Annotated in this window: 51 protein-coding genes and 1 tRNA gene; 38 read left to right on the top strand and 14 right to left on the bottom strand. The window is 45.7% G+C overall.

Going from position 1 to position 55520, the window contains the following annotated elements; genetic code table 11:
* Positions 1-255: 255 nt before the first annotated feature.
* Positions 256-987, bottom strand: coding sequence for a lysophospholipid acyltransferase family protein (locus tag D6855_RS15765; protein WP_120742838.1), 732 nt, complete (start codon positions 985-987; stop codon positions 256-258).
* 134 nt (positions 988-1121) lie between these two features.
* Between D6855_RS15765 and D6855_RS15760 the strand changes: the two genes are divergently transcribed.
* The 3 genes from D6855_RS15760 to D6855_RS15750 are packed head-to-tail and all read left to right on the top strand — an operon-like array spanning position 1122 to position 4166.
* Positions 1122-2405 (top strand): dihydroorotase, encoded by a 1284-nt coding sequence (locus D6855_RS15760; RefSeq protein ID WP_120742836.1) that lies wholly within the window; start codon positions 1122-1124, stop codon positions 2403-2405.
* A gap of 18 nt (positions 2406-2423) precedes the next feature.
* A complete protein-coding gene (locus D6855_RS15755; protein WP_120742834.1) occupies positions 2424-3224 on the top strand; it encodes a dihydroorotate dehydrogenase electron transfer subunit in 801 nt (266 codons plus the stop codon).
* Between the two features lie 39 nt (positions 3225-3263).
* The gene (locus D6855_RS15750; RefSeq protein WP_120742832.1) at positions 3264-4166 is read left to right on the top strand and encodes a dihydroorotate dehydrogenase; all 903 of its coding nucleotides are present in this window, start codon (positions 3264-3266) and stop codon (positions 4164-4166) included.
* A gap of 72 nt (positions 4167-4238) precedes the next feature.
* Here the strand turns inward: D6855_RS15750 and D6855_RS15745 are convergent, their stop codons facing one another.
* Positions 4239-4871, bottom strand: coding sequence for a hypothetical protein (locus D6855_RS15745; RefSeq protein ID WP_120742829.1), 633 nt, complete (start codon positions 4869-4871; stop codon positions 4239-4241).
* 234 nt (positions 4872-5105) lie between these two features.
* Here D6855_RS15745 and ispE point away from each other — a divergent pair, with 234 nt between their 5' ends.
* Both ispE and D6855_RS15735 read left to right on the top strand, forming a co-directional pair.
* Positions 5106-5978 carry a 4-(cytidine 5'-diphospho)-2-C-methyl-D-erythritol kinase gene (ispE, locus tag D6855_RS15740; protein ID WP_120742827.1) on the top strand — a complete coding sequence of 291 codons (873 nt, stop codon included), beginning with the start codon at positions 5106-5108 and terminating at the stop codon, positions 5976-5978.
* 11 nt (positions 5979-5989) lie between these two features.
* The gene (locus tag D6855_RS15735) at positions 5990-6436 is read left to right on the top strand and encodes a DUF1934 domain-containing protein (RefSeq protein ID WP_158589560.1); all 447 of its coding nucleotides are present in this window, start codon (positions 5990-5992) and stop codon (positions 6434-6436) included.
* 28 nt (positions 6437-6464) lie between these two features.
* On the opposite strand, the gene D6855_RS15730 is transcribed toward D6855_RS15735, so the two are convergent.
* Positions 6465-6938 (bottom strand): hypothetical protein, encoded by a 474-nt coding sequence (locus tag D6855_RS15730; RefSeq protein WP_120742823.1) that lies wholly within the window; start codon positions 6936-6938, stop codon positions 6465-6467.
* A 130-nt stretch (positions 6939-7068) separates the two neighbouring features.
* Here D6855_RS15730 and tig point away from each other — a divergent pair, with 130 nt between their 5' ends.
* The 6 genes from tig to D6855_RS15700 all read left to right on the top strand — a co-directional run bounded on the left by tig (position 7069) and on the right by D6855_RS15700 (position 16655).
* Positions 7069-8295: a trigger factor gene (tig, locus tag D6855_RS15725; protein WP_120742821.1), complete on the top strand. Its 1227-nt coding sequence runs from the start codon at positions 7069-7071 to the stop codon at positions 8293-8295.
* Positions 8296-8327: 32 nt separating this feature from the next.
* Complete coding sequence (gene asnS / locus D6855_RS15720) at positions 8328-9719, top strand: asparagine--tRNA ligase (RefSeq protein ID WP_120742819.1); 1392 nt, start codon at positions 8328-8330, stop codon at positions 9717-9719.
* Positions 9720-9799: 80 nt separating this feature from the next.
* Positions 9800-11098, top strand: a complete 1299-nt coding sequence (locus D6855_RS15715; RefSeq protein ID WP_120742817.1) for a C40 family peptidase — start codon at positions 9800-9802, stop codon at positions 11096-11098.
* A 12-nt stretch (positions 11099-11110) separates the two neighbouring features.
* Positions 11111-12661, top strand: coding sequence for a glutamine-hydrolyzing GMP synthase (guaA, locus tag D6855_RS15710; RefSeq protein WP_120742815.1), 1551 nt, complete (start codon positions 11111-11113; stop codon positions 12659-12661).
* Positions 12662-12671: 10 nt separating this feature from the next.
* Positions 12672-13811: a GGDEF domain-containing protein gene (locus tag D6855_RS15705; RefSeq protein WP_120742813.1), complete on the top strand. Its 1140-nt coding sequence runs from the start codon at positions 12672-12674 to the stop codon at positions 13809-13811.
* Positions 13812-13862: 51 nt separating this feature from the next.
* Positions 13863-16655 (top strand): glycoside hydrolase family 3 protein, encoded by a 2793-nt coding sequence (locus tag D6855_RS15700; RefSeq protein WP_120742811.1) that lies wholly within the window; start codon positions 13863-13865, stop codon positions 16653-16655.
* A 135-nt stretch (positions 16656-16790) separates the two neighbouring features.
* Here D6855_RS15700 and D6855_RS15695 read toward each other — a convergent pair whose 3' ends face one another.
* Positions 16791-18212: an amidophosphoribosyltransferase gene (locus tag D6855_RS15695; protein WP_120742809.1), complete on the bottom strand. Its 1422-nt coding sequence runs from the start codon at positions 18210-18212 to the stop codon at positions 16791-16793.
* A gap of 103 nt (positions 18213-18315) precedes the next feature.
* Here D6855_RS15695 and D6855_RS15690 point away from each other — a divergent pair, with 103 nt between their 5' ends.
* Positions 18316-19467: a lysophospholipid acyltransferase family protein gene (locus tag D6855_RS15690; protein ID WP_120742807.1), complete on the top strand. Its 1152-nt coding sequence runs from the start codon at positions 18316-18318 to the stop codon at positions 19465-19467.
* Here D6855_RS15690 and D6855_RS15685 read toward each other — a convergent pair.
* Entirely contained in the window at positions 19430-20815 is a 1386-nt protein-coding gene (locus D6855_RS15685; protein WP_120742806.1) for a hypothetical protein, read from the bottom strand. The genes D6855_RS15690 and D6855_RS15685 overlap by 38 nt on opposite strands.
* 74 nt (positions 20816-20889) lie before the next feature.
* Between D6855_RS15685 and D6855_RS15680 the strand changes: the two genes are divergently transcribed.
* From D6855_RS15680 to D6855_RS15660, 5 genes are read left to right on the top strand one after another with little or no spacing between them, the layout of a single operon-like run.
* On the top strand, positions 20890-21819 hold the full coding sequence (locus tag D6855_RS15680; protein WP_120742804.1) for a radical SAM protein: 930 nt from the start codon (positions 20890-20892) through the stop codon (positions 21817-21819).
* Positions 21806-22525: a DNA alkylation repair protein gene (locus D6855_RS15675; protein WP_120742802.1), complete on the top strand. Its 720-nt coding sequence runs from the start codon at positions 21806-21808 to the stop codon at positions 22523-22525. The genes D6855_RS15680 and D6855_RS15675 overlap by 14 nt, the downstream gene beginning before the upstream one ends.
* Entirely contained in the window at positions 22522-22833 is a 312-nt protein-coding gene (gene rhaM, locus D6855_RS15670; RefSeq protein WP_120742800.1) for an L-rhamnose mutarotase, read from the top strand. Before D6855_RS15675 ends, rhaM begins: the two co-directional genes overlap by 4 nt.
* 23 nt (positions 22834-22856) lie before the next feature.
* Positions 22857-24551, top strand: coding sequence for a phospho-sugar mutase (locus D6855_RS15665; RefSeq protein WP_120742798.1), 1695 nt, complete (start codon positions 22857-22859; stop codon positions 24549-24551).
* A 12-nt stretch (positions 24552-24563) separates the two neighbouring features.
* On the top strand, positions 24564-24746 hold the full coding sequence (locus D6855_RS15660) for a CooT family nickel-binding protein (protein WP_120742796.1): 183 nt from the start codon (positions 24564-24566) through the stop codon (positions 24744-24746).
* A gap of 53 nt (positions 24747-24799) precedes the next feature.
* Here D6855_RS15660 and D6855_RS15655 read toward each other — a convergent pair whose 3' ends face one another.
* From D6855_RS15655 to D6855_RS15645, 3 genes are read right to left on the bottom strand one after another with little or no spacing between them, the layout of a single operon-like run.
* On the bottom strand, positions 24800-25003 hold the full coding sequence (locus D6855_RS15655; RefSeq protein WP_120742794.1) for a hypothetical protein: 204 nt from the start codon (positions 25001-25003) through the stop codon (positions 24800-24802).
* Positions 25004-25018: 15 nt separating this feature from the next.
* Positions 25019-26710: a 2-hydroxyacyl-CoA dehydratase family protein gene (locus D6855_RS15650; protein WP_120742792.1), complete on the bottom strand. Its 1692-nt coding sequence runs from the start codon at positions 26708-26710 to the stop codon at positions 25019-25021.
* Between the two features lie 4 nt (positions 26711-26714).
* Positions 26715-27902: a 2-hydroxyacyl-CoA dehydratase family protein gene (locus D6855_RS15645; RefSeq protein WP_120742790.1), complete on the bottom strand. Its 1188-nt coding sequence runs from the start codon at positions 27900-27902 to the stop codon at positions 26715-26717.
* A 206-nt stretch (positions 27903-28108) separates the two neighbouring features.
* On the opposite strand from D6855_RS15645, the gene D6855_RS15640 reads away from it, so the two are divergent.
* From D6855_RS15640 to D6855_RS15615, 7 genes are read left to right on the top strand one after another with little or no spacing between them, the layout of a single operon-like run.
* Positions 28109-28870: an ATP-binding protein gene (locus tag D6855_RS15640; protein ID WP_120742788.1), complete on the top strand. Its 762-nt coding sequence runs from the start codon at positions 28109-28111 to the stop codon at positions 28868-28870.
* Between the two features lie 21 nt (positions 28871-28891).
* Entirely contained in the window at positions 28892-30103 is a 1212-nt protein-coding gene (locus D6855_RS15635) for a 2-hydroxyacyl-CoA dehydratase family protein (protein WP_120742786.1), read from the top strand.
* Entirely contained in the window at positions 30100-31875 is a 1776-nt protein-coding gene (locus tag D6855_RS15630) for a 2-hydroxyacyl-CoA dehydratase family protein (RefSeq protein WP_243111990.1), read from the top strand. Before D6855_RS15635 ends, D6855_RS15630 begins: the two co-directional genes overlap by 4 nt.
* Positions 31876-31913: 38 nt before the next feature.
* A complete protein-coding gene (locus tag D6855_RS15625) occupies positions 31914-32708 on the top strand; it encodes an acyl-CoA dehydratase activase (RefSeq protein WP_120742784.1) in 795 nt (264 codons plus the stop codon).
* 30 nt (positions 32709-32738) lie between these two features.
* Positions 32739-32906 carry a hypothetical protein gene (locus tag D6855_RS16740; protein WP_158589559.1) on the top strand — a complete coding sequence of 56 codons (168 nt, stop codon included), beginning with the start codon at positions 32739-32741 and terminating at the stop codon, positions 32904-32906.
* Positions 32907-32920: 14 nt separating this feature from the next.
* A complete protein-coding gene (locus D6855_RS15620) occupies positions 32921-33634 on the top strand; it encodes a hypothetical protein (RefSeq protein WP_120742782.1) in 714 nt (237 codons plus the stop codon).
* Positions 33635-33651: 17 nt separating this feature from the next.
* Positions 33652-35715 (top strand): oxidoreductase, encoded by a 2064-nt coding sequence (locus D6855_RS15615; RefSeq protein ID WP_120742780.1) that lies wholly within the window; start codon positions 33652-33654, stop codon positions 35713-35715.
* 1203 nt (positions 35716-36918) lie between these two features.
* Here D6855_RS15615 and D6855_RS15610 read toward each other — a convergent pair.
* Genes D6855_RS15610 through D6855_RS15590 form a run of 5 tightly spaced genes read right to left on the bottom strand, consistent with a single transcriptional unit; the run spans position 36919 to position 43560 of the window.
* On the bottom strand, positions 36919-38613 hold the full coding sequence (locus tag D6855_RS15610) for a GGDEF domain-containing protein (protein ID WP_120742778.1): 1695 nt from the start codon (positions 38611-38613) through the stop codon (positions 36919-36921).
* Complete coding sequence (locus D6855_RS15605) at positions 38603-40372, bottom strand: sensor domain-containing diguanylate cyclase (RefSeq protein WP_120742776.1); 1770 nt, start codon at positions 40370-40372, stop codon at positions 38603-38605. Before D6855_RS15605 ends, D6855_RS15610 begins: the two co-directional genes overlap by 11 nt.
* A 21-nt stretch (positions 40373-40393) precedes the next feature.
* Positions 40394-41278: a TPM domain-containing protein gene (locus tag D6855_RS15600; RefSeq protein ID WP_120742774.1), complete on the bottom strand. Its 885-nt coding sequence runs from the start codon at positions 41276-41278 to the stop codon at positions 40394-40396.
* A 31-nt stretch (positions 41279-41309) separates the two neighbouring features.
* The gene (locus D6855_RS15595; protein ID WP_120742772.1) at positions 41310-42329 is read right to left on the bottom strand and encodes a hypothetical protein; all 1020 of its coding nucleotides are present in this window, start codon (positions 42327-42329) and stop codon (positions 41310-41312) included.
* Between the two features lie 43 nt (positions 42330-42372).
* Complete coding sequence (locus tag D6855_RS15590; RefSeq protein ID WP_120742770.1) at positions 42373-43560, bottom strand: SPFH domain-containing protein; 1188 nt, start codon at positions 43558-43560, stop codon at positions 42373-42375.
* A gap of 108 nt (positions 43561-43668) precedes the next feature.
* On the opposite strand from D6855_RS15590, the gene D6855_RS15585 reads away from it, so the two are divergent.
* The 7 genes from D6855_RS15585 (at position 43669) to D6855_RS15560 (ending at position 48579) form a co-directional block, all read left to right on the top strand.
* The gene (locus tag D6855_RS15585; protein ID WP_120742768.1) at positions 43669-45270 is read left to right on the top strand and encodes an ASKHA domain-containing protein; all 1602 of its coding nucleotides are present in this window, start codon (positions 43669-43671) and stop codon (positions 45268-45270) included.
* A 19-nt stretch (positions 45271-45289) separates the two neighbouring features.
* Positions 45290-45622: a cupin domain-containing protein gene (locus tag D6855_RS15580; protein WP_120742766.1), complete on the top strand. Its 333-nt coding sequence runs from the start codon at positions 45290-45292 to the stop codon at positions 45620-45622.
* The gene (locus tag D6855_RS16845; RefSeq protein ID WP_199712467.1) at positions 45619-45789 is read left to right on the top strand and encodes a DUF6472 family protein; all 171 of its coding nucleotides are present in this window, start codon (positions 45619-45621) and stop codon (positions 45787-45789) included. The genes D6855_RS15580 and D6855_RS16845 overlap by 4 nt, the downstream gene beginning before the upstream one ends.
* A 48-nt stretch (positions 45790-45837) precedes the next feature.
* Positions 45838-46746 (top strand): hypothetical protein, encoded by a 909-nt coding sequence (locus tag D6855_RS16840; RefSeq protein WP_199712466.1) that lies wholly within the window; start codon positions 45838-45840, stop codon positions 46744-46746.
* Positions 46747-46804: 58 nt separating this feature from the next.
* Entirely contained in the window at positions 46805-47557 is a 753-nt protein-coding gene (locus D6855_RS15570; RefSeq protein ID WP_120742764.1) for a DUF6033 family protein, read from the top strand.
* Between the two features lie 18 nt (positions 47558-47575).
* On the top strand, positions 47576-48277 hold the full coding sequence (locus D6855_RS15565) for a LytR/AlgR family response regulator transcription factor (protein ID WP_120742762.1): 702 nt from the start codon (positions 47576-47578) through the stop codon (positions 48275-48277).
* A gap of 77 nt (positions 48278-48354) precedes the next feature.
* The gene (locus D6855_RS15560) at positions 48355-48579 is read left to right on the top strand and encodes a bacteriocin (protein WP_120742760.1); all 225 of its coding nucleotides are present in this window, start codon (positions 48355-48357) and stop codon (positions 48577-48579) included.
* Between the two features lie 48 nt (positions 48580-48627).
* Here D6855_RS15560 and D6855_RS15555 read toward each other — a convergent pair.
* Positions 48628-48713 (bottom strand) — tRNA-Ser (locus D6855_RS15555).
* 152 nt (positions 48714-48865) lie between these two features.
* On the opposite strand from D6855_RS15555, the gene D6855_RS15550 reads away from it, so the two are divergent.
* Genes D6855_RS15550 through D6855_RS15520 form a run of 7 tightly spaced genes read left to right on the top strand, consistent with a single transcriptional unit; the run spans position 48866 to position 55329 of the window.
* A complete protein-coding gene (locus D6855_RS15550; protein ID WP_120742758.1) occupies positions 48866-49939 on the top strand; it encodes a 6-phosphofructokinase in 1074 nt (357 codons plus the stop codon).
* 46 nt (positions 49940-49985) lie between these two features.
* Positions 49986-51602: a DNA polymerase III subunit gamma/tau gene (gene dnaX, locus D6855_RS15545; RefSeq protein WP_120742756.1), complete on the top strand. Its 1617-nt coding sequence runs from the start codon at positions 49986-49988 to the stop codon at positions 51600-51602.
* The gene (locus D6855_RS15540; protein ID WP_120742754.1) at positions 51602-51946 is read left to right on the top strand and encodes a YbaB/EbfC family nucleoid-associated protein; all 345 of its coding nucleotides are present in this window, start codon (positions 51602-51604) and stop codon (positions 51944-51946) included. The genes dnaX and D6855_RS15540 overlap by 1 nt, the downstream gene beginning before the upstream one ends.
* Positions 51946-52545 carry a recombination mediator RecR gene (gene recR, locus D6855_RS15535; protein ID WP_120742752.1) on the top strand — a complete coding sequence of 200 codons (600 nt, stop codon included), beginning with the start codon at positions 51946-51948 and terminating at the stop codon, positions 52543-52545. Before D6855_RS15540 ends, recR begins: the two co-directional genes overlap by 1 nt.
* Before the next feature lie 33 nt (positions 52546-52578).
* Entirely contained in the window at positions 52579-53628 is a 1050-nt protein-coding gene (locus D6855_RS15530; RefSeq protein WP_120742750.1) for an aldose epimerase family protein, read from the top strand.
* Between the two features lie 22 nt (positions 53629-53650).
* Positions 53651-54874, top strand: coding sequence for a DUF5711 family protein (locus tag D6855_RS15525; protein ID WP_120742748.1), 1224 nt, complete (start codon positions 53651-53653; stop codon positions 54872-54874).
* An 8-nt stretch (positions 54875-54882) separates the two neighbouring features.
* The gene (locus tag D6855_RS15520; protein ID WP_120742746.1) at positions 54883-55329 is read left to right on the top strand and encodes a CvpA family protein; all 447 of its coding nucleotides are present in this window, start codon (positions 54883-54885) and stop codon (positions 55327-55329) included.
* Positions 55330-55520 lie beyond the last annotated feature (191 nt).

The following is a 55520-nucleotide window of genomic DNA, read 5'->3' as shown; positions in this document are numbered from 1 at the left end:
CAGTACAGGGAGTACTATGCTTAAAAACAAGTGTGGAGTTTTTTTGAAACTGTGTCTACTTTTACTTGACTAGTGCATTCAGAGAGAGTTTTATGCGCTGAAGGTATATTCGCAGATAGTGTCCAATCAGAACAAGTAAAAAAATATACCTTCAGAACAGATTATTTCTTTCTGAAGGTATATTTTGTTCTAAATAGATCTTCCTGGTATGGAGCTTCCCACATTCTCACAAAGCAAGAAGCCTCCACTCCTACTTTACAGTTCCTGATTCTTCAGGTAGGTTTCTACAATTATGCTCTTTACGTATTGATCAATATTCTTCTGGTCTTCCTTAGAAAGCTCAGAGATGATAACTGGCTTGCAGTACTCGATCGTTACATTAGTACTCTTAATAAATGGCATGTGCTTTTCAAAGATTTCTTCCGTGTGGTTAACTACAACTGGAATAATTGGACATCCGGATTTTTGAGCAATTTTAAAGCTTCCTTTATGGAATTCTCCGATAGGTTCGTCTGTTTTGATTCTTGTTCCTTCAGGATAGATGAAAATAGAAATACCGTTCTTAACTTTGTCAATAGCTGAGAGTACCATCTCAAGGCCCTTTCGGATATCCTTGCGGTCAAGGAACAGGCAGTCCATAAAGATCATCCAGATGTTGAGAAGAGGAATCTTTAGCACCTCTTTCTTGGAGATGAAGCCTGTTGGATTAGGAACTCTTGGGTAACAAAGCACGATATCGAAGATGCTTCGGTGGTTACCAACGTAGAGAACAGCTGTGTCCTTGGGAACATTTTCCTCTCCGATGACAGTTCTTTTAACGCCGCAGATAAAGATAACAACGTTGAAAGCCCAGCTGACGATAGCAAGGGATGCGCGCTTTTTGGCGTTCTCATTAAACTTACTTATGATCCAGAGAACAAGCTGGATCGGAAGGGATATTATAAGAAAGATAGCGACAAATAATACCGCAAGTATCAGACGTATCATGTATTAAGCCTCTTTTCGTAGTTGATAAAAATTCCTTGTTTATTTTCTCATGGTTGGCAAAAAAATGAAAGAGGTAATAGCACAGGGGCCAAAAGACTGTTACAATGAGATACGGTAGGGACAAGGAGAAAACTATGGTTCTTATAAAAGGTGGTTACCTGATGGACCCCGCATCAGAAACTGAGGGCATCAGGGACATAGTAATAGACGGCGATAAAATAGCCGGGATATATGAAGAAGGAAGCAGTAAGGTATCTGAGCTCATTTCGAAAGGAGCCCAGGTCATTGATGCGACTGGCAAAACGGTTGCTCCAGGCCTTGTGGATCCACACGTGCACTTCAGAGATCCTGGTTTTACCTACAAGGAAGATATAGAGACTGGCGCAAGGGCGGCAGCAAGAGGCGGCTTTACCAGCGTTATCATGATGGGAAACACTGATCCCCACATGGATAACGTCGCTACTATTAAAGACGTCCTTAAGCGCGGCGCAGCAACTGGCATAAAGGTCTACACCTGTGCCAACGTCACCATGGATATGGCAGGAAAAGAGCTAACGCCTATGGAAGAGCTTATAGAGGCGGGAGCAGTTCTTTTTACTGATGATGGTAAGCCCATTACAGATGAGGGACTTATGGAGGAGGCATGCAAAAGAGCTGCGGCCCTTGGCAAGGTCATAAGCCTCCACGAAGAAGATCCGAACTTCATAACAGATAACGGAATAAATCAGGGAGAGGTTGCAGATAAGCTTGGGATCGTTGGATCTCCAAGGGAAGCAGAGATCTCCATGGTCAAAAGAGATATCGAGCTGGCAAAGAAAACCGGCGCAAGGCTCACTGTGCAGCACATTAGTACAGCGGAAGCTGTGGACATGATAAGACAGGCCAGGAAGGATGGGCTTAAGATCTACGCGGAAGCTACGCCCCATCACTTCACCCTTACACAGGATGCGGTTCTTGAGCACGGGACACTGGCCAAGATGAATCCGCCGCTTCGCCTTGAGAGCGACCGAAGGGCCATAATCGAAGGCCTTAAGGATGGCACCATAGAGGCCATCGCCACAGATCACGCTCCTCATTCCAAAGAGGAAAAGGACAAACCTCTTAGAGAGGCTCCAAGCGGAATCACAGGGCTTGAAACAGCTCTTTCCCTAGGAATAAGGGAACTGGTTCAGCCAGGATTCATGACAATGATGCAGCTCATTGAGCGTTTCACTGTTGGCGCAGCCAGGATCTATGAGCTTGATGCAGGCAGGATCTACGAAGGCGGGCCTGCGGACCTTGTGATATTTGGTCAGAGAGACACTTGGGAGTTTGACAGCTCTTTTTCCAAGGCATCAAACACACCATTTCTTGGAGAGAAGCTTCCAGGCAAGGTATATGAGACTATCTGCAAAGGCAGGATAGTTTATCAGGGATAAATGTAGGAGATAATGTGTATGTCTAAGAAAATGAAATGCGAGGCAAAAGTACAAAGCCAGGAGCTTTTGGCAGATGGAATCTATGACCTTCGTCTTCAGGTTCCTTTTGCGGGGGACGTGGTTCCAGGACAGTTTGTGGGGGTATTTCCACTCAATAAGGCTACGCTTCTTCCAAGACCCATCAGTATCTGCGAAGTGGACAGGGAGAATAGCGTAATAAGGCTGGTATACAGAGTTGTGGGTTCTGGAACAGCAGAGTTTGCCCTCTATCAGCCTGGGGATTACATGCTTGTCCTTGGACCTTTGGGAAATGGATTCCCACTTGAGGCGGCAGCTGGGAAAAGAGCTGTTGTCATCGGCGGAGGAATCGGTGTTCCGCCGCTTCTTGAGACAGCAAAGCGCCTGTCAGCCATGAAGGGAAGTAAGGCTCCAGAAAAGGTCAGCGCTGTTATGGGTTATAGAAACAGCGACACATTCCTTGATGATGAGTTTGCTAATTTCTCAGAGCTCTATGTGGCAACTGAGGACGGAAGCCTTGGAACGAAGGGAAATGTCATCGATGCCATGAAGGAACAGAATGTTCCCTGCGATGTGATCTTTGCCTGCGGACCAATGCCAATGCTTAAGGGTATCAAGGCATACGCAGCTGAAAATGGCATCAAGGCTTATCTGTCACTGGAGGAGAGAATGGCCTGCGGTGTTGGAGCATGTCTTGGATGTATCTGTAAGACCAAAAACGTGGATGAGCATTCCCATGTTAAGAACGCCAGGATCTGTACTGACGGTCCTGTGTTTGATGCAGATGATCTTGATATGTAACCCTAAGCGCAGCATGAATATAGAAGGTGGAGTTTGTATATGAATACATCAGTTGAAATAGCAGGCGTAAAATTTAAAAACCCGGTGATGACAGCTTCCGGAACCTTTGGATCCGGAATGGAATACTCAGATTTTGTGGATCTTAACAGACTTGGTGCTGTTGTGACCAAGGGGGTTGCCAATATCCCATGGGAGGGGAACCCTGTTCCAAGAGTAGCAGAAGTTTACGGCGGAATGCTTAATGCCATTGGCCTTCAGAACCCCGGAGTTGAGGTGTTTGCCGAAAGAGACCTTAAGTTCCTTGAAGGATATGATACAAAGGTAATCGTAAATGTATGTGGCAAGACTGTTGAAGATTACCTTGAAGTTGTGGAGCGCCTCGGGGATGAGAAGAGAGTTGATATGCTTGAGATCAATGTCTCCTGCCCAAACGTCAAGGAAGGAGCGATTGCTTTTGGACAAAAGGCAGACGCACTTTTTGACATCACAGAGAAAATCAAGAAGGTTGCCAGGCAGCCAGTTATCATGAAGCTCAGCCCCAATGTAACAAGCATTGCGGAGATGGCAAAGGCTGCAGAGGCAGCAGGAGCAGATGCCATTTCCCTTATCAATACCATCACAGGTATGAAGATAGACATCTATAAAAAGAAATTCGTCCTTGCCAACAAAACCGGCGGAATGTCAGGCCCGGCAATTAAGCCTGTGGCAGTCCGTATGGTCTACGAGGCTTCTCACGCTGTAAACATCCCAGTAATAGGAATGGGCGGAATCGCAACAGCAGAGGATGCCATTGAGTTCATCATGGCAGGAGCAACAGCTGTTGCAGTTGGAGCCATGAACTTCCATAACCCTTATGCGACAATAGAGGTTGTAGAGGGTATTGAGAAGTACATGCAGGAGCAGGGCGTAGAAGATATCAACCAGCTTCGCAAGATTCTTTAATTGACAATCATATGTAAATAAAAAAAGAGGAAGAGCTTTTGGCGGCCCTTCCTCTTTTGTTGCTAACAACAGTTATTCAGTTTGAGTCTTTCCTGTCAGCTCATCAAATCCCTTCATAACAGCATCAAATGTGTTCTTGGAGATTTCTGGAAGTTCGCCACCCCAGGTCTTTTCAGCCTGTTTGTAGCCCTTCTCAAATGCAGCTCTCATCTGCTCGAGCTTATCAGGATCGTCTCCTGCAAGCGCCTTGGCAAAATCAAGGATACGCTCTGAGGTCTGTTTAACACCCCAATAGCCGTCCTCGGAAATGTCCTCCTGCGCCTGTGCCTTGGTTGCAGCATCTACTGTGAAATCACCCTTTGCAAGGAATCTCCAGATAGACTCGTCATCGCTGTCTGAATTGGCGATGCCATAGGTCTTGGCCTGCTTGCCCATCATCTTGTGGACGATGTCCAAAAGCTGTTGCTGGCGAAGCGCATCATCCGCCTTAAGCTGCTGGATGATCTTGGTCCTGTCTGCTTCCTTGTTTGAGACTTTTGGCTTGTCAGCCTCCTTCTCATCGGATTTTTCGTAGACTGCTGCCGCTTCTGCTTTGACCTTTACTTCTTCTTCATCCTTCTTTTTGCTCTCCGCGGGAGCATTAAGACTGGAAGCATAGGCCGTCGCGATGTTGTTAGTAACCTCGGTAACTCCGTTTACGCCCATATTGAACTCCTTTTCCGCGACAGGTTATCTAAGTACCGCGCTGAAACGAAACTATAGTTTACCTAATCTTCCTATCGGCAAATTTTTACAAAACTTTAGAGCTAAAACAAAAATTTTTTAATTTTTTTGGATTTTTTTTCTTGTATTGAAATTGCCGAGGTGAGAAGATGAGATATAGCAGGAACTAAGCGTATTATGAGGTTTCTGATTACGGATACCAAGCGGAGTTTTGACATGGAGATAACTAAAAAGGCTTACGCCAAGATAAATTTAGGACTTGATGTCCTTGGAAAGCGTGATGATGGCTACCATCTGGTAAAGATGATCATGCAGAACGTAGATATATTCGATACTTTGACCTTCAGGGATACAGAGGATGGAAGCATAACTCTTTCGGCCAACGACGAAAATATCCCTGTGGATGACAGCAATCTTATCTGCAAGGTAGCAAGACAGCTTAAGGAAGCCTACGGCGTAACCAAGGGCGCCCAGATTGAGCTTGTAAAAAGAATTCCTGTGGCAGCAGGCATGGCTGGCGGAAGCACAGACGGGGCAGCAGCTTACAAGGCACTTAATGAGCTTTGGAATCTTGGGCTTTCAGATGAGGAGCTCTGCAAGCTGGCGGTTAAGCTTGGAGCAGACATTCCATACTGTATCGTAGGAGGAACAGCTCTTTCCGAAGGTATTGGCGAAGTCTTAACCCCAATCGATTCCAGGGCGGATTATCATCTGGTGGTGGCAAAACCTGACATCATGGTATCCACAGGCTGGGTATATACCGAGCTTGACAGTACAGAGATATCAAGACATCCTGACATAGACGCTGTTAAAAGAGCTCTCGAAGAGGGAGATGTACAGGGAATGTGTGACAACATCCACAATGTCCTTGAGCCAGTGACCACAGCAAAGTACGACGTAATAAAGGATATAGAAAAGATCCTTGAAGAAAACGGCGCTGTTAAGGCGTTCATGACAGGAAGCGGACCCACAGTATTTGCAGTTTTTGACGATGAGAAAAAGGCAGGAGTAGGATTTGATGCAGTTAAAAAAAGTGGCCTTGCGTGGCAGCTCTTTTTAACAAAACCAATTGATCCAGGACGCGTATGAAGGTGAAGAACATGAACAAAGAAGTAGAAGTTTTTGTCACAGGCATACATGTAAGAGAAGGTGAACCTACTGAGAAGGTGGAGACAAATGCCACCGGAACCTTTGAGATCTTAGAGGATGGCAGCAGAGTTGTTGAATATGATGAACATCAGGACGAAGAGGGTTCCATGAAGGTTCACAACAGGGTAAGTATAGAGCCTGATGGTCATAAAATGGCCATTGTAAGGGATGGGGCCACAAGTTCAAAGCTCTTCTTTGGGCAGGAGCTTGAGTACGACACTGAGTACTTAACTCCTTACGGCGCTATGCAGATGAAGGTCAGGACCACTGACTTTGATTACAGCAACCGAAACGACGAAGAAATCAAGGTGGTTGCGGAGTATGATCTGGAGATCGGAGGAGAAGTGGTCTCAAGGTCAATGATAGTTATAGACATAAAAAATGCGGTGGCACAATAAATGCCACCGCTTTACTTTTGGTATTAAATTACTTAACCATCTTAGCTCCAGCTTTTTCCTGGGCCTTAGCAACAAGGTTCTTGAAAAAGCTCTTTTTCTGTTCTGGAGCCTGGGCCTTACCGTGAAGACCCTTAACTTCTGTTACATAAATTCCACTAACTGAAGCCTTAACTTCCTTCTTGGTTGGAACTGAATCAAAGATCTTCTCATCACAGATAAGGCTCATAACTCTGTTTCCAACTCTTACCTTAAGGATAGGGAGCTTACTGCCTCTAAGAAGCTTGGGGGTCTGATCCATAACTGCCTGGGGAAGACCTGCGTCCTTGAGCTTCATTCTCTTTTTGTCAATGATGAGCATGGTAACTGTCTGCTTCATGGCATCCAGCTGAACCTGCTGCTCTGCCTGTTTTTTCTGCGCTCTCTTGCCAAGAATTATCAGTGCAACAATGGCTGCTACCAAAACGACAGCCAATACGATAAGTACGATCAATCCGGTGTTCAAAATACTATCCTCCAATACTTGAAATGCATTTCATATTCTACCATTCTTTGGGAAGTTAGGCAATAAAAATACTTTAATAAGAAGGAAGAGTGTGGTAGTATAAAAAATATTGTTCAAAGGAGTAATAATTATGAAAAAGAATTACTTGTTTTACGGGGTGTTAGCAGCAACTGTTACTTTCGTGACAGCCTGCGGTTCTAATGCAAACACAGAGCCAGAAACAAATACTCAGACAGTGGCTTCAACAGAAGATTCTGCAGATAATACAACAGAAAATACCGAGGATGCTGAGAATACAGAGCTTCCCAAGATCAATATTGAGGGGTTAAAGACAACAAACCTTCTTGATGTTGACGTGGACAGCCTTGTTAAGCTTGGTGAATACAAGGGAATCTCAGTAGATACTGTAAAGAAAGAGGTCACAGATCAGGATGTTGAGGATGCTTTAAATGACACATACTCAGCCAATCCAGAGATGCTCGAAGTTACAGACAGAGCTGTCGAAAAAGGTGATACAGCCAATATCGATTACGAGGGCAAGTATGCTGATACCAAGGAGGCTTTCCAGGGTGGAACAGCGAAAGGATTTGATCTTGTAATCGGTTCTGGTCAGTTCATAGATGGATTTGAGGATGGACTTGTTGGAGTTAAGGCGGGCGAGACAGTAGATCTTAATCTCAAGTTCCCAGATAACTATGGCAGCGCAGATCTTGCTGGTAAAGACGTTATCTTCACTGTAAAGGTTAACTCAATCAAGACTCCAGCCAAGGAGCCTTCTGATGATTGGGCTAAGAGCCTTGGAGCTGAAGGTGTTACTAACCTTAAGGAACTCAAGGACTACATGAGAAAAGACCTTGAGGCAGAGGCACAGGCGTCCTTTGATGAGGAAGTTAAAAATGCTGCAGTGGAAATCGTAGTTGACAATGCTACAGCAGATGAGATCCCAGAAGAGCTCTACAACAGATATTTTGTAATGATCTACAAATCAGTAGAGAGCTATATTCAGCAGCTTCAGGCAGCATATGGAGTAGAGGTTTCTGTTGAAGAGTATATCCAGAACATTATGCAGAGCAACGGTGTTACTGGAGGACCAGAGGATTATCTTAGTGATATCGCCAATCAGCAGGCTAAGAGATGCCTTGTGCTTCAGGCCATTGCCAACAAGGAGAATATTGAGATTACTGAAGATGTAGTTAATGAGTACATTCAGCAGGATTTCGATACATATTTCTATCAGGGCTATGAGACAGTTGATGCTTACAAGGAGACAATTGACTCAGAGGATTACAGAGAACAGATCATGGCAGAAAAGGTAGCAGACTTTATTGTAGAGAACGCTGTTCTCGCTACTCCATGATCATAAGATAATAGTCAGAAGGGGAGAATATTATGGACTTAATAGATATCAGAGACCTGTTTGAAAAACAGGAAGACTATGTTGGGAAGAAGGTCACAGTAGGTGGCTGGATCAGAAATTCCCGTGATTCAAAGGTTGTTGGATTTATCGTATTAAATGACGGAACATATTTTAAGCCACTTCAGGTGGTATATACAGATGCACTTGCAAACTTTGCTGATATTACTAAGCTCAATGTTGGTGCAGCCATAATCGCCACAGGTACAATCGTAGCAACACCTGAGGCTAAACAGCCCTTCGAGATGCAGGCAGACACAATTGAGATTGAGGGACCTTCAACACCTGATTTCCCTCTTCAGCCAAAGAGACACAGCCTTGAGTTCCTTAGAACAATCCCACACTTAAGAGCAAGGACAAACACATTTGAGGCAGTATTCAGAGTTCGCAGCGTAGCAGCATTTGCTATTCACTCTTTCTTCCAGGAGAGAGGATTTGTATATGTTCACACACCACTAATCACAGGAAGTGACTGTGAGGGTGCCGGTGAGATGTTCCAGGTTACAACAATGGATCTTAACAATGTTCCTAAGACTGAGGAAGGTGCTGTTGATTACTCCAAGGACTTCTTTGGTAAGCCAGTTAACCTGACAGTTAGTGGACAGCTCAACGTTGAGACATATGCATTTGCATTCAAGAACGTTTACACATTTGGACCTACATTCAGAGCAGAGAACTCAAACACAACAAGACATGCAGCTGAGTTCTGGATGATCGAGCCTGAGATGTGCTTTGCAGATCTTAAGGACGACTGCGATACAGCAGAGGCTATGCTCAAGTATGTTATCAACTACGTATTAGAGCACTGCCCAGAGGAGATGGCATTCTTTAACGAGTTCATCGACAAGGGACTTATCGACAGACTTAAGAACGTCGTAGAGAACGACTTTGGCAGGATCACATACACAGAGGCTGTTGAGCTTTTAGAGAAGCATAACGACAAGTTCGATTACAAGGTAAGCTGGGGATGCGATCTCCAGACAGAGCACGAGAGATACCTCACTGAGGAGATCTTCAAGAAGCCTGTATTCGTAACAGACTATCCTAAGGAGATCAAGGCATTCTACATGAAGCTCAACGAGGATGGCAAGACTGTAGCAGCTGCTGACTGCCTTGTTCCAGGAATCGGAGAGATCGTTGGTGGAAGCCAGAGAGAGGATGATCTGGAAACTCTTGAGAAGCGTATGGACGAGCTTGGACTTAAGAAGGAGGACTATCAGTTCTATCTTGATCTTAGAAAATATGGTAGCGTTCGTCACGCAGGCTTTGGACTTGGATTTGAGCGTTGCGTAATGTACCTCACAGGTATGGGCAACATCAGAGACGTTGAGTCCTTCCCAAGAACAGTAGGAAACTGCGACCTCTAATCCATATTTTGACAACAAAACTTATATGCTATACTAAATGTAGTAATTAACCTGAATTTTAAAAGCAAGGGGGTATTGGAATGAAAAAGATTTATTCTGTCGTTGCCATAATACTTTCCCTTGCTTTTTTCATGCTTACTCCAGTGTCCTCTTATGCTACCAGCAGCGAGGAATTAAAAGAGACCCAGAAGAAACTGGAGGAAGAAAAGAAAGCTCTTGATAAGCAAAAGAAGGCAGCAGAGAGTCAGAAGGCTGCCAGCCAGAACAAGCTCAATCAGGCTAACAGCCAGATAAGCGAAAACACAGAGGCCATGGGAGAGACCCAGGAAGCCATCGATGAGACCCAGGCAGAGATCATCGGACTTATGACTGACATTGAGCTTATCAAGGAAGATATCGCTGAAAAGGTCGCCCAGATTGAAGATACCAATGCAAAATATGAAGAGGCAAAATATCAGGAAGAAACTCTTTACGAAGCAATGGTTCAGAGAGTAAAGTTTATGTACGAGAAGGGAAACTTTTCGTATGTACAGATTCTTTTAACAGCTACCAGCTACGCTGACGCCTTAAATAAAGCCTCCTATGTGGAAGAGCTTTACGAATACGACAGGATCAAGCTGGCAGAATTTGTTGCTGCAAAAGAGGCAGCAGAGGCTCTTGGAATTCAGCTTGAAGAGGAAAAGTCAGAGCTTGAGGCATCACAGTATGAGCTTGAAGAGGAAGAAGCTTACATGGAAGAGCTTCTTGAAGAGTACAAGGCAACCTATGCAGATTACGAGGTCAAGCTTGCCAAGGCTAAACAGGACGCTGCAGTTTACACAGCTCAGGTCAAGAGTCAGCAGGCCAGCATCGCAAGTCTTCAGAAACAGATAGAGGCAAAACAGAAGGAAGTTGACGCAGCCAAGAAGGCGGCAGCAGATGCAGAGGCGGCGGAAGAGGCTGCAAGGGCTTCGGAGTCAGGGGATTCCAGTTACAGTTATTCATCCTCCAGTTCTTCAAGTTCTTCCAAGTCAAAATCCTATTCAGCACCTGGTAGTGCCACAGGTCAGAACATAGCTAACTACGCTTGTCAGTTTGTTGGAAATCCATACGTCGCAGGTGGAACAAGCCTTACCGACGGTGCAGACTGCTCAGGCTTTGTAATGTCAGTATATAAAGCATTTGGAATATCTGTCCCAAGAACATCCTGGGCTCAGGGTTCCTATGGAAGAGAAGTGTCATATTCTGATGCCCAGCCGGGAGATGTAATCTACTACGGCGGACACGTTGGAATATATATTGGCGGAGGCAGGATTGTCCACGCCAGCACCCAGAAGACCGGAATCAAGTACAGTCCGGCAACATACAGATCCATTATCAGTGTCAGAAGATTTTTATAATCAGGAGGAGCCATGGCTACAGAAGAAAAAGTCATAGTCATCGACTTTGGCGGACAGTACAACCAGCTGGTCGCAAGGCGTGTGAGAGAGTGCAACGTATACTGCGAGATTTATTCCTATCGCACACCAATCGACAAGATCAAGGAGATGAACCCCAAGGGAATCATCTTAACAGGAGGTCCTAATTCCTGCTACGAGGATGGCGCACCTACTTACACCAAAGAGCTTTTTGAACTTGGAATCCCTGTTCTTGGCCTTTGCTACGGCGCGCAGCTCATGATGCATATCCTTGGAGGTAAAGTCGAGAAGGCTCCAGTAAGAGAGTATGGTAAGACTGAGACCTTCATTGATGGCAGCAAGGATAAGCTCTTTAAGGGCGTTGAAGATAAGACTGTTGTCTGGATGAGCCACTTTGACTACATCAGCAAGGCTGCTCCAGGATTTGATATTATCGCTCATACAGCAGATTGCCCGGTAGCTGCAGCCTGCTGCGAGGACAAGAAGCTCTACGCGATCCAGTTCCATCCAGAGGTTCTTCATACAGTTAAGGGAAAAGAGATCCTTCATAACTTTGTAAGGGATATCTGTGAGACATCAGGTTCCTGGCGCATGGACTCTTTTGTAGAGAATACTATCAAAGAGATAAAAGAGAGAGTTGGAGACGGTAAAGTTCTCCTTGCTCTTTCAGGCGGTGTTGATTCATCAGTTCTTGCGGCGCTCCTTGCCAAGGCTATCGGCAAGCAGCTCACCTGCGTATTTGTAGACCACGGTCTTCTTCGTAAGAATGAGGGAGATGAGGTTGAGAGCGTATTTGGTGCAGGCGGCAATTTCGATATAAACTTTGTAAGAGTAAACGCTGCAGAGCGCTACTATGCTAAGCTTAAAGGCGTAGAGGAGCCTGAGAGAAAGAGAAAGATCATCGGAGAAGAGTTCATCAGAGTATTTGAGGAAGAGGCCAAGAAGATCGGAGCCGTAGACTTCCTTGCGCAGGGAACTATCTATCCGGATGTTGTTGAGTCAGGTCTTGGCGGTGAATCCGCAGTTATCAAGTCCCACCACAATGTTGGAGGACTTCCTGATTTCGTGGATTTCAAAGAGATTATCGAGCCCCTTCGCTCACTGTTTAAGGACGAAGTAAGAAAGGCTGGTCTCGAGCTTGGTCTTCCTGAGTATCTTGTGTTCAGACAGCCATTCCCAGGCCCTGGCCTTGGAATCCGTATCATTGGAGAAGTAACAGCAGAGAAGGTTCGCATCGTTCAGGATGCAGATTTTATCTATAGAGAGGAGATTGCTGCAGCAGGACTTAAAAAGCTTCCTGATCAGTACTTTGCAGCACTTTCAAACATGCGCTCCGTAGGAGTTATGGGTGATGAGAGAACCTATGACTACGCGGTAGTTCTTAGAGCAGTAGAGACAGTAGACTTTATGACAGCAGAGGCTTCTGAGATTCCATTTGAGGTTCTCCAGAAGGTTATGAGCCGTATCATTAACGAGGTCAAGGGCGTTAACCGCGTAATGTATGACCTCACTTCCAAGCCACCTGGAACAGTAGAGATGGAATAAGGAGGTATTTGTGTCAACAGTATTAACTGCCACTGATCTTGTTGCTTCACTATTTATATTTACCATTCTGATGGGGCTATATAGAGTTCCAAGAGAAGCGCTAAAATCCACAAGGCTGTTTAGAAACTGTCTGTGGTTTTGCCTGGTAGGCCTCATTGTTGAGACGGTAACATATACATTGGACGGACAAAAAGAGCTGAGCACAGTCCTTCTGCTTCTGAATTATCTGGGCTTTGTGCTTATTGATCTTATTGTGTGCGTCTATGGATTTTATATGTGTGCCCTCATTGCAGAGAGAGAGCAAAACTTCTCCAGAAGATTTGCATTCATGATCACGTTTCTGTGTGTGTTAGATGTGTGCTTTATTACCATCGGTACTATAACCGGCAGATTATTTTCTATCCAGGGAGGGTACTTTACCAAGGGACCATGGTATGGCTATATTGATCTCATATCAGGACTATGCTTTTTCCTGATGGTTATTTTATATGCTACCAAGTACAAGTATTTTTGGGTTCGTAGCTATTTATTCTTGGTGCTTATAGTTATAGTTCCTACCTTCGCCATTATCATCAGAAACATGGACTCCGCGATAAAATTCAATTTTGTTGGCACTGCTGTATCCATGAATGTTGTATATGTAGTTATCCAATCCAGGATCATCTTAGATGCACTTGTCGATGTCAGGATCAATAAAGAGATTTCCGTCAAGGATGCTCTTACAGGCCTCATGAACAGAAGGGGTTATTTGGAGATACTGGATGGCATCTCAGAGGATGAGACAGTGGGCATAGTCTTTTCTGATGTTAATTCCCTTAAAGAGGTCAATGACACACAGGGACACGCTGCAGGAGACAAGCTCATTATCCGGGCTGCCAATCTTTTATCAGAGACAGTTCCTGAAGGCACAACCTGCAGGATAAGCGGAGATGAATTTGTCTGCATCGTAAGAAATGTTGATAAAACTTCTTTCGATCAGCAGATGGAAAAACTTAGAAAAGTAATTATGGATAATGACTGGTTCACATCTATCGGTTATGAGTTCGGTGAAGGCGGGAATATTAAGGAAGTCATAAAGGTAGCAGAAAACAAGATGTATGACGACAAAGAGCGTTATTATCTTCAGACGGGGAAAGACAGACGACGTTAAGCAAAATGATTGCACAGACGTCTTTAGTATAAAAGGATTTTTGGAGGATTTATGTCAGGTAAGGTTTTTGACACTGAAGAATTTGCAAAGGTTGCACGCAGAAGCGTAGCTGAAGGTGCAGTCCTTCTTAAGAACGATGGGGATGTGCTCCCACTTGGTGAGGGCACAAGGATCGCTCTTTTTGGAAGAAGCCAGTACAACTACTACAAGAGTGGTACAGGTTCAGGCGGTATGGTAAACACCAAGTATGTTATTGGTGTTAAGGAAGCCCTTGAAGAGGACAAGAGATTTACTTTAAACCAGGAGCTTAAGGATACTTATGATGCCTGGATAGGGGACCATCCATTTGACAAGGGTGAGGGCTGGGCTTCAGAGCCATGGTTCCAGGAGGAGATGGATATCACTCCAGAGCTTGCTTCTAAGGTTGCAGGACAGAGCGATGTTGCTGTTATCCTTATTGGAAGAACTGCAGGAGAAGATCAGGACAACAGCTCCAAGAGCGGAAGCTTCCTTCTCACAGAAAAAGAGAGGAAGATGATTGATGTTGTCACCAAGGCTTTTGAAAAGAGCGTAGTTCTTTTGAACGTGGGCAATATCATAGATATGAAGTGGGTTTCAGAGTTTAACCCATCTGCAGTTATGTACATCTGGCAGGGCGGACAGGTAGGCGGATACGGCGCAGTTGATGTGTTATCCGGCGATGTTAATCCTTCCGGAAGACTTACTGATACAATAGCAAAAGACATCAAGGACTACCCTTCAGATGCATCCTTTGGCAGCAAGGAGAGAAACATCCAGCAGGAAGATATCTACGTTGGATACCGCTATTTCGAGACCTTTGCCAAGGACAAGGTTCTCTATCCATTCGGATTTGGACTTTCTTATACTGAGTTTGAAACAAGCGTTAAGTCATTTAACAGCACAGACGCTGAAGCTTCTATTGAAGTTACAGTTACCAATACAGGAAAAAGAGCTGGTCAGCAGGTTGTACAGGTTTACGTAGAAAAGCCACATGATGGCCTTGGCAATCCTGCAAGAGAGCTGGTAGCTTTTGATAAGACAAAAGAGCTTGAGCCTGGACAGTTTGAGAGTTTCGTATTTGATCTTACAGCATATGATCTTGCAAGCTTTGATGACAGCGGAGTTACAGGACACAAGAACGCCTATGTCCTTGAAAAGGGAAATTACTCATTCTATGTTGGAAGCGACGTAAGAAGCGCAGGCAAGGCTGCTGATTATGAAGTTCCAGAGGCAGTTGTTGTAGAGCAGCTCACAGAGACTCTTGCTCCAACAATTGGCTATAAGAGAATGAAGGCCGTTGCTTCTGGCGATGGCTTTACAGTAGACTTTGAGGATGTACCTGTTGCAACTGTTGATCCTAAGGATGTAAGACTTTCTGAGCTTCCTGAGGAGATCGCACAGACTGGCGACAAGGGATACAAACTTTCAGATGTTTACCATGGCAAGGTGTCCATGGATGAATTCATAGCACAGCTTTCAGATGCTGATCTTACCTGCATCTGCAGAGGTGAGGGCATGAGCTCTCCTAAGGTTACTCCTGGATGCGGCGGAGCATTTGGCGGCGTTACAGATTCTCTTCTTGGATTTGGTATCCCTGTAGCGTGCTGTTCAGACGGACCTTCCGGAATCAGAATGGACTCAGGTAAGACTGCTTTTGCAATGCCAAACGGAACCTGCCTTACAGCTACATGGAACATGGACCTTTTGGAGGAGCTGTACAAGTGGGAAGGCCTTGAGCTTAGAAAGAACAAGATCGATGTCCTTTTAGGACCTGGAATGAACCTTCACAGACATCCATTAAACGGAAGAAACTTTGAGTATTTCTCAGAGGATCCATTCCTTACTGGTAAGAGCGCTGCAGCCCAGCTTAAGGGTATGCATCAGATAGGTGTTACAGGAACTATCAAGCACTTTGCCCTTAATACTCAGGAGACAGGAAGGCGCTTTGTTGAGCATGTAGCTTCTCAGAGAGCCATCAGACAGATATACCTTAAGGGCTATGAGATCGCAGTAAAAGAGGCAGGTGCCCACGCTGTAATGACTTCCTACGGCGTAGTTAACGGCTACTACACATCGTCAAGTTATGATCTTGTTACCAGGATCCTCAGAAATGAGTGGGGATTTGAAGGCATCATCATGACCGACTGGTGGGCTGAAGCAGGAACCTTCGGTCAGGGCAAAAGAACTGATACCGCCTCTGTAGTAAGAGCCCAGAATGACCTTTACATGGTTTGCGGAGATTCTGCTACAAACTCTAACGGAGATAACTCTGACGAGGCCCTTGCAGCAGGAGAAGTTACAAGAGCTGAGTTCCAGAGATGTGCAGCAAACATCTGCAGATTTGTGATGAACAAGCCTGTATTTGCAAGATATATCGGAGAAGGCAACGAGCTTGATATTAAACTTGAAGAGGATGCTGATGAAGAAGAGCTTCTCTTTGATAAGATGATCGACTGCAGAGTCGGTGATGACGGCGTTGGTAAGGTTGATGTAAGCAGCATCGTAACCACCAGAAACACCACAAACATGATCTCTGTAGCCTTCAAGAAGTGGGGCTACTACAAGCTTCACATGACAGTAAGAGCCAACACCAAGAGCGAACTTGCCCAGATACCTCTTACCATCACCAAGGACAAAGAAGTAGTTGGCATGATAACCCTCGCCGGCCATGATAAGGAATGGAGAACCATTGATATGGACATCAGTCCAAGCTTCTCCACCTTCTATCTCAAGCTCTACTTCGCCCAGGATGGAATGGAGATCAAAGACATGACTATTACCTTAGAACAGGCACTCGAGAAGTGGCTCGACGACATGGACTAAAACCATTCCTTTTCCATTTATGTAAATTTTGCCAATACCGCTGGAGCGGATAAAGAAATAATTGAAAACAAAAAAACTCCCAATTGCCGAGGTTAAGCGATTAGCATTGAGGCAATGGGAGTTTTTTGTTGATAATTATTCTTTACCGCTCCAACAGTATGTGCATAACTTACATGGCTCGATAGGAATAGCTTCAACCATGTCATCAAGTCTGTGGTAGTGGAGTGAGGTGAAGTTCAGTTCCTTGCGGATCTCTTCCAGCATTGCTTCATACTGAGGAGAATCTGGATCTGTATACTTGCGGACTGTTTCTTCACTTGGTGATGGATAGCCCTCGAGTTTTTCGATTACTCTTCTGGTGATGAGCTCCATCTCTGTGTTTGATCTTGAGAAGTTTAAGTATTTGCATCCGTAAATAAGAGGAGGGCATGCAGGTCTGATGTGAACCTCTTTTGCGCCGCTCTTATACAGGAATTCTGTAGTCTCACGAAGCTGTGTTCCTCTTACGATGGAGTCATCGATAAGAAGAAGGCTCTTGTTCTTGATGAGCTGATTAACAGGTATCAGCTTCATCTTGGCGATAAGATCACGTCTTGACTGAATTGTTGGCATAAATGATCTTGGCCATGTAGGTGTATATTTTACAAATGGTCTTGAGTATGGGATTCCTGAAGTGTTGGAATATCCGATGGCGTGAGCCACACCAGAATCAGGAACTCCGGCTACAAGGTCAGGGTGAAGTCCTCTTTGCATATCGCGCTCTGCAAGCTTGGCTCCGCAGCCATATCTCATGGTCTCTACGCTCAGGCCCTCATAAGTAGATGCAGGGAATCCATAGTAGATCCACAGGAAGGTACAGATCCTCATATCGTCAAAGGCAGGAGCAACAATCTCCACTGACTCGGGAGTAATGTAAGCGATCTCTCCGGGGCCAAGTTCCTTGTATGGGTCATATCCAAGATTTAAATAGGAAAAACTTTCAAAGCAGACACAGTAACCTTCGTCCTTGTGGCCAATTTCCACTGGTGTTCTTCCGTAGCGGTCTCTGGCAGCATAGATGCCTTCCGTAGTCATGAGAAGAAGGGATAGAGAACCCTTGATGATCTCCTGAGCGTAGCGGATACCCTCTACAATGGTTACCTTTTGATTGATGATAGAAGCGACAAGCTCGGTAGGATTGATATCGCCGCCGCTCATTTCAAGAAAGTGTGAGCGATTGTCGGCAAAGAGCTTGTTAGTGATCTCGTCGATATTGTTGATCTTACCTACGGTTGTGATGGCGTAGGTGCCGTGATGTGAACGAACGATAAGCGGCTGTGGTTCAAAGTCGGAAATACAGCCAATCCCCAGATGGCCTTCCATCTTAAGCATATCGTCTTCGAACTTCGGTCTGAAATATGATCTCTCAATGTTGTGGATCGAGCGGTCAAATCCCTTTTTCTTGTCGTACACAGCCATTCCTGCGCGACGGGTTCCTAAATGTGAGTGATAGTCGGTTCCGTAAAACAGGTCAAAAACCGCACTTTCACGAGATGCAACTCCAAAAAATCCTCCCATGGAATCCTCCTTGGTTACCATATGATAAACGATTACGGAAACAATAATAACACAGATGGAAGGAAACTGATATAATACTAAATAAAAAAATCTGGAGAAATAAATGAATCCGAGATTCTATAAAGGCTACGACAGATTCTACAAGTTTACAAAGAGATTTATCTGCCCTTTCCTTGCAAAAAGGGCGCACTTTACCGGGGAGAAGCTCCCGACAGGGATAGGCCCCAGGTTCATTTTGTGTAATCACAATACTGATTTTGATTTTCTTCTGCTTACTTCCAAAAGTGATGAATCCATAGATTTTGTGGTGACGGAAACAATGCTTCGTATGAACAGGTTCTTTAACCTGGTGGTAAAGGTGCTTAAGCCCATCCTTCACGACAAGGGCTCTACAGGAGCAGCCACCATCAAACAGATGGTAGGAAGGATCAAGGAGGGCAGGAGCATACTTCTTTTCCCGGAGGGCAATCGTTCCTTTGATGGAAGAACAGGAGATGTCTCTGACGCCATCGGCAAGATCGCGAAAATGACCGGCGCAAGCCTTGTGGTATACAGGCTCACAGGTGGATATTTCACCACCCCAAGGTGGGGCAGCAAGATCAGAAAAGGCAGCATGGAAGGCAAGGTCATAAGAGTCATCGAGGCAAAAGAATTAAAGTCCATGCAGCCAGATGAGGTAAAAAAGATCATCGTGGAAGGCCTCTACACTGACGCATATAAAGAGCAGGAAGAAAGGAACGTTCGCTTTGAGAGCAAGGCTCCTGCAGAGTATCTTGAGAGCCTCTTATTTATCTGTCCTTCCTGCAAAAAGATAGGAGCCCTGTCCTCTAAAATAGATAAGCTCTCCTGCAGCTGTGGGTACCAGCTGACCATGGATGAGTATGGATATCTTACAGGTGATAAGGGAGATAAGCACTCCATAACAGAACTTTTTGATGAGCAGAAAAAACTCCTTGAAGCCCGTCTTGAAGGCCCCAAGGAGGATATGCTCTGGTCAGATAATGTTAAGATGATGAAGCTGTCTACCGGCCACGAAGTTCTTAAGGAAGAGGATTGCACTCTTTTGGCGTATCCAGATTGCCTTAAGGCTGGCGATAGCTCTTTTCCCAAAGAGAGTATTACAAGCATTGATATAGTCCAGAGAAACAGGCTCACGCTCCATATAAAGGGTGAGTCAGGACATCTGGAGTTTACCGGGGATGATACCTTTAACGCGGTCAAGTACCAGCTTTGGTTCGAAACAGCTTGTCCCTGAACAGGATGATGTTCATCACCGCAAAGAATCCTGCAAGGATCATCAGGGTCTGGGTTGGCTTCTGCGGAGCCATGGTTGCAAGGAGCATAAGCGGGAAGCCAAAGACAATAGCCGGGAAGTTCTGATAAACCATGTTGTCGGCGGCTGGAGTCTTGAAGTTCTGGTCGATCTCTCTAAGCAGGATAATTCCTGTACTAGCGGTTCCTGTCATCATTCCATACATCATAAGGAACTGCTCGCGCTTGTACTCAGGGAAGAGCCTGTCTGCAACGAAGTGGTTGTAGCCAAAGGTTATGATAAGTCCAAGGACTCCCATCAGCAGAAGAACGATCCAGTACTGCTGTATTACATGGAGGCGGATAGCGGCAATTCCTGCAACAACCATCAGGTCAAAGAAGAAGTTGCTGATCCTGGTCATAAGGAAATCGTTGATATATGTTCTGTGAATAATGTTCTTGTCTGTGAGAGACTGGATGATAACTCTCATTACAGTTGCGATGAGAACTCCCAGAAGGAAGTTAAAGCCATAAATTACAGAGCGCATTCCTGGAAGAAGGTTTCCAAGGCCTTTCATAAACAGGAAGGTGATCATGTATGCTGTGGTCACAAGGGCGATCTGGATGGTGATCTTGTCCATGCTGTCCTGCATGGGGATCTCGTTCTTGCCCTGGATCTGTTCTGAGTGAAGGGTGCTGTCCTTGTTTTCTCTAGGTGCGATAAGGCCCTTACTCTTTAAGATGTTGAGGTAGATAACGCCGCCGATGCTGGCACTCAAAAATCCCATGGCAGCGATAGAAAGTCCAAAGCTCTTTCCGCCTATAAATCCCCATTCATTTTCATAGAGATTGCCGTAGTTTAAAGCCTGTCCTGTTCCCTGTCCATAGCCAAAGGGAAGAAGGATTCCCGCTGCCGGGAAAAATCCAGGAACGATAAAGGCTGTTACGATGGAAATCACGAGACCTAAAATACCCTGGATGAGGTATGAAGAAACCGTTGTAACACCGGTGTTGAAGATTTCCTTCATGCGCTTTTTGGAAGCCTTGACCTGGGAGGATTTAAAGGCTGTTGCAATAAATCCAAGGGCAAGGGCGTGGTAGGTAATGATCTCAAGGGCATCACTTCCGCCGGTTCCGAAGAAGTATGTATCAAACATTCTCTCGCCAAATATGCCTTTGTACAAAACGGAAATAAGAAGGAGGATAACTCCGCCTAGAACTGAAGACGGAACCAGAGATCCCCTAAGGAATGGTATCATTCGCTTTATGGTGTTGGCAGCGATGACGCTAAGAAGCAGAACTGAAACAAGAAGTAGTGTCCCCCACACGCTGTAATCCCAGAAATTATTCATAAATTATGTCTCCCCAATATACTTCAATAAATTATAATTATTATAAAGGTATTTGGCCTGACAGGAAAGAATAGATGACAGAATCTGAGTATAAAAATTGCAAATTGTGCCCAAGAAACTGCGGCGTCGACAGAAGCGTAACGAGGGGATATTGCCACGAGAGCGACAAACTGTGCGTTGCCAGGGCAGCTCTTCACATGTGGGAAGAGCCCTGCATCTCTGGGAAAAGAGGGTCTGGCACCGTTTTCTTTTCTGGCTGCAACATGGGGTGTGTCTTCTGCCAGAACAGAAAGATAAGCCGCGGCGAAGTGGGAAAAATTATCGATAAAGAGCGCCTTTCGGAGATCTTTTTTGAGCTTAAGGACAAGGGCGCAAACAACATAAACCTGGTGACAGGGGATATGTTCATCCCGACCATTAGATGGGCTATAGAGGATGCAAGGTCAAAGGGCTTTGATCTGCCATTTCTTCTGAACACATCCTCTTACCTTAACCTTGATGTGGTAAAGAGCCTGGATGGCCTTATAGACATTTATCTTCCGGACTTTAAGTACATAAGGGATGAGGATGCGATTAGATACAGCAATGCTCCAGGGTATGTGGAGGCAGCGAAAAACGCTATCGCTGAGATGGTAAGGCAGAGGCCGGAGCCCACTTTTTTCCCTGAAAAAGATGGTGACACTATTATGAAGAGCGGCGTGGTGGTCAGGCACCTTCTGATGCCAGGCATGCTGATACAGGCAAAGCTCATAGTTAAGTACCTCCATGAGAACTATGGAGATAACATCTACCTCAGCCTCATGAATCAGTACACGCCAAATGAGGAGCTTTCTGCTTTTCCGGAGATAAACAGAAAGGTCACAGACAGAGAATATGACAGCCTTGTGGAGTACGCACAGGGCCTTGGAATAGAGAGAGCTTTCGTTCAGATTGGGGACACTGCGGACGAGAGTTTTATACCGGAATTTGACTGCGAGGGGGTCATAAAGAATGGGGAATTATGATACAATTAAGATTCAGGAAGAGCTGTTTAAAAGGCAGGATGAGAAATATCGTGACTTCCAGGGAGGACTGATCCCGGGTAAGACATCGGAGGTCATGATAGGTGTCAGAACGCCCGAGCTTCGTAAGCTTGCAAAAGAGATATGTAAGAGCGGACAGTATCAGGATTTTTTTACTGATCTCCCCCACAAATACTTTGATGAGGACCAGCTCCACGCATTTATAATCTCAGAGATCAAGGACTACGACAGCTGCATGGAGGAGCTTATAAAGTTCCTTCCTTATGTGGACAACTGGGCAACCTGCGATCAGATGTCACCCAAGGTGTTTAAGAAAAATAAGGCTGATCTTCTTAAGCATGTGAAGGAGTGGATTAAGTCTGATCACACCTATACTGTAAGGTTTGGCATCGGAATGCTTATGGAGCATTTTCTGGACGACGAGTACGACGAGAAATATCCCAAGATGGTGGCGGGAGTCAAGTCAGACGAGTACTACGTCAACATGATGATCGCCTGGTACTTTGCAACCGCTCTTGCCAAGCAGTATGATAGCATACTGCCATATATTGAGGGGAAAAAGCTGGAGGACTGGACTCACAACAAGGCCATTCAGAAGGCCATTGAGAGCTACCGCATAACTCCAGAGCAAAAAGAATATCTGCGGACGCTTAAGGTTAAGACCGCAAAAGGGGGAAAGAGCAAATGATCAAAACATTCAAGATGAAGCTCTATGAGGGCCAGGAAAAAGAGTACGAGAGGCGCCACAATGAGCTTTGGCCAGAGATGATCGACATGATCCACGAGCATGGTGGCAAGAACTATACCATCTGCCTGGACAAGGAGACTCTGACACTTTTTGGATACATCGAGATCGAAGACGAGGAGCTGTGGAGCAAAGGTGCTGACACAGCGATCAACAGGAAATGGTGGGATTTCATGGCAGACATTATGGAGACCAATCCGGACAACAGCCCGGTAGCGGTTGATCTGCCAGTTCTTTTCCACTTAGATTAACTTTTTTACACGGAGGGAAAAATATGGATTATCAGGCAAGATATGAGGAGTGGCTTGAGAAACTATCTGATTCAGACCCATTAAAGGCTGAGCTTCTTGCAATCTCAGGAGATGAGAAGGACAAGGAGGAGAGATTTTATCAGGATCTTTCCTTTGGTACAGCAGGCCTTCGAGGCAAGGTTGGTGCAGGTACTAACCGCATGAACTTCCTTACAGTAGGTAAGGCTTCTCAGGGTGTTGCTGACTATATCGTTTCAAAGGGACAGGAAGCTATGGACAAGGGCGTAATCATCGCCCATGATCCAAGACATTTTTCAAGGGAGTTCTCTGAGCTGGCAGCAGGTATCTTTGCGGCTAATGGCATCAAGGTTTACACCTTCCCAAGCCTTCGCCCAACACCAGAGCTGGCATTCATGATAAGACGCCTTGGAACAGTATCAGGAATCAACATCACAGCTTCTCACAATCCTAAGGATTACAACGGCTACAAGGCATACTGGGATGACGGATGTCAGGTTTCAGCAGAGGTTGCTGATGGCATGACAGAGTGCATCAATGCTGTTGATATATGGACTGGCATCAGGAAGTCCGACTACAACGAAGGCGTCAAGGCAGGTAAGATAATCGTACTTGGTGAGGAATATGACAGGGAGTATCTTGATAAGATCGAGAGCCTCGCTATTCACGAGGGAGATGAGCTTGATCTTTCAATTCCTCTTGTTTACACACCACTTAATGGATGCGGTTCAATCCCATTCAGACAGATGCTCACAGACAGAGGATTTACAAACTGGAAGATAGTTCCTGAGCAGGAGAATCCAGATCCTGACTTTACTACAGTTGGCTATCCTAACCCGGAGGATCCTAAGGCCTTCGCTCTTTCAGAGAAATACGGAAGAGAGTTTGGCGCTGAGCTTCTTATGGCAACAGACCCTGACTCAGACAGATTCGCCATCGAGATAAGAGATGACAATGGCAACTATGTTCCTCTCAACGGCAATCAGACAGGATATCTTCTTGTAAACTACGTCCTTGAGGGACATAAGAGTGCAGGCACACTTCCAGCTAAGGGAGCCATGGTCAAGTCAATTGTTACATCAACTCTTTCAACAATCATGGCTAAGGCTTACGGTGTTGAGATGTACGAGACCCTTACAGGCTTTAAGAACATCTGCGGTAAGATCCCTTACCTTCATGAAAATGGCTACGAATATCTCTTTGGATATGAGGAGTCAGTTGGATATGCAGCTTGTGAGGACATAAGAGACAAGGACGGAATCTCAGCTGGTATGCTGGTTGCAGAGGCAGCAGCTTACTACCGCAAGCAGGGCAAGACTCTTTGGGATGTACTCAACGAGATCTATGCCAAGTATGGTTTCTTTGCTGAGGATGAACCAAACCTTGTACTTGAAGGTATTGCAGGACAGCAGAGGATCCAGCGCATGATGAAGTTCTTTAGAGAGAACATTCCTGCTGAGGTTGCCGGAGCAAAGGTTGATAAGGTTATCGACTACATCAATGGCTACGAGGATATTCCACCACAGAATGCCATCAGACTTTTCCTCGATAATGGTTCATGGTTCGCTGTAAGACCTAGTGGAACAGAGCCTAAGATCAAGTTCTACTTCTACTCAGACCAGAAGTCCAGAGAGGATGCCCTCAAGGTAAATGGAGACATCAAGAAAGAGATCCTGGACCTTATCAACTCAGTTGAGTAAGGAGGTAGAGATATGTGCCTTTCCACAGCGTTTCGTGATTCAAATCCTGATGAGGTTTTGATGGAATATGTGAGCTCCATCAATATCGATGGGGAGAACATCACTCTGACAGATCTTATGGGCGAACAGAAGACCTTTAAGGGAAGCCTTAAGTTTGCTGACCTTACAGGAGCAGTTATCAGAATAGACTGCTAAGTATGTAAATTAAAAGAGCTACCCGCCATAATGGTGAGTAGCTCTTATTTGTTTTATTCAACCGGATCTTTCATTGAATATGGAGTCATGGTGTTATCCGCTCTCTTCATGTTGTCGAAGCGCTTTATCATAAGCGGCTCCCAGATGTAGTAGAGGAACTTTCCATCAAGATCCCAATAGAACACAGCAAAGAGTATTGCATATACGATTGCTGCAAACTTCAAAAGTTTGAAAAAGAATTTTCCAATAGCCTTCATGCTTATCCCCCTTCCTTACCAGCTCATTGCGTCGTCGAAATCCAGAAGTGAAGGATCGAGTGGCTCTTCTCGCATTACTGTTGTCATATAGTCATTGATGATATCACGGATCTCAGCTCTTGAAACTGTTCTCTTATCAGGAAGAGCGTGAGGGATCCAGATTGCATGAATGTCACGCTTTCTGAACTCATCCTCGAATACACCGTGAATACCCTGCATTCCCTTGCACTGAAGCTGATCATACATGATGACCATATCGCAGTTGAATCTCTCCATGTAATCGAACAGGGAAAGAATGTGCTCGTGTCCGCCTACTGCCATGGCACGCATAGGGGCTTTCTCATTGAACCAGGACAGATCTTCAAGGGCGTGCTCATAAGTATCAGTTCTGAGGTACTGGTCAAACATAAGTGAATCCATGTTGATGACGCAGTTGATTCCCCAGCAGTTGTAAGCCCATGTACACCAGTTGGAGTAATAAAGTGGTGCGCAGCTCCATGCGATTGCACGGTGTCTTGTCTTTGGGAAGCACTCTATCTTGTTCTTGACTGTCTTTTCCATGATGGCTTTAACCCTTGCATCAGTCTCGTGCCAGATAGGTCTGTCACCATCCTGTGAGTAGTAGATTCTGTAAAGGGCCTGAGCAACACCATTGATAGGATAGTAAGGAGTGTTGGCTGCAACATCCCATTTTTCCCACTCAAACTCTGTGAGCTTGTTGAAGCTCTGGGCGTGTTTAACATACTGATCCCAGTCCATCTTGATGCCAAACTGTTCTTCCACGAACTTCCATGCACCCTCGATCTCCTTCTGGCAGTGTTCCTGAACCAGAGGATCGTCGTATCTCATAGGCTGAGGCATTGCGTAGAGTGGTCTGTTGAGGAACCAGTCCTGAAGAACTGATGTGGCAACAGAGCCGTCGCAGGCCTCGTTGGATGTGAGCATTACCGGGCTGTAATCAGGATAATCGTCCTGAACGAACAGACCATATTCTGCCTGACACATTGGACATGGATCTGAAGGAAGTCCAATTGACTGAGCAGCATCAATATAATTAAGAACTGTGTGGTTATTAACGTGTACTGAAACGAAGTATGGGATCATCTCAAGAGCTACGTCATCAAGCTGATCTCTCCAGCCGTAGAAGATGTTTCCACTTAAGGTCTCGTTGTGGGCGATGGTCTTGTTCCACTTTTCAGGAGCTTCACCGCCATGGATCTTCTTGTCGGCTTCAAACATTCTCATGAACTGCCTGATGGTCTCACTTACCATTGCGCGGTAGTGCCAGGCAGAAGCCTTCATTGCTTCGCCTCTTGTTCCCTCAAGACCTCTGTCGAACCAGTGCATAACTGTAAGATATGTCTGTCCCATCCAGCGGTAGCGAAGGGTACCCTTTGTGAAATCCACAATGGCCTTAGGGCCATCGCCGTACTTCATGATATCTGAAACCATGTGAGCATAGTTGTAAAGCCAGATCATGTTGAAGTAGTACATGGTATCTTTAACACCACGCCACTCGCGGTGCTTGTAAAGTCCGGTGTTTCCTACATAGAGATCGCCAAGGCGTCTCTCTTCATGCTCTTTTCCATACCAGAAGTCGTGGGCAGCTTTTTTAGGATCAAAGGGTTTATTTTTTTCTTCGGGGCTCTTCTCTACAACAAAGAGCTCACGGTATTTTGCTTTTATGTCTTTTAAAGTAATACCCATTTGCTTAGGCCTCCTTTTGAATATTCTTGAGCTCTATGCTCTCAACAAAGGCCTGGAATCTGGTACGAAGCTGTCCAACCGCATTGTTGACATACTCTTTTTCGATGGAGCAAACAGGATAACCAAAGTCTCTTGGAAGAATAAGAGTGTCGATGGTTCTCTCATAACTCCAGTACTCACAGAACTTCATCTGGGAGATGATAATTCCGTCAGCCTTATACTCTTTTGCCACATCTGCAAGATACTGCTTCCTCTCACGCATGATATGCTGGTCCATAAAGCGTGGGCATTCGCTGGTCTCGATATAGTGGCGGGCGATGGCGCGAAGTGGTCTTTCGCCTTCTTTGACAATGATCTCTTCACGTCCTGGAAGAGAGCCATAGCAGTGCCTGTCTGCAACAACCAGTGCGCCGCATTCCTCGATGAGCTTGATAAAGCTTGGATCATCTTCTTCAGAACCTGTAAGGACTACCTTGCAGCGGTAGGTCTTTTTGGCATCTGGCTTTCTGGTCTTAAGCTGTTCTGCGATGTCCTTGAGCATATCTATGATGAGATACTTAGGACATACTAAGGTTGCAAGCTGGATGACTGAGAATTCCCATCCGGTAATGGTGGGCTCGTCGAGCTTTCTGTAGCGGCCAATCTCAGTGATGAGGCGACAGATCTCGTTGTGCTCTTCAATAGCCTTAAGAAGAGCTTCGTCGCTGGTATCTATTCCAAAGCGATCAGAGAGCTTATCAAGAACGTGATCCTGAAGCTGCTTCTCGTAGTGATCGATGGAGTTTTCATTCTTTTTGAATGGAACATCTGTGAATTCACAGAAGAAATCCGGATTCTTGATGATGTCCATAAGCTGAAGATGCTCCTGGAACCTACAGGTTACAGTACAGGTTTCAGTTGCCATCTGGGCATCCAGGAAGTTAAAACCTCCCTCAAGAGCGCGCTCTAACAGACACCTGCCGTACATACAGGTGCGGTTTGACATGTAGTATGTAGCCATATCCGGGGAACCACTGCGTGGCGCACGAAGACGAACTGAAAAGCAGCCTGGTAGGTCAAGAAGTACTTCTGGCATGAAGTAACATGTATAACCCAACGCTTTCTTTCCATCTTCTTTTGCCTGGCGAACAAGTTTGTTGTTAGCCTCCTGCAATAGATCCTCGAGCTCAAAAATGTGCACGAGATCTTTCATTTTAAGTTAAAACCTCCCCCTAGTTTAAGTTATCAAAGTTTAGGAAAATGCGAGAAATAGCGGCAATTGCTAAAAAATTAACAATAAAACGTGCTCTCACATATCATATATTAACAAATTTCAAAATATTCGTGAAGATTTCTTGTGAAATTTGGCCAAAATTATTATAATTAACCTTAGGCGAAATTTAGTTTTGAGGGGGAGATATGGCGGACCATACGACAGTCATTGCACTGGCAGGAAAAGGTGGCGTTGGTAAGACGTCTCTTTCTGCTGCTATTGTGAGACTCTTATCTAATAAAAGGCCTGACGCTAAGATCCTTGCTATTGATGCAGATCCGGCGGTAGGTCTTTCTGTTGCGTTAGGGGTTGAGGCTACGGAAACCCTTGACCAGATCAGGAAGAGAGTTGCTGAGGATGTTACAGGCAAACTCAAGGATACCCAGGACATTTTGGCTGAGGCCAAGTTCAGATTGTACGATGCTCTGGATGAGCAGAAGGGATTTGCTTTTCTGGCTATAGGAAGACCTGAGTCTGCAGGATGCTACTGCGCTATCAACACTTATCTTAAAAAGGTCATCGAGATGCTGGTGGACGATTTTGACTATGTTGTCATAGATGGCGAAGCAGGAATTGAGCAGATAAACAGAAGGGTTATGGAGAAGGTAACACATCTTATCTGTGTTTCAGATCAGAGCCGTAAGGGCCTTTCCATAATTGAGACTATCAAGGATGTTGCAAATGAGCTTGTCATGTACGACGATATCGGGCTTATTGTCAACAGGGCTCCACTTCCGGAGAAGATCACGGAAAAAGAGATTGGCGGCGTCAGGGTAATATCTGTTATACCCCAGGACGATGCCATGACAGAGAACGACATCGAAGGTAAGAGCATCTTTGAATTACCTGAAGACACTGGAATATTAAAGGGCGCGCAAGAAGCTCTTTTGAATTTAAAAATACTCTAAAGGCATAGAAAGGAGGTAACCGTGCAGGATTTAAAACACATGATCACATTCGAGAATCTTTTGGATGACGCTGCCAATGATCTGGTCAAGGAAGCTCAGAAGGAAGGGCAGTATGCTATCGGATACACCTGCTATCACATGCCAGAAGTTCTTTTAAATGTAGACAATTGCTTTTCAACCCGCATGAGGGCACCCAGGACAGGTTCTATCGACATTTCTACATACTACATGTCCAATTACACCTGTGAATTTTCAAGATCTCTTTTGGAGAGAGGAATAGAGGGAGGATACGAATACCTTGATGGAATCGCTGGTGTTGACGCCTGCTCAGCGATGAACAGATGCTATGAGCATCTGGAGATCCTTGACTGCAACAAAAAGCCTCACTTCTTTGTAACGCACACTGATGTGCCTTACAAAGTTGAGGACTACAACGTAGACCAGGTGGCTACACAGATGCGCCTTCGTGTTCTTGACGTGATGCATGAGAAGCTTGGAACCGACGTATCTGACGAGGCCATCAGGAAGGCAGTTGAGGAGCATAACGAGCTCTGCAGAGTCATCACAGAGATCGGCAATTTCCGCAAGCTGGACAATCCGCCAGTGACTGGATACGAGTTCCATGTTATCTGTCTTGTGAGCTATGTATGTCCAACAGCCAAGATCCTTCCACTTCTCAAGGAAACTCTTGAGGAGATCAAAAAGAGAAAGACAGATCCTAAGCCATGGTTCAGAGCAAGGGTTCTCGTTGTGGGATCTGAGGTTGATGACCTTGATTTCACAAGACTTCTTGAGGAGTCAGGCGCTATGGTTGTGGCAGACAGATACTGCTACGGCTCATTCCCTGGAAGGGAAGAGATAGTGCTTAACGACGAGGAGGATGTAGTCAAGCAGATCGCGAGACACTACATGAAGACCTCTGAATGTCCAAGATACATGGCTGATTACAAGATTCAGCAAAGAAGAGATACAGCTGACAGGCTGGCAAAAGAGTTCAAGGCTGACGGAATTATTTACGAGCAGGTTAAGTACTGCGACTTCTGGGCCTTTGAAAGACCTCTTGCAAGCCACATCCTCTCTGAGGAGTACGGATGGCCTACACTGTCAATCGACAGGTCATACAACGTACACAACTCCGGTCAGCTTCGTACCCGCTTCCAGGCATTTGTTGAGGCCCTTGAGATCAAGAGGATCAAGAGCCAGCAGAAAGAGAAACAGGAGGTGCCGGTATGAAATATATTGACCCCAAGAATTTCAGATTAAAGGATGAGATAAACTGGAAGGCCCAGGCTGAGAACATGAAAGAGATCGGCGGAATCGTTGCTGACCTCATCAAGGAAACAGACTGGAAGGACGTTGCCAAGTCAGTAGGCAATGATGCAAAGCTCCTTAAAAAGAGACTTACCCACGAGGCAGATCTGTTAAAAGATATGTCTCCGGAAGAGATAAAGGATCTTGTTCTTAACGGCGAGAAGCAGCTTGGTAAGCTCTATGCCAAGGGCAAGATGGCAACAGTAAGACGTGAGTGGCGTGGTGTCAAGGACACTGGCGTAGACTTCTACGAATGGGGCAGAATGTGGGCAATGCTTCTTGCTACATTCTCCAAGGACCTGGTTCCTGCCATGATGGGTGCTGTTCACTACAGATGGATGATCTCCTATTTCTGCTGCCACTCCTTTATGGACAAGAACACCATGGGTCTTAGAGGAAGAGCCCTCAAGATGCACCACGAGCTCATCTATGCAATATTCAGATATGTTGCAGAGAACCTGGTACTTCTTATGAAGGCCGACGAGAAGGTTGGTAATTCAACAGCTCTTTCCAAGAAGGTAGTTCTTTTCGATGAGATGACAATGTCACAGATCATGGCTGGATTCCCTGATCTTATCGGAATTCCTTATCAGCTGATGCCAGTATTTCTTTTGTCAGAGATCGATCAGCTGGCATGTATGCCATATATTGACGCCATTGAGTCCTATGGACTTCCGTCAGATACATGTCCTGTTCCTTCATCAGAGTGCGGTTCAGTTGTTGTGGATGCCCTTCCTCACATGGGCGCTTGCTTCATTTCAAGCTCAATGCCTTGCGACGGATCAGTTATGGCATCATCCTACACCAGCAGAAGGTTCAAGGATCTTCCTACATACCACCTGGCATTCCCTGTAAGGTATGAGGACGAGTCCATTATGGATGCAGCGGTAAAAGATATTGAGGGCTGCATTAAGTTTATCGAAGAAAACACTGGCGCAAAGTGGAATTGGGATGCTTACTTCTCAGCCATGGCCAGATTCAATGAAGAGACCAAGTACGAGCTTCAGAAATGGGAGATCAACCAGACCCCTCATCCACAGCTCATTGGACCTTGCTACGAGCTCTTCAGAAAATGGAACTACGAGATGGACGGCGGACTTGATCCAAGAATCATGTCCACCTTCAAAAAAGTCGACAAGCTCATGCTTAAGGCTTACGAGCACAAGGATGAAGCTTGGCGCGGCAAGATGAAATACAGAGCTATCGTTTGGTCTATACCAGCTCACTACTATGCAAACTTCTCCAACTGGTTTGCAAACTGCTGGGGCGTAGATATCCTTGTTGAGATGGAGTCACTGAACTTCACAAAACCTCTTGAGACAGAGAACAAGGAAGAGGCTCTTAAGGACCTTGCAAGACTCTACGAGCGAATGGTTATGAGAAGACATACCAACGGTGGATATGATCACGTTGTAACAGAGCTCTGGAGACAGTGTGAAGCATGGAGCGTAGATTTCGTTCTTATGTATCAGCACGTATCATGTAAGAACATGGCAACTGTTCAGGGACTTTTCGAAGATCAGGCAAGAGAGCGTGGAATCAAGCTCCTTTGGTGCAGCCACGACCTGATGGATCCAAGAACAGTATCCAGAAAAGACATGAGAGCAGAAGTAAATGAATTCATGAGAACTGTCATGAAGGCAGAACCGGTTGACCCGTCACTTCTCGACTTCGAAGATGACACAACATGGTAATTAACAATAGTAAACATTTTAAGGAGGATTTTTAAGATATGAAATATTTTGGTGGATGTGATGTGGGATCAACCTACACAAAGGCGGTGATCGTTGATGAGACCGGCAAGATGGTTGCTGGTACAACAATAAAGAGTAAGATCATTGCTCAGGAGTCAGCTGAGTTGGCAATGAAGGAAGTTTGCAGCCAGGTTGATGGACTTAACAGCTCCAAGGAGCTTGAGTACCTCATTGGTACAGGTTATGGACGTAACAAGGTTCCTTTTGCTGATGAGAACATTTCTGAGATCTCATGCCACGCTATGGGTGTACATGTAACAAACCCTTCAGTTAAGGCTATCATCGATATCGGTGGTCAGGACGTTAAGGGTATCTCCATCGACACAGACGGAACAGTTAAGAACTTCGCTATGAACGATAAGTGCGCAGCTGGTACAGGAAGATTCTTCGAGGCTATGGCAAGATCATTCGAGATGACTTTAGAGCAGTTTTCAAATCTTTCACTTTCAGCTAAGAACGTTATTCCTATCACAGCTCAGTGTACAGTATTTGCTGAGTCTGAGGTTATCACCCTTGTTGGTGAAGGTAAGCCTATGGATGAGATCGCAGCTGGTATCGAGATGGCTGTTGCAAAGAGATGCTTTGTAATGTCCAAGAAGGCTGGCGCTACAGATTCCATTACACTTACAGGCGGATGTGCTAAGAATGCGGGACTTAAGGCTGCTATCGAGCAGGTTCTTAAGCTCAAGGTTGTTGAGCTTTCAATCGACCCTCAGCTTATGGGTGCTCTTGGTGCTGCTGAGTACGCTAGACAGAAGGGAATGGCAAAATAAACCATTTCCCCACAAGAAAGGACTTTTAGGATGAGCAAGACTATAAAGATCATTCTCAAAATAATAAAAATCCTTACTATCGTCACAAGTGTTTTGTTTGTGATCTATTTCTGGAATCTTGATCAGAAGCTCATGGCATGGGCCTACACACAGGTCAACAGGATCTTTGATCGTAAGAAAGCAGATATTAAGTTCTAAGAGGAGATCTGGCCATGAAGTTATATGACAATATGATCGATGTGACAATGGAGGCGCTGTCACATTCTCAGGGCAAAAGAGTTGCTGGATCTTCGGTCAGTGCCTGGAAATGCCTTGATAATTCCGAGTTTATCATGCAGAGAGATGCAGGACTTGAACTTGGCGGCGCACCAGAACCATCGGTTAATTATACCTGTGTTTCAACCTCAGGTAAGGTTACAGAGGATGAGATCCTTGTTTATGGCAGGGATATTAGTGAGATCACAGGTGGCTGCGGATTTGCCAGAGTTGTGGTCCTTGAGACAGAGGACCTTGGCGAAGAGGCAGATACAGAGAAAGCTTTCCAGGCTATAAGGAACCTTGAGTTTGTCAGATACCACGTTTTCCCGGAAGGGTACATGGTAAGGGTGTCATCCCAGAGCAATCAGGAACAGGTTCGTATCAGCAGGGAAGCTCTCAAAAAGGGAATCAGTTTTGCCAGCGTGGGAGCAGCTTATATTGCGAAATATAAGGCGGTTGAAGGTGTTAAGAATGTCAGGATCATCTTTATCACTGAATCCGATCTGGTAAAAGAGATTCTTCCAAACGCAGACAAGGTCGATGCCATTACAAAGACACTGACTCACATCCTTGACGGAATGCCAACAGACTGTGGTCACTGCAGCATGAAACCGGTCTGCGACGAAGTAGAAGGTATGAAAGAATTACATCTGGGTAAGAAACATTAACGAAAGGAAAAGGCTATATGAAGCAGGAATATGAAGCTTTATTTACCCCATGGAAGATTGGGAACCTGGAAATAAAGAACCGTATAGTGCTGGCCCCTATGGGAGGAACATGTATTTTTGGCTGGATGGAGCCGGGGGGAAGCCACTTTGATAAAGAAGCTGCAAGACTTCTTCTTAAGATCGCCAAGCATGACTGCGGTCTTATCATCCCTGGTATCGCTCCTGTAAAGGACATGCTGGGTGGCAAGTGGCTCTATCAGAACAAGCGTAAGTTCGCAGAACTTGCAGAGTTTATGGATGAGCTCCACGCAACTGGTGCCAAGATGTTTGTGCAGATGACTGCCGGCTTTGGCAGATCTTTTGCCCTCACAGCTCCACTGGCTATGCTTGCCAAGAACAAGGCACTTAACACACTGGCTAAGCCATACATCGACGCAGAGTACCTGACAGCTGCACCATCAGTTCTTCCTAACCGCTGGGCTGACGATGTAACAACAAGAGCTATCACTGAAAAAGAGATCAAGGACATCATCTACGCTTTCGGCGAGACAGCAAGACTTTGCAAAGAGGCTGGCGTTGACGGCGTTGAAGTCCATGCTGTACATGAGGGATACCTCCTTGACCAGTTCACCTTAAAGTACACCAATAAGAGAACTGACGACTACGGCGGATCCTTCGAGAATCGCTACCGCTTTGCGGCAGAAATCGTAAAAGAGATCAAGGATAAGTGCGGAGATGACTTCCCGGTATCCTTAAGATATTCCGTAAGATCCATGACAAAGGCTTTCCAGTACGGCGCTATGCCAGGAGAGGACTTTGAAGAGATCGGAAGAGACATGGAAGAGTCAGAGAGAGCAGCCAAGTTCCTGCAGGATGCAGGTTACGACATGCTCAACTGTGACAATGGTACCTACGATGCATGGTACTGGGCACATCCACCACAGTACATGCCTCAGAACTGTAACCTTGAGGATGTTGAACATATCAAGAAGTTTGTTGACATCCCTGTTGTATGCGCCGGAAAGATGGAGCCAGATGTTGGTGCCAAAGCCGTTAAAGAAGGCGGCATCGACGCTATGGCAGTAGGCAGACAGTTCCTTGCAGATCCTAAGTGGGTATCCAAGATCAAGAAGGGCAGAGAAGAGGAGATCCGTCCTTGTATCTGCTGTCATTCAGCCTGCTTTAACTTAACCAAGCACAACGGAACAGCCAATGACCAGGATCTTACTGAGTCTGCTGGAATGTGTAAGTGCGCAGTTAACCCACGAAGCATGCAGAGCAAGAAGTACAGGGTTAAACCTACAGATAAGCCAAAGAGAGTTGCCATCATCGGCGGTGGTGTCGGTGGTATGGAAGCAGCAAGAATCCTTGCTCTCCGCGGACATGAGGCTGAGATCTACGAGAAGACCAGCGAGCTTGGCGGCGTATTTATCGCAGCAGCAGCTCCTGAATTCAAGGAGAAGGACAAGCAGCTCATCGCATGGCAAAAACACCAGCTTAAAAAGCTCGGCGTTAAAATACACTACAACTACGAAGTTAAGCCTGATTCACTTCCTTCAGCAGATGAGTACATCATCGCTACAGGTGCAGAGGCCAACAGGATACCAATTCCTGGAGCAGCTGACTACGCTATGGATGCTACTGATTATCTTCTTGGAAGAAAACAGGTTGGCAAAGATGTAGTAATCATCGGCGGTGGACTTACAGGTTGTGAGATCGCGCTGGATCTTTTCAGAAAGGGCAAGAACCCTCAGATCGTTGAGATGAAGGACGACCTCATCGCGGTTAAGAATATGTGTCTTGCTAACACAAGTTACCTTCGTGACTGCTTCAAGACCAACAAGGTTCCTGTATATCTCAATGCAGGAGTTGCAGAGATCACAGATAAGTCCGTTAAGGTTAACCTTAAAGATGGAAGGACTGTGGAGCTTCCTGCAGACGACGTTATCATGTCAGTAGGATATCATCCAATCCCTCTGCTTCAGGCTGCCAAGAATGTACATCTCCTTGGAGATTGCAAGAAAGTCGGAAATATCCGTTCAGCAATTTGGGGAGCATGGGACATCGCAATGAAGATCTAAGAATATGACATTTATTGGAGATCCGTTCACTAATATGTGGACGGATCTTTTTTAGTTGAGGGAAAAGACAGGGGGTATCCTGTTGGGAAGAATGTAAAGGGGAAAGAGATGTATCCCGCGGGACAAGATTGTGACATGGGGAGAGCAGCAGTCAAGAGGCTTTCGCGGCATATCCTCGCAGGCCGCGGAGGGCTAGAGTAGGACTAAAGGACCTTGTGGAGGCCTGCTGCGGTATTCCACGGTCCTCTTGACAGCTCCCCTCTCCCATGTCAGTGGGTAATCAAGCGGGATAAGGAGTAGAGCTCTTCGCGCTTATCTGGCAAAAGGAGCAATTAGTACCTGGAGCCGCTTAGTGGGCTTCTGGTACTAAGGATTTTGGGTTATAACAATTGAAATTAAAAGATAATTAGTATCTGCATGGGCGCTGCTTTCTCTTGGTACTAATTTCTATTAAAAATCTGAGCTGTAGTTCTCTCTATACGGAGAGAATATTAGTATCAGACAGGGTCTTTAAGATGTTTGGTACTAAATGTACCTCAAAATTTTTTTGGAAGATGGAAATAATTAGTACCAGAAAGGAATGGAAGGGTGTCTGATATTAACTACGGACCAAATCGTGTTTTTTGCTCATATGATATGTAATTTTTTAATGTTACAAAACTGAAAAACATGGCTTTTTCAGACCAAATGGATGAAAAGTGGTGTTTGGTCCGTAATTTTTCAGGGAATTTTATGAAGTTAAGACTAGAAACCTTGCTAAATTACAGACCAAATGATGAAAATATAGTGAATGGTCCGTAATTTTATAAAATATCAGTGGTTATTGGCTGAAAAACTACAGACCAAACGAGGGTAAAGTGGCTCCTGGTCCGTAATTGGGCAAATTGCCCGTCCTAAACAGGGACAGGAAGACCATAGGGAGGCGCGCTGCGGGGAGAATCCTCCCGGGGGCATAGGTGCGCCGAGCTTCTTCCGGGCAACACTATTTCATAGCCCCGCTTGATCACAAATGAAAAGCTGCTACAAATGGCTGTCAATGTCATCGTGGAATACCGAAGCAGGTCACAACAAAGGATTGATGGGAGAGAGGCTCCCGTGACCTGCGAGGATATGCCGCGAAAGGGCATTGGTAGGCATTTGCAGCAGCTTTATAATTCTTAAAGCGTGGCTATGAAATTGAATCTGAGATATTCATCTCACATCTTACAACCTGTTATGTATTCCAAGTTCTTCGTGCATCCGGCGTTTTACGGCATACATTCGCTCGTCGGCCAAAAGGTATACCTCGTGGGAGGAGGCGCCTGGCAGCTCGTGCTTGTAGGCGTAGCCTGTGGCAACGCTTCGGTGGTACTCGGTGTAAAGGGCGTTCATTACGTTAAGGGCACTGGTCATTCTGCCTATGAGGGCATCAATGTCTTTTCCAACGGAGTCGCTTATTATTACAAGGAACTCATCTCCGCCAATTCTTGCGCAGAGCCCCTCTTCAGAGAAGGTTGTGGTAAGGACCTTGGCAAAATCCTTGATATATCTGTCTCCTGAAGGATGACCAAAGTCGTCATTTACTATCTTAAGACCATTTAGATCGATACTTATGATACAGTAATCGGTATTCACATGGTTTAGGTCTTCCATTACCTTATCAGCCTTGGCTCTGTTTGCCAGATTGGTAAGACCGTCGGCGTAAGCAAGGTGTGACAGGGATTCATGCTCAAGTCTCTGGGCGTAGGACTGGGTAATAAAGAGCATGTAGTTTGCCAGCTGGCACAGCACGAAGATAAGACAGCCGGTGTCGATGGTAATGATACTTGCAAAGTAGCTGTTCTTGATGTGGTTGGTATCCATGATATAGATTACAAGGTGAATGAGCTCAGCTATAGCAAAGGCTACAAGTCCGCTCATCTGTATCATTCCAGACCTGGAGATGTCTTTCTTGACGAAGTTTCTCACAATGAAGTATGAGATAAGTCCAAATCCCAAAACCGCAGTTATGTGGTAAACCATGATGGTTTCTCTCAAATGGATGTTAAATCCAAAGTGCAGAACGTACAGAGAGAAGGTCACAAAACAGGAAAGACCAGCGGCGGTCATGTAGAGATTTTTTTTCTCAATCTTTTGTGCAAAGTAAACCAGCATGTAACAGAATGGCACAATGAGATACATGGTCAGGTATTCCCACTGGGTCTCATATGGTGTGTAGATAAATGGTGAGAATACGTTGTAGTAGCACATTATCCAGACACCGAGGTTGATACAGAAAAGTGATCCCACATGGAAGCTGACAATATCCGGTACGTTCACAACGAAGAACATTGTGATAAGGGTAAAAGAGATACCGAAGATAATAAGGAACATTCCAGTGGCAATGATCATTCTGTGATCTCTGACAAACTGGCTCTCAACATCTGGCTGACTGCCTATCTTAGGAGGCTGAAGGCTTGAAAAAGCATCAGTCTCACCGGCTATCATCTTAAACTCAATTTCTTTTCCGGCATAATCCAGGGGCAAAGTAATAAAGTGATACATCTTGCCAATAAATTTCTTTTTCGCATAAAGATCTTTTCCAAAGGTGTAGATTAGATCTCCGTCAACATAGACATCCATGGCGGAGTATCTGCTCCTGAAGAGGATCACAGGGAAAGGAATATCTCCAAGGTCAGGAAGAGTGGTCTTCATGGAGACTACATCTCCATAGCGAAGCCTTCTGTCCAGGTGTTTGTAGATATCAAATGGTTCAACATCCTGGAAAACCTCGCCATTTATGGTGACCTCATAGCCCCAGTCCATAGTCTTTACAGGATATTTGGTATTGCAGGTAAGACAGATGCCAATGAACCATGAAACAAAGATCGCGATGGCAACAGAAAGGATTACAGGAAGTAACTTTTTCTTATTTTTCATCGTTACCTCCTTCCCCCAGCACTTTGTTGAGAAGGTCGTCGTAGAGTCTTCCGAGAGACTGCTTGTGATGCTGATTCTTCATGACATACATGCGCTTGTCAGCAAGAAGGTAGACGTTCTGAGCGCTGTGGTTTCCACCAAGTTCCTTATCTTTGCTGTCAGCGTAGCCCCAGGATGCAGAGAAACGCAGTTTGCTCTCCTGACTGTTTCTGTAGGCAAGCTGATCAGAGAGGCACTGAATATCCCTCTCCGTCCTCTCTTCGTCCACATAAGGAAGAACAACGATAAACTCATCGCCGCCCATTCTTCCTACAAGAGAAGCGTCTGTAAAGCATCCCAGCATTATTTCTGAAAAGCCACTAAGGAGCTTGTCGCCCTGGTCGTGGCCGTAGTTGTCGTTGGTATATTTAAGGTAATCCAGGTCAAGACTTATGACTGTAAAGTCGCCATACAGATCGGCAAGATACTGCTCACACCTTGCTCTGTTCGAGAGATTTGTCAGGGCGTCAGTATATGCAAGGCCCTCCAGCTGTACTTTTACAGTGGACTCACTGATGTATTCGATGCAGTGGTAGAAGTAGTTCAGAAGAAGGCTCATGATAAAGATAAGAGCACCCACGGTCATAAAGTTGATGTGGGCGTTGACTTCACCGACTTTGGTGAACTTCATGACGTTGAACTTGACGATGTCTATAACTGAGCAGAAGGTGAAGACAATAAGACCTGCAATGAGGATCTTGGTAGAAGAGGTCTTGGTGCGAAGATCCGCAGCGACCCCGGATTCATGTATCACCGCTTTTATCAGTGAAATGATAACGTAAATTCCTTCAATAATGGTAAAGACATGGAACCAGGATACAAACAGGCAGATATGTACATTGCTGGTAAGGTGAAGGAATGATGTGGCAACAACGAAACAGCTGCTTAGGTAGAGCAGGATAAGTCCCAGGGTTTTAAATGGCGCTTGATGAGAAGTGCATATAAAGCCCAGGATGGCCACCGGTATCGAGAACAATGAGAAGTACTCTATGAAAGTGTAGAAGTATGGATTGTCTGAGAGATACCAGAATACATCGTTATAGCACAGAATGTAGGCACCTATCATCAGCGATGTGACGGCACTAAAGAAGATACTAAAGTCACTGTTTTTGGAAAAGGCAAGAAATGGAGCCAGAATAAGGAGCATAAAACCAAGGTGACACAGATAGACGCCAACAACCAGAGGAAGGCGCTTGGTATGTATCAGATTGTTTTTGATGTCGTTGTAGTTTCCGAACAGGAATTGTGAGAGGCCAGAAAATGCCTTGTCCTCATGAGCTGTAATCTTTATCGTCAGCTCTTTTCCCTGATAATCAGCCGGAAGGGGAACAAAGTTCTCCATCTTAGGGAGCATGCGGCCTGTGGCAACATACTCATCGCCAAAGGTATATACAAGCTCCTTGTCTACATAGACCTCCACCGATGAAAGGATGGAGCGGAAATGCAGGGTTGCAGGAGATATATCTGAATCAGGAAGAGTGCGGGTAAGGATCAGAGTGTCGTTTTTATTGGCCATTCCAACGCTTGCGTCGTTGACGCTGTCCAGTTCCCACACATTGTTTCCACGACTAATAGTCCAGCCGGTGTCCAGCTGGACCAGATCAAACTGATTTGGAGTATTAAATCTGCTTGAGCTAAGTAGCAATAAGGTACCGGTCACGATACTTATTGCAAGTACAATTAATAAAGCTTTGCGGATTGTGGCTGCAGTTTTTGTCACTGAAGTTAATCCTCCTGCTTATTAAAAATGTCCGTGGCTTCCTCCGTGTGAATGTCCTGAGCTTGAAGTGTGAAGGGTGCTGCCTCCGCCAAAGCCGCCGCCCCTGCTGCCATTACTGGAACCATTGTCGCGAGGGATCTCTGTCTTGGAAAGAGTCTTTCTCACGAAACGGTCCTGCTGAATGCTCATGTGAAGCTTGCCTTTAGCATAGCCTGCTGCATTTCCAGCCATCTTAACTGTCTTAAGATCTGACTTCATCTTAAGGATTGGGAAAAGAGCTACTACAAGGCCGACAGCGATGCTGCCAACAAGATATCCAAGGATATCGGAAGTGGTCTTAGGTGGCTTGACACCTACATCAACAGGAGTTCCCTGAGAGTATGCGTACAAAAGCCTGTCGCACTGCTCCACATAGGTGTTAAAGGCGTCATAGTAGTCGCCGTCTGACAGGTCGCCTCTCATCTCATTAAAGAGGTAATCCTGACCATAGTCGGTAAAAGCGTATTGTGCGCTGCCAGAAGAACTGATGGCCCACTCTCTGTCTTCCATACTCAGCATGAACAGGATTCCGCTCTCGTTATACTCCGAGCAAAATCCGTTGTAGTCGAAGTAGTCGTCTGCGTAATCCTGGATAGGACCATTATGGGAATTCACGGTAAGTATGGCTATGTTGCTCTGCCACTTTTCGCTGGTAGCATCCAGCTTCTGCAAAAGAGCTGTCTCCTCACTGTCAGTAAGAAGGTCAGCGTTATCAACAAGTCTTGGCTTTTGACGTGTAGCAGGAACTTCATAGCTGTCCCATAATATTTCGGCAGCATAGGTTTTAAATGTAAGAGCAAATGCAAAAATCATCATTAAGAGGATTGTCTTTGACACTGCCCTTGATATTTTAGTCATAGTATTCATGTGGTTTTCCGCTTGTTAAAAGAAATTTGGGTCACAGAAACATCATCGCACAGACGAAGGCTACTGCCGTTATCGCGGCTGCGATAGGGAAGTAGTATTTGGCCGCCTGCTTCATTGAGAATGGAAGATTACCTACAAATTTGCCGGTCTGTCCGTTCATGGCAAAGAGGTAGTTGTTGCCTTCCCATGAGGTGTTAAGGACATAGACAGGATAGAGAGCATACTTGGTGGTCTCTCTTGTGGTGTTTATCCTCTCAGATATATTGCGAAGTGAGTTGTAGCCAACAATGGTGCTCCTGAAGTCATTCCTTGCGCTTGTTGTCATTCTCTCCTCAGCGCGCTGTTTGTCCTCGTCCGCTGTGACGTTGTATTTGTTGGCAAGGAAGCCTGCAAGGTATCCCATGTTGAATGGGATCATCTCAGAGCGGTCGAAGGGCTCTATGGATTCCATAAGATCATCTGGCATCTCCTTGGAGCCATCTACAGGGACGCTTTCAAAGTCCTCATTGCCTGCGCGGGAGATCTCATAAAAGCTGGTCTCTGTGTAGTGGTAGCGGGAATCGCTCCAGGTTCTGACCTTGGTTCCCTCAAAGACGCCGGTGTAATTCTCTGTGGCGTTGTAGAGCCAGAAAGGAACATAAACGCCCTTGATCTCATCGATGTGGTTCTGCTCGAAAAAGACCTTTGGCAGGAGCTTCTTGGATTTGACGTAACCTGAATAAGCCTTCATAGCGTCTTCCTTGGTCTTCTTAAAAGGAATGATGTAATCAGGCTTGAAAGCACCGGTGAATTTCTCTGCTGCCACAACGTTGTTGCTGCAGAAGGGACATTTCATGGAGCCAAGGGACTCAGTGGCCAGGATCTCGCCTCCGCAGGAACCGCAGCTATAAATGAACATGGGGGTGTTATCTTCACTCCCCCCATTAGTTTCATATGTATCCGCTGACTCTCCAGTGGAGTTTGAATTGTGATTGGCAACATAGTCCTTGACGTCAAATTCGGAGTCGCAAAATGGGCACTTAAGCTTCTGGGTGCCCGGATTAAATTCCATTGCCCCGCCACAGGCGGGGCATTCATATTCGTGTAGGGCCATATTATCCTCTAGGTGATCCGCAGTTTGTACAGAAGTTGCCTGTATTTACAGTGCCACAAGAGCATGTCCAGCCTGCTGCTGGTCTCTGTGATCCGCAGTTAGGGCAGAAGTTACCTGTGTTTACATTGCCGCATGAGCATGTCCAGGAATTGCCTGCTGACTGAGGAGCCATCTGAGGAGCTGCCTGCTGTGGCTGCTGAGCGCCCATAGCAAAGAGCTGCTGTGCGTTCATGCCGCCAGCCTGCTGAGCCATGTTCATTCCAGCCAATGCCATCATAGGGCCTGTAGCTGTATTCTTGGCTGCATCCTGCATTGCCTGTGCCTGAGCGCTGGCAAGAGTAGCTGCTGCCATATTAGGATTCTTAAGAGCGCCAGCTCTCTGGAGCTCCTTGATTGTCTTTTCATCTTCTTCAGATGCGTTAACTGAGCTTACACCGAAGGAGCTGATCTTGATTCCGTAAACTTCAGTCCACTTCTTGGAAAGAACTTCGTTAAGTGCATCTGCGATCTCTGTTGTGTGTCCAGGAAGCGCGCTGTAGCGGATTCCCATCTCTGAGATCTTGGCAAATGCTGGCTGAAGAGCTGTAAGGAGCTCGCTCTTAAGCTGAGAATCGATCTTGTCTCTTCTGAACTCGCCATCTACGTTGCCAACGATGTTCTTGTAGAAAAGAACAGGATCAACGATGCGATAGCTGTATTCGCCGTGGCAACGGATATCGATATCCATGTCAAGGCCAACGTTAGTATCAACAACACGGAAAGGAACAGGATTAACTGTGCCATACTTGTTGCCGATGATCTCCTTGGTATTGATGTAGTAAACGCGCTGATCCTTGGCAGTTCCGCCAGAGAAGCTCAGACGCTTGTAGAACTCCTTGAAGGAGTTGACGATATTCTCACCTAAATCTCCGTAGAAAATAGAAGGCTCAGTTGAAGTGTCATAAACAAACTCACCTGGCTCTGCGCAGATCTCAGTAATCTGTCCCTGGTCAACAAGGATCATACACTGTCCTTCGTTGACAGCTACGATAGATCCGTTGGAAATGATGTTGTCGTTACCCTTTCCCTGTTTCTTTCTAGCCTTGGTAAGAAGCACCTCAGTGCTGAGTGATTCGCAGTAGAAATAGTCTCTCCACTGATCAGAAAGTACACTGCCGCCTGCTGAAAGCGCTGCTGATATAAGCCCCATAACTATCTCCTTTCATACTAAAAAACTATATTTCGTACCTTCTATTTTCGCACATTTAAGCTTAAAATTCCATTACTTTATAGGCGATTCATGCTAAACTAAGGGTGTATGAAATCTAATGGTGCACTAATTATCGTAAATGAATATGGAAGGCAGACCAGGATAAATGCCGAAAATGGAAGGCTTCTGGCAGATATCCTTGCTGAAAATGGCTTAAGCACCGAGCGTCCGTGCGGCGGACTTGGAACCTGCGGAAAGTGCCGGGTGAAGTTCTTATCCGGAGCGCCGGATCCTTCTGATTTCGACAGGAAATTCCTCTCGGGAAAAGAGCTGTCGGAGGGCTTAAGGCTCTTTTGCCGTGCTATAGTTTCTGGTGACTGCGAGATAGAGCTTCAAAATGAGAGCCGGGACATGGCCATCGAAGAGACTGATACCAAGGCTGTCTGGGACCACTTTGGGAAAAGAGATCTTGGCAGAACCTTTGCTATCGCCATAGACCTTGGAACTACCACCATCGCTGCGGCCCTTTTGGAAAAGCGAGGGGATGAGTTTAATGTCACAAGAACAGCCTCCTGCGTTAATCGTCAGCGCGGATACGGCGCAGATGTCATCTCAAGGATAGCTGCAGCTGATGATAAGGATAAGCTTAAGGACATGTCAAAGCTTGTGGTGGAGGATATTGAAGGCCTTATGGGGAAGCTGCTTGATCCGGAGAAGGAAGACGGAGAGCTTACAGGACGCCTTGACTATATTACTGTTGCAGGAAATACCACCATGATGAACCTCTTTAATGAGAGGCAGGTAGATTGGCTTGGGACTTACCCTTACACTCCGCCACGTTTTGGCCTTGGCTTTGAGCAGATGATAGCTGACCTTACCTTTAAAGGCTATGGGGAGCAGCTGCTTACTAACCTTCCCGGAATATCTGCCTTCGTTGGAGCGGATATTGTATCCGGGATCTATTACCTTAAGAGCGAAGGCATGAACACCAAAAACGCTCTGTTTGTGGATCTTGGTACCAACGGAGAGATGGTGTTCTTTGACGGGGATGAGATAAAAGTAACGTCAACCGCAGCAGGTCCTGTGTTTGAAGCTGGCGGAATATCCTGCGGTGTTCCTTCCGTTCCTGGAGCTATATGCCACGTAAGACTTAAGAAGGACGGGGACCGCATTATCTGTGACTACGAGACAATAGAGGATAAGCCAGCCATTGGTCTTTGCGGAACGGGAGTGATGGAGCTTGTCTCCGAGGCCATAAGAGTAGGAGCCGTTGACGAGACAGGACTTCTTGCAGATCCATACTTTGACGAGGGACTTCCGGTTACTTTGGACGGAGCGGTAAGGCTTACCCAGAAGGATATCAGGAATCTTCAGCTTGCCAAGGCTGCCATATTTACCGGAGCCAATACTCTTCTTGATGGAAAGAGCCCTGATGTAGTCTATCTTGCTGGCGGCTTTGGAAGCCATATAGATATGGACAGGATACGGAATCTTAAGATGTTTCCTGAAGGATTTGATGGTAAGATAGTACCTGTAGGAAACACTTCACTTAAGGGAGCGATCTCTTTTTCCAAAAGAGCACTTATGGGAGAAGAGGAAAGAGAAGCTGCAGGGGATGAGCTGATGGCCATAGCAGAAGGCGCCACAGTCATCGAGCTTGCAACCCTTGATGAATTTGATACAGACTACATAGAAGCCATGAACTTTTAAGAATAGGGAGGAAAGAGAAATGTTAGATGAGAGATGGGTATTTTACAAGGATGTGAAGGCAGAGGATCAGGGAAACGGCGTTGTAAGACGCGTCCTTGCATACAGTAAGGACCTTATGTGTGTTGAGAACACCTTTGAAAAGGGCGCAGTTGGCGCACTTCACCACCACCCTCACACACAGATAACATATATTGTCAGCGGCAAATTTGAGTTTGAGATCGACGGTGTTAAGAAGGTTGTTGAGGCCGGAGATACAATGCTTAAGATGAACGATGTTGTTCACGGATGCGTATGCCTTGAGGCAGGCAAGCTCCTTGATATCTTCAACCCAATGAGAGAGGATTTTGTATGATCTGTGATACTTGCGCTAACTATGCATATGATGAGGACTGGGAGTGCTACACCTGTATGGTGAACATGGACGAGGACGACTACGGAAGGCTTATGAGTGGCAATGCCAGCGAGTGCCCTTATTACCAGGACGGCGACGAGTATAAGGTTGTAAGACATCAGATGTAATAAATGGTACAATATAGGTGACCAGATGATCTATGAGGAGGAATTATTATGAGAAAAAAGATCTTTTCGGCCGCTTTAGTATCGGTCATGGCCATATCTCTTTTGGCAGGATGTGGTAAGAAAACTGAGCCGGCTCCAGAGCCTGCTGCTGAGGAGGCATCTGTAGAGGAACCAGCTCCAGAACCTGCCCAGGAAGCCAGCACTCAGGAGGCTTCAGTTATTCAGGAGGCAAGACCAACATCCCTTGATGATGCCATAGGCCTTGCAGTTTTTACATACAACGATGAATACTTCGACCAGGGAGAAGTGGCTGGCGAGGGACACATTCTTTTGGACAAAGAGGGTGACGACAAGGGCGAGCAGACATGCTACATCCTTTCAACCTACGGCAGATACGAGTTTCAGGATGGTAACTTTGTGTGCTGCGCAGGTAACGGAGTCATCCCATGTGTTGTTAAGCTTGAGCTCAACGAAGAGGGCGAGTACAACTACGTTTCTTTAGAGCCTGCAGCTGACGGCGGAGATTTTGTAGACTGGATCAAGAAAAACATCCCGGAGAAATACTGGAGCAGATGTATCACCATCGAGGATGAGGACAGATCTGAGCTTGATAAGATGCAGAATGCCTACGCCGAGGAGTATCTTGCCACCATAGGCCGCGAAGATGCTGAGGTTGGCGACTACGGCGACTATGAACATGAGCTTTTAACTGACGTTGGTGTCAAGGAAGATATTTCCAATGCAATGCTTGATGTTCAGTCTGGAGATTCTTTTGAAAATAAATGTCCATTTTGGCTCGGAGAACGTGAAGTTATTGAGAAAGATGTCCGATATATATATAAGACAGACTACGACAAAAAGAAGGCACAGATAATATTCTCCAAGACTGAGTACGACACAGGCGATGAGGTTGAAAAGTCTATATACAGTGCTAAGACTGGAGAAAAGGTAGAGTAACATATAGATATGTTTGGCACGGAGGCCAGCGAGATTCACTCGAGACAAGGAGGGACCCATGAGTAATATTTCTGATGTTATGGCAAGCAGTGGAGCAGCCTATGAAGCAGCCAAGACGGGTGCTACTAAAGAGACCACTAAGACTACCGGGAATTATGGCAAGATGATAGGAAAGGCGCAGCTTTCAGAGGAAGGCGCCAAGTACTATGAGGAACTTAAAAAGAAATACAGCAATATGGATTTTGTTCTTGTAAGCAAGGACTTGAAGGACTACGCCAAGCAGAACGCGAGCTCCTTTGGCAATCCAAACAGAATGGTAGTTCTCATCGACGAGGAAAAGATCGAGAGAATGGCTACTGATGCGGATTTCAGAGCTAAGTATGAGGGACTTATCGCAAATGCTCAGGCCAAGATGCCACAGCTTCAGGCTGCAATGCAGACCAAGCCAGGTATCAAGACCATCGGAATGCAGGTTGGCGACGATGGCAAGGCATCTTTCTTCGCTGTTATGAGCAAGTCCAATACCGAGATGACCCAGAAGCTCCAGGAAAAGAGAGCAGCCAAGAAGGCGGCTGAAAAGGCAGCGGCCAAGAAGGAAGCCAAGAAGGAGCAGGCGGAAAAACTTCGGGAGGGCCATAAGGCTGAAGAGGTTCCAAGGGACGAGGATGAGGAGGATTACGAGATCCTCATGGCCGACTCCATAGAGGAGCTCTTTAAGAAGATAGATGATTTTAACTTCAGCGTCAGGGCGGATTCCATCAGGACGCCGGAGGAAATGTCTGTGGGACAGTCCATAGACTTTAAGGGATAAATTGTATTTGGGGGGTTCATGTTCAAACTAGCAATATGTGATGATGAAAAAAGCTCTGCTGCTGAGGCGGCAGAGCTTTTGGAGAGATATAGGAAAAGTCGTGGAAATCTGGATTTTGAGACTGACATTTTCTATACTTCAATAGATCTTTTAACTGCCATTGAAAAGAAGGCCTACGATATCTACCTTCTTGATATCTACATTGACAAGATAAATGGCATAGATATTGCCAAGGCCATCAAAAAGAACAACGAAGATGCACATATCATTTTTATGACTTCTTCCAATGCTTTCTACAAGGATGCATTCAGAATCCATGCGGTGCACTATCTGGAAAAGCCAATCCTGGAAGAAGACTTTTTTGATGCCATGGACAGGGTGTGCGTTGTTGAGGAAGACAACGCCTATTACACCTTCAGGGACAGCGGAGAGGTCCACAGGGTTCCTGTATCTGACATCCTTTACGTGGAGTCAGAGGATCACTACAAGAGGATAGTGGTTGGGGATGAGAGCTTTCTTGTCCGCAGCACCATGCAGGAGATAAGGCAGGAGCTCAATGAACCATTCTTCTATGAGCTTGGGGTAAAGAGCCTTATCAATCTCAAGAAGGTCCTTAAGATCACCAAGGACGTCATTGTCATGGAGGATGGAAAAGAGTTCTCGGTTCCAAGAGGCAAGTACAGGACTGTGAGCGAGATGGTCCTTAAGTATACATTCTAGGGAAGGGATATTTCTTTTGCCAAAAGAGATGTCCGTTCGTATAAAAATATAGAGATTTTGAAGGGAGGTACACACCCATGATCGATAAGGAAAAGAACGTTTTGAACGAGGATGAGCTTGAAAAAGTCAGCGGCGGATTGAGAGGCAGTGCAGCTGGAAGAACTGGTACAAACAGCCAGGACAAGAGCGAGGCAACTGAGAAGCATTTCTGTAACAACTGCGGAAAAGAGATGATCTTTATTGGTTATTCTGGAGGAAGAACGGTTTGTAAGAAGTGCGGTGGTTTATGGACCGGTAAATAATTCTTTTGCCATGAAAAAAGCTCCATCCCAAGGGATAGAGCCATGAGGCGGAGACGGCGGGATTCGAACCCGCGTGCCCTTGCGGACAAACGCATTTCGAGTGCGCCTCATTACGACCACTTTGATACGTCTCCAGACGCTTTGGACCTAGCTCCAAAGCGTTTTTTATTATACTTTTTTAATACCTTACCGTCAACCGGATTACTTGGCACGGACTCTTTTATTTTGTATAATTAACAGTAGTGTGCAGTTACAAAAATGTTAATTCAAAGGAGGCCTTTTTCACATGATGAGAATTGGTATGTTGACCAGTGGTGGCGACTGTCAGGCTTTGAATGCAGCAATGCGCGGCGTTGTTAAGTGTATTGCGCACAGTGGAGCTGAGGTGGAGTTCTATGGCTTTAAGAACGGCTACAGAGGACTTATCTACAGCGATTTCAGGATGCTCACTTCCAAGGATTTCTCTGGTATCCTCACAAAGGGCGGAACTATCCTTGGCAGTTCAAGAACACCTTTTAAGACTATAAAAGAACCCGATGAGAACGGACTTGATAAGGTAGAGGCAATGAAGCAGAACTACTACAAGCTTCAGCTGGACTGCCTTGTGGTTCTTGGAGGCAACGGCTCTCAGAAGACAGCCAATCTTCTCTCAGAGGAAGGGCTCAACGTTGTTTCTCTTCCAAAGACCATTGATAATGACCTCTGGGGAACAGATATGACATTTGGTTTCCAGAGTGCAGTGGATGTGGCAACTAACGTTATCGACAACATTCACACTACAGCTGATTCTCACGGCAGAGTATTCATCATCGAAGTAATGGGACACAAGGTTGGATGGCTGACACTTAACGCAGGTCTTGCGGGCGGTGCGGACGTTATCCTCATTCCTGAGATCCCTTACGATATAGGCAAGATCTGTGATGCCATTCAGGCAAGAGATGAGAGGGGCAGCAGGTTCACCATCATCGCTGTGGCTGAGGGCGCAATTTCCAAGAAGGATGCCAAACTCTCCAAGAAGGAATACAAAGAGAAGATGGCCAACTACAAGTATCCATCTGTATCCTACGAGATAGCTGAGGCAATCCAGAAAAAGACAGGACATGAAGTCAGAGTTACTGTTCCTGGTCACATGCAGAGGGGCGGAATGCCTGATCCTTACGACAGGGTATTTGCATCAAGACTTGGAGCGGAGGCTGGACAGCTTATCCTCAACAAGGAATTTGGCTACATGGTAGCCTACAAGAACAGAGAGATCGTCAAGGTTCCTCTTTCAGAGATCGCAGGCAAGCTGAAATACGTTTCACCTGATGCCAGCATCATCAAAGAGGCCAAGATGCTTGGAGTATGCTTCGGGGATTAAGGCAGCTTCGGGTAGTATAAGTTTTGTTGGAGTTTTAGTTTAGAAAATGGGTTATGTAGCACTTTACAGGAAATTCAGACCACCGGTCTTTGAGGACGTCAAGGGCCAGGATCACATAATTACAACGCTCAAGAATCAGATTAGATCAGATAGGGTTGGACATGCTTACCTGTTCTGCGGAACTCGTGGAACAGGTAAGACTTCTGTTGCGAAGATTTTAGCCAAGGCGGTTAACTGCGAGCATCCAGTGGACGGAAGTCCATGCGGGCAGTGCGAGATGTGCAAAGAGATCGCAGCAGGCAACAGCATGAATGTCATCGAGATCGATGCTGCTTCCAACAACGGCGTTGATAATGTCAGGGAGATCGTGGACGAGGTCTCCTATTCCCCTACAAAAGGAAAAAGAAAAGTCTATATCATCGACGAGGTACACATGCTCTCTGTCGGTGCTTTTAATGCGCTTCTTAAGACTTTGGAGGAGCCACCTTCATACGTAATGTTCATCCTGGCTACTACAGAGGTTCACAAGATTCCAATCACGATCCTCTCAAGATGCCAGAGATATGATTTCCACAGGATCACCATCGACACTATTGAGGACAGACTCAGGCAGGTAGTAACTTCAGAAGGCATAGAGGTGGAGGACAAGGCTCTTCGCTACATCGCCAAGACCGCTGATGGATCCATGAGAGATTCTCTTAGTCTCCTTGACCAGTGCATTGCCTTCAACTACGGAGAAGTGCTGACCTATGACAAGGTTCTGGGTGTCCTTGGAGCGGTAGATACTGAAGTCTTTTCAAAGCTCTTTTCCGCGCTCTATACACAGAATGTCAACGAGGCACTGACTATCCTGTCAGATGTGGTCATTCAGGGCAGGGAACTTACCCAGTTCGTCAACGACTTTGTGTGGTACTTAAGGAACCTTATGCTGATCCAGGCTTCGGATCAGATGGAGGATGTGGTGGATATGTCCACTGACAATCTCAAGGTCTTAAAAGAGCAGGCGGACAAGGCAGACACTGAATCGATACTAAGGTTCATCAGGATATTCTCTGAGCTTTCTACCAACATCAGGTATGCCGCTCAGAAGAGGATACTTATAGAGATAACACTCATAAGGCTCTGCAAGCCTCAGATGGATAAGGGGCAGCAGGATTCCCTTGAAGACAGACTCAGGATCCTTGAGGAGCATGATGAGAACAACTCCAAGGTCCTTGGCGGGATCCAGTCGGGACAGATAGCAGTTGCAGCATCTCCCATGGCAGGAGCTAAGGGAGTGGGGGCAGCAGCTCCGGCTCAAAAGAAGGTTCTGGACAAGGCGGTACCAGATGACATTAAGAAACTGGTGTCAGAGTGGCCGAAAGCTCTTTTGCGAATGCTAAATCCAATGAAGAGCTATATGCAGAAAGCGAGGCTCAGCCTTGGAAACAACGACAAGCTGCAAATAGTATTTGACAGCAAGGCCCTGGCTGATAAATACTCACATGGTGAGAGTGCTGATGAACTTCAGAACTTCATTGATGAAATAGTGGGCAAGCATGTGGAGTACGAGTCCAGATTCTTAGAGCCCGCGCAGAATTTTGAAGAAAACTATGTCAATCTTTTGGACGGCATCAATTTCGATGTGGTTACCGAGGACGACGATGAAAAGGAGAATTTATAATGGCTAAACGTGGTGGATTTCCTGGTGGAATGCCAGGTAACATGAACAATCTTATGAAGCAGGCGCAGAGAATGCAGCGCCAGATGGAGGAGAGCCAGAAGGAGCTCGAGACCAAGGAGTTTACAGCTAAGGCTGGTGGCGGAGCAGTTGAGGCCACAGTATTTGGAAACAAGACCCTGAAGAACATAGTTATCTCTCCAGAAGCAGTTGACCCTGATGATGTAGAGATGCTTCAGGATATGATCGTTGCTGCAGTTAACGAGGCTATGAAGCAGGCCGAGGAAGCTAACGGCGCAATGCTCGGCAAGATGACAGGCGGACTTGGCGGAGGCTTTCCTTTCTGATGGAACTTTACAGCGGACACATTAACCGTTTAATAGATGAGCTGGCATCCCTTCCGGGAATAGGGGGGAAGTCTGCCCAGAGGCTGGCTTTTTATATCATCAACCTTCCAAAGGACAGGGTTAAGAGGCTGGCTGATTCCATTACAGACGCCAGGGAGAATGTGCATTACTGTAAGGAGTGCTGTACATTGACTGATGAGGACATCTGCCCTATCTGCAGCAATGACAACAGAGACCATCGCACTATCATGGTAGTGGAGAATGCGAGGGATTTAGCAGCATATGAGAAGACTGGCAAGTACGAGGGAGTGTACCATGTACTTCATGGAGCGATCTCGCCCATGCTTGGTATCGGGCCTTCGGATATCAGGCTCACAGAGCTTATGACCAGACTTCAGAGCGAGGAAGTGGACGAGGTTATTGTTGCCACCAACTCAAGTCTCGAGGGCGAGACTACTGCTATGTACATCAGTAAGCTCATTAAGCCAACGGGGGTAAAGGTTACAAGGATCGCCAGCGGAGTTCCGGTTGGAGGCGATCTTGAGTATATAGACGAGGTTACACTTTTAAGGGCCTTAGAGGGAAGGACCGAGCTATAAGAACAGACACAGACTAATATGGAGGGTATTGTTATGGCAGTAAAGAGAGAGCAATTCGGAGAAACAACTACTGGAGCACCAATATACGAATACCACCTCACAAACGCAAACGGCGTTGAGGCGGTGGTTCTTAACTTTGGCGCTACTATCAAGAACATCATCGTTCCAGACAAGGACGGCAAAAGAGTAGACGTTGCGCTGGGCTATGATGACTACAAGAAGTACTTTGACAACGACTGTTTCCTTGGTGCAACTGTTGGACCAACAGCTAACAGAATTGCCAAGGCTAAGTATACTATCGATGGAAAAGAGTTTATTCTTCCGATCAACGATGGACCAAACAATCTGCATACCGACATGAACAACGGATTCCACAAGAGAATCTGGGACGCAACAGAGGGTGATAACAACGTTACCTTCACACTTAAGGCAGAGGATGGAGATATCGGATTTTCTGGAAACAGAGTATTTGAGCTTACTTACACTCTTACAGAGGACAATGAGCTTAAGCTCCACTACCATGCAACAAGTGATGCCAAGACTCTTATGAACCTGACAAACCATGTTTACTTTAACCTTGGTGGACACAATTCAGGAAGCATCCTTGACCACACAATGCAGATGAACGCATCCAAGTACACACCAGTTAGCAGCTCAGAGGCTATTCCTACTGGCGAGATCGCTGATGTTGCAGGAACAGCGTTTGATTTCAGAACAGCCAAGACATTCGGACAGGATGTCAATGCTGATGAAGAGCAGCTTAAGTTTGTTGGCGGTTATGATCACAACTATGTGGTTGATGGTTATGACTGGAAGACAATGAAGCAGTTCTGCACTGTATCTTCACCTAAGACAGGTATCAAGATGGAGTGCTTCACCAACCTTCCAGGATTCCAGCTCTATGTTGGTAACTTCCTTAAGGCAGATGGTGCTAAGGACGGCGCAACATATAAGGCAAGAGATGGATTCTGCCTTGAGACTCAGGTTTATCCTAACTCTATCAACGAGGCAGGATTCCCTGACTGCGTATATGGTCCAGACAGAGAATACGACAACACAACTGTTTACAAATTCTCTAAATAATTAGTTTTTGGAGGGCAGCCCTTTGGCTGAAGTACGTGATTTTGCCTCCTATGCGGGGAAATTTAATAGAGATGACTCGGGCAGGAGCAGCCAGGGAGGACCTTCTTATAAGGAAAAGATAAGAAACCACAGGCTGGCAGTTATCTTTAAAACTGTAGGAATAACTGCAGCTGTGGTGTTTCTTGTACTTGTGATCTACGTCAACTGGAGAGACAAGGAATATGCCGAGGCTGTTATAACCCAGGGAGAGTCCATTACCAATGGACAGGATTCCAAGGTTCTTAGTATCGGCGGATACATTGTCCAGTACAGTAAGGATGGTGTCAGCTGTATTGATGCAAATGGCAAGGTTTTGTGGAACCAGACCTACGAGATGCAGACTCCGATTGCCAGAACCTGTGAGCAGGTGGTGGCTGTTGGAGACTACAACGGACACAACATCTACGTCAGCAATGTTGGCGGATCCCTTGGAGAAGTGGATACAAATCTTCCTATAAGAGATTTCTGTGTATCATCCCAGGGAGTAGTGGCAGCAGTTCTTGATGGAACAGATGTCACATGGATCTATCTGTACGATGCCCAGGGCAATACTCTGGCAAACTTCAAGACAACCATGAAGGACAGTGGATATCCGATATCTGTCAGCATATCTCCAAACGGAGAGCTTTTGTGTGTATCCTACCTGTATCCTGAAGAAGGAAGCTTAAAGAGCAGCGTGGCTTTCTTTAACTTTGGATCAGTTGGACAAAACTCCATCGACAACTACGCTAGCGGATATGACTATCCTCAGGTGGTAGTTCCATATGTGCAGTTCATGAATGGTAATGCATGCTTTGCAGTGTCTGATGACAGGATCATGTTCTATCAGGGAAGTGAGAAGCCTGTGAGCCAGGCTGAGATCTTCACTGGAGAAGAGGAGATCAAGTCAATTTACTTCTCAGACACCTACATGGGAGTGGTATTCCCCAACAACACAGCTGACGGAGCATACAGACTTCAGGTTTACAGCGACAAGGGAGACAACGTACTTACCACATACTTTGATATAGAGTATTCCGATATCATATTTAACAACAAACAGATCATTATATATAATGAAGACGGTTGTCTTGTTATGGATATGAATGGACACGTCAAGTATGAGGGAGGCTTTGATGTACCTGTAAGGACAATGGTTCCAACCAGTCTTCGCAGTAAGTTCCTTCTTGTAACAACCAGAAACATTCAGACAATGAATCTTAAATAAGGAAAAGAATGAATATAGACATATCTCAGGTAGTGATAACCATAGTGGTTGTCATACTGTTTCTTTGGAGAATATCATATGGAACCAACAATGGCCTGTTTGCTGAAGCAGCAGGCCTTATTGCTGTCATTGCGGCCTTTGCGGCTGTCTACTATATAATGAACATCGCAGGCAATGTTGCGACTGCGAACTTTGGTCAGGTTATCCCAAAGATTGGATATCTGATCGTGGCGTTTCTTGTATATGGTGCAATGACCGCACTTGGAAAAGCAGTAAGGGGCATCAAGGAGATTCCAATCCTGGGAGGATTTGACAGATTACTTGGTGCAGTTTTGGGTGCCATAGAGGCATACTTAATCGTATATATAATTGTGTACGTCACGGGCTTTGATATTTTTGGCCCTGTAACATCACTTTTAAAGCAGCTTTATGAGTACATCAAATCCTTGCTGTGACTGGGTTTTGGCAAAAATTAGAAAAATATTATAAACATTTGAAAAAAGTTGTTGACAGCCAAAATCACCTATGCTATTCTAAATAAGCTGTCGCTGAGGACAGCGGCAACAAGCACCTTGACAAATAAACAGTAATGCAACCCTGAAAAATTCCAAGAGAATTATTCAGAATTAACAAACCAAAAGTAATA

The organism is Butyrivibrio sp. CB08 (assembly GCF_003625485.1).
GTDB lineage: Bacteria > Bacillota > Clostridia > Lachnospirales > Lachnospiraceae > Butyrivibrio.
This window is presented reverse-complemented; position numbering and strand designations above follow the sequence as displayed.

What these genes read in the sequence shown, in the direction of transcription:
- D6855_RS15765 (WP_120742838.1), bottom strand. Translation starts at nt 987, where the DNA reads ATGATACGTCTGATACTTGCGGTATTATTTGTCGCTATCTTTCTTATA.
- D6855_RS15760 (WP_120742836.1), top strand. Translation starts at nt 1,122, where the DNA reads ATGGTTCTTATAAAAGGTGGTTACCTGATGGACCCCGCATCAGAAACT.
- D6855_RS15755 (WP_120742834.1), top strand. Translation starts at nt 2,424, where the DNA reads ATGTCTAAGAAAATGAAATGCGAGGCAAAAGTACAAAGCCAGGAGCTT.
- D6855_RS15750 (WP_120742832.1), top strand. Translation starts at nt 3,264, where the DNA reads ATGAATACATCAGTTGAAATAGCAGGCGTAAAATTTAAAAACCCGGTG.
- D6855_RS15745 (WP_120742829.1), bottom strand. Translation starts at nt 4,871, where the DNA reads ATGGGCGTAAACGGAGTTACCGAGGTTACTAACAACATCGCGACGGCC.
- ispE (WP_120742827.1), top strand. Translation starts at nt 5,106, where the DNA reads ATGGAGATAACTAAAAAGGCTTACGCCAAGATAAATTTAGGACTTGAT.
- D6855_RS15735 (WP_158589560.1), top strand. Translation starts at nt 5,990, where the DNA reads ATGAACAAAGAAGTAGAAGTTTTTGTCACAGGCATACATGTAAGAGAA.
- tig (WP_120742821.1), top strand. Translation starts at nt 7,069, where the DNA reads ATGAAAAAGAATTACTTGTTTTACGGGGTGTTAGCAGCAACTGTTACT.
- asnS (WP_120742819.1), top strand. Translation starts at nt 8,328, where the DNA reads ATGGACTTAATAGATATCAGAGACCTGTTTGAAAAACAGGAAGACTAT.
- D6855_RS15715 (WP_120742817.1), top strand. Translation starts at nt 9,800, where the DNA reads ATGAAAAAGATTTATTCTGTCGTTGCCATAATACTTTCCCTTGCTTTT.
- guaA (WP_120742815.1), top strand. Translation starts at nt 11,111, where the DNA reads ATGGCTACAGAAGAAAAAGTCATAGTCATCGACTTTGGCGGACAGTAC.
- D6855_RS15700 (WP_120742811.1), top strand. Translation starts at nt 13,863, where the DNA reads ATGTCAGGTAAGGTTTTTGACACTGAAGAATTTGCAAAGGTTGCACGC.
- D6855_RS15695 (WP_120742809.1), bottom strand. Translation starts at nt 18,212, where the DNA reads ATGGGAGGATTTTTTGGAGTTGCATCTCGTGAAAGTGCGGTTTTTGAC.
- D6855_RS15690 (WP_120742807.1), top strand. Translation starts at nt 18,316, where the DNA reads ATGAATCCGAGATTCTATAAAGGCTACGACAGATTCTACAAGTTTACA.
- D6855_RS15685 (WP_120742806.1), bottom strand. Translation starts at nt 20,815, where the DNA reads ATGAATAATTTCTGGGATTACAGCGTGTGGGGGACACTACTTCTTGTT.
- D6855_RS15680 (WP_120742804.1), top strand. Translation starts at nt 20,890, where the DNA reads ATGACAGAATCTGAGTATAAAAATTGCAAATTGTGCCCAAGAAACTGC.
- D6855_RS15675 (WP_120742802.1), top strand. Translation starts at nt 21,806, where the DNA reads ATGGGGAATTATGATACAATTAAGATTCAGGAAGAGCTGTTTAAAAGG.
- rhaM (WP_120742800.1), top strand. Translation starts at nt 22,522, where the DNA reads ATGATCAAAACATTCAAGATGAAGCTCTATGAGGGCCAGGAAAAAGAG.
- D6855_RS15665 (WP_120742798.1), top strand. Translation starts at nt 22,857, where the DNA reads ATGGATTATCAGGCAAGATATGAGGAGTGGCTTGAGAAACTATCTGAT.
- D6855_RS15660 (WP_120742796.1), top strand. Translation starts at nt 24,564, where the DNA reads ATGTGCCTTTCCACAGCGTTTCGTGATTCAAATCCTGATGAGGTTTTG.
- D6855_RS15655 (WP_120742794.1), bottom strand. Translation starts at nt 25,003, where the DNA reads ATGAAGGCTATTGGAAAATTCTTTTTCAAACTTTTGAAGTTTGCAGCA.
- D6855_RS15650 (WP_120742792.1), bottom strand. Translation starts at nt 26,710, where the DNA reads ATGGGTATTACTTTAAAAGACATAAAAGCAAAATACCGTGAGCTCTTT.
- D6855_RS15645 (WP_120742790.1), bottom strand. Translation starts at nt 27,902, where the DNA reads ATGAAAGATCTCGTGCACATTTTTGAGCTCGAGGATCTATTGCAGGAG.
- D6855_RS15640 (WP_120742788.1), top strand. Translation starts at nt 28,109, where the DNA reads ATGGCGGACCATACGACAGTCATTGCACTGGCAGGAAAAGGTGGCGTT.
- D6855_RS15630 (WP_243111990.1), top strand. Translation starts at nt 30,100, where the DNA reads ATGAAATATATTGACCCCAAGAATTTCAGATTAAAGGATGAGATAAAC.
- D6855_RS15625 (WP_120742784.1), top strand. Translation starts at nt 31,914, where the DNA reads ATGAAATATTTTGGTGGATGTGATGTGGGATCAACCTACACAAAGGCG.
- D6855_RS16740 (WP_158589559.1), top strand. Translation starts at nt 32,739, where the DNA reads ATGAGCAAGACTATAAAGATCATTCTCAAAATAATAAAAATCCTTACT.
- D6855_RS15620 (WP_120742782.1), top strand. Translation starts at nt 32,921, where the DNA reads ATGAAGTTATATGACAATATGATCGATGTGACAATGGAGGCGCTGTCA.
- D6855_RS15615 (WP_120742780.1), top strand. Translation starts at nt 33,652, where the DNA reads ATGAAGCAGGAATATGAAGCTTTATTTACCCCATGGAAGATTGGGAAC.
- D6855_RS15610 (WP_120742778.1), bottom strand. Translation starts at nt 38,613, where the DNA reads ATGAAAAATAAGAAAAAGTTACTTCCTGTAATCCTTTCTGTTGCCATC.
- D6855_RS15600 (WP_120742774.1), bottom strand. Translation starts at nt 41,278, where the DNA reads ATGAATACTATGACTAAAATATCAAGGGCAGTGTCAAAGACAATCCTC.
- D6855_RS15595 (WP_120742772.1), bottom strand. Translation starts at nt 42,329, where the DNA reads ATGGAATTTAATCCGGGCACCCAGAAGCTTAAGTGCCCATTTTGCGAC.
- D6855_RS15590 (WP_120742770.1), bottom strand. Translation starts at nt 43,560, where the DNA reads ATGGGGCTTATATCAGCAGCGCTTTCAGCAGGCGGCAGTGTACTTTCT.
- D6855_RS15585 (WP_120742768.1), top strand. Translation starts at nt 43,669, where the DNA reads ATGAAATCTAATGGTGCACTAATTATCGTAAATGAATATGGAAGGCAG.
- D6855_RS15580 (WP_120742766.1), top strand. Translation starts at nt 45,290, where the DNA reads ATGTTAGATGAGAGATGGGTATTTTACAAGGATGTGAAGGCAGAGGAT.
- D6855_RS16845 (WP_199712467.1), top strand. Translation starts at nt 45,619, where the DNA reads ATGATCTGTGATACTTGCGCTAACTATGCATATGATGAGGACTGGGAG.
- D6855_RS16840 (WP_199712466.1), top strand. Translation starts at nt 45,838, where the DNA reads ATGAGAAAAAAGATCTTTTCGGCCGCTTTAGTATCGGTCATGGCCATA.
- D6855_RS15570 (WP_120742764.1), top strand. Translation starts at nt 46,805, where the DNA reads ATGAGTAATATTTCTGATGTTATGGCAAGCAGTGGAGCAGCCTATGAA.
- D6855_RS15565 (WP_120742762.1), top strand. Translation starts at nt 47,576, where the DNA reads ATGTTCAAACTAGCAATATGTGATGATGAAAAAAGCTCTGCTGCTGAG.
- D6855_RS15560 (WP_120742760.1), top strand. Translation starts at nt 48,355, where the DNA reads ATGATCGATAAGGAAAAGAACGTTTTGAACGAGGATGAGCTTGAAAAA.
- D6855_RS15550 (WP_120742758.1), top strand. Translation starts at nt 48,866, where the DNA reads ATGATGAGAATTGGTATGTTGACCAGTGGTGGCGACTGTCAGGCTTTG.
- dnaX (WP_120742756.1), top strand. Translation starts at nt 49,986, where the DNA reads ATGGGTTATGTAGCACTTTACAGGAAATTCAGACCACCGGTCTTTGAG.
- D6855_RS15540 (WP_120742754.1), top strand. Translation starts at nt 51,602, where the DNA reads ATGGCTAAACGTGGTGGATTTCCTGGTGGAATGCCAGGTAACATGAAC.
- recR (WP_120742752.1), top strand. Translation starts at nt 51,946, where the DNA reads ATGGAACTTTACAGCGGACACATTAACCGTTTAATAGATGAGCTGGCA.
- D6855_RS15530 (WP_120742750.1), top strand. Translation starts at nt 52,579, where the DNA reads ATGGCAGTAAAGAGAGAGCAATTCGGAGAAACAACTACTGGAGCACCA.
- D6855_RS15520 (WP_120742746.1), top strand. Translation starts at nt 54,883, where the DNA reads ATGAATATAGACATATCTCAGGTAGTGATAACCATAGTGGTTGTCATA.